This is a genomic window from Frankia sp. CpI1-P (genome assembly GCF_001421075.1).
Classification (GTDB): Bacteria; Actinomycetota; Actinomycetes; order Frankiales; family Frankiaceae; genus Frankia; species Frankia torreyi.
Window position 1 is genome coordinate 1 of sequence record NZ_LJJX01000026.1, and the last position, 56,458, is coordinate 56,458.

The 56,458-nt window shown below is 71.6% G+C and carries 40 protein-coding genes, 1 tRNA gene and 47 pseudogenes; 28 read left to right on the forward strand and 60 right to left on the reverse strand.

Annotation, left to right across the window (positions count from 1 at the left end; translation table 11 throughout):
* Positions 1-135: 135 nt before the first annotated feature.
* The 30 genes and pseudogenes from FF86_RS17615 to nifV form a co-directional block, all read right to left on the reverse strand.
* The gene (locus tag FF86_RS17615; RefSeq protein WP_044885599.1) at positions 136-1,218 is read right to left on the reverse strand and encodes a 2-oxoacid:ferredoxin oxidoreductase subunit beta; all 1,083 of its coding nucleotides are present in this window, start codon (positions 1,216-1,218) and stop codon (positions 136-138) included.
* A gap of 110 nt (positions 1,219-1,328) precedes the next feature.
* Positions 1,329-1,703, reverse strand: a pseudogene (locus FF86_RS51090) (2-oxoglutarate ferredoxin oxidoreductase subunit alpha); the annotation flags it as partial.
* Between the two features lies 1 nt (position 1,704).
* Positions 1,705-3,266 (reverse strand): annotated as a pseudogene (locus FF86_RS17620) (2-oxoacid:acceptor oxidoreductase subunit alpha); the annotation flags it as partial.
* Positions 3,267-3,350: 84 nt separating this feature from the next.
* Positions 3,351-3,789: pseudogene (locus FF86_RS51095) on the reverse strand (cysteine desulfurase); the annotation flags it as partial.
* Between the two features lies 1 nt (position 3,790).
* Positions 3,791-4,424, reverse strand: a pseudogene (locus FF86_RS51100) (aminotransferase class V-fold PLP-dependent enzyme); the annotation flags it as partial.
* A gap of 1 nt (position 4,425) precedes the next feature.
* Positions 4,426-4,796, reverse strand: a pseudogene (locus FF86_RS51105) (aminotransferase class V-fold PLP-dependent enzyme); the annotation flags it as partial.
* A pseudogene (locus FF86_RS51110) lies at positions 4,793-5,017 on the reverse strand (HesA/MoeB/ThiF family protein); the annotation flags it as partial. The pseudogenes FF86_RS51105 and FF86_RS51110, both read right to left, overlap by 4 nt.
* A 1-nt stretch (position 5,018) precedes the next feature.
* A pseudogene (locus tag FF86_RS17630) lies at positions 5,019-5,626 on the reverse strand (HesA/MoeB/ThiF family protein); the annotation flags it as partial.
* 260 nt (positions 5,627-5,886) lie between these two features.
* Complete coding sequence (locus FF86_RS17635) at positions 5,887-6,507, reverse strand: iron-sulfur cluster assembly accessory protein (protein ID WP_055405993.1); 621 nt, start codon at positions 6,505-6,507, stop codon at positions 5,887-5,889.
* The coding region (locus FF86_RS51115; protein WP_304438153.1) for a NifB/NifX family molybdenum-iron cluster-binding protein at positions 6,504-6,762 on the reverse strand (259 nt) is incomplete at its 5' end. The genes FF86_RS51115 and FF86_RS17635, both read right to left, overlap by 4 nt.
* 1 nt (position 6,763) lies before the next feature.
* Positions 6,764-8,036 (reverse strand): annotated as a pseudogene (gene nifB, locus FF86_RS17640) (nitrogenase cofactor biosynthesis protein NifB); the annotation flags it as partial.
* Positions 8,033-8,611, reverse strand: coding sequence for a nitrogen fixation protein NifZ (locus tag FF86_RS17645; protein ID WP_044885604.1), 579 nt, complete (start codon positions 8,609-8,611; stop codon positions 8,033-8,035). The pseudogene nifB and the gene FF86_RS17645, both read right to left, overlap by 4 nt.
* Before the next feature lie 118 nt (positions 8,612-8,729).
* A pseudogene (locus FF86_RS17650) lies at positions 8,730-9,006 on the reverse strand (nitrogenase-stabilizing/protective protein NifW); the annotation flags it as partial.
* Entirely contained in the window at positions 9,003-9,251 is a 249-nt protein-coding gene (locus FF86_RS17655; protein WP_044885606.1) for a CCE_0567 family metalloprotein, read from the reverse strand. The gene FF86_RS17655 and the pseudogene FF86_RS17650, both read right to left, overlap by 4 nt.
* A gap of 21 nt (positions 9,252-9,272) precedes the next feature.
* Positions 9,273-9,684: pseudogene (locus FF86_RS17660) on the reverse strand (NifX-associated nitrogen fixation protein); the annotation flags it as partial.
* The gene (nifX, locus tag FF86_RS17665) at positions 9,681-10,112 is read right to left on the reverse strand and encodes a nitrogen fixation protein NifX (RefSeq protein WP_044885608.1); all 432 of its coding nucleotides are present in this window, start codon (positions 10,110-10,112) and stop codon (positions 9,681-9,683) included. The pseudogene FF86_RS17660 and the gene nifX, both read right to left, overlap by 4 nt.
* Complete coding sequence (locus tag FF86_RS17670; RefSeq protein ID WP_055867613.1) at positions 10,106-11,770, reverse strand: nitrogenase component 1; 1,665 nt, start codon at positions 11,768-11,770, stop codon at positions 10,106-10,108. The genes nifX and FF86_RS17670 overlap by 7 nt, the downstream gene beginning before the upstream one ends.
* A partial coding sequence (gene nifE / locus FF86_RS17675; RefSeq protein WP_242418968.1) for a nitrogenase iron-molybdenum cofactor biosynthesis protein NifE occupies positions 11,770-13,005 on the reverse strand: 1,236 nt, incomplete at its 5' end. The genes nifE and FF86_RS17670, both read right to left, overlap by 1 nt.
* 1 nt (position 13,006) lies before the next feature.
* Positions 13,007-13,233: pseudogene (locus FF86_RS66875) on the reverse strand (hypothetical protein); the annotation flags it as partial.
* A 118-nt stretch (positions 13,234-13,351) separates the two neighbouring features.
* Positions 13,352-13,409: hypothetical protein (locus FF86_RS62660; protein ID WP_255355833.1), on the reverse strand; the 58-nt coding region annotated here is incomplete at its 5' end.
* Position 13,410: 1 nt separating this feature from the next.
* Positions 13,411-14,133 (reverse strand): annotated as a pseudogene (locus FF86_RS51125) (nitrogenase component 1); the annotation flags it as partial.
* Between the two features lies 1 nt (position 14,134).
* Positions 14,135-14,802, reverse strand: a pseudogene (gene nifK, locus FF86_RS51130) (nitrogenase molybdenum-iron protein subunit beta); the annotation flags it as partial.
* 1 nt (position 14,803) lies between these two features.
* Positions 14,804-14,914: pseudogene (locus FF86_RS51135) on the reverse strand (DUF3364 domain-containing protein); the annotation flags it as partial.
* A 269-nt stretch (positions 14,915-15,183) separates the two neighbouring features.
* Positions 15,184-15,422, reverse strand: a 239-nt coding sequence (locus FF86_RS51140) for a nitrogenase component 1 (RefSeq protein ID WP_304438154.1), incomplete at its 5' end; no start/stop codon positions are given.
* A gap of 1 nt (position 15,423) precedes the next feature.
* Positions 15,424-16,644: pseudogene (gene nifD / locus FF86_RS17685) on the reverse strand (nitrogenase molybdenum-iron protein alpha chain); the annotation flags it as partial.
* A gap of 49 nt (positions 16,645-16,693) precedes the next feature.
* A pseudogene (nifH, locus tag FF86_RS51145) lies at positions 16,694-16,905 on the reverse strand (nitrogenase reductase); the annotation flags it as partial.
* A gap of 1 nt (position 16,906) precedes the next feature.
* Positions 16,907-17,112, reverse strand: a pseudogene (gene nifH / locus FF86_RS51150) (nitrogenase reductase); the annotation flags it as partial.
* Between the two features lies 1 nt (position 17,113).
* Positions 17,114-17,383, reverse strand: a pseudogene (gene nifH / locus FF86_RS51155) (nitrogenase reductase); the annotation flags it as partial.
* Position 17,384: 1 nt separating this feature from the next.
* Positions 17,385-17,557: pseudogene (locus tag FF86_RS66880) on the reverse strand (AAA family ATPase); the annotation flags it as partial.
* 179 nt (positions 17,558-17,736) lie between these two features.
* Positions 17,737-18,954, reverse strand: a complete 1,218-nt coding sequence (nifV, locus tag FF86_RS17695; RefSeq protein ID WP_044885614.1) for a homocitrate synthase — start codon at positions 18,952-18,954, stop codon at positions 17,737-17,739.
* A gap of 755 nt (positions 18,955-19,709) precedes the next feature.
* Between nifV and FF86_RS17700 the strand changes: the two genes are divergently transcribed.
* From FF86_RS17700 to FF86_RS51180, 6 genes and pseudogenes are all read left to right on the forward strand, one after another.
* Positions 19,710-20,147: a hypothetical protein gene (locus FF86_RS17700; RefSeq protein WP_044885615.1), complete on the forward strand. Its 438-nt coding sequence runs from the start codon at positions 19,710-19,712 to the stop codon at positions 20,145-20,147.
* 538 nt (positions 20,148-20,685) lie between these two features.
* On the forward strand, positions 20,686-21,429 hold the full coding sequence (locus tag FF86_RS17705) for an alpha/beta fold hydrolase (protein WP_082121923.1): 744 nt from the start codon (positions 20,686-20,688) through the stop codon (positions 21,427-21,429).
* A gap of 59 nt (positions 21,430-21,488) precedes the next feature.
* On the forward strand, positions 21,489-21,782 hold a 294-nt coding region (locus FF86_RS51165; RefSeq protein ID WP_242418969.1), incomplete at its 3' end, for a TetR/AcrR family transcriptional regulator.
* A 396-nt stretch (positions 21,783-22,178) separates the two neighbouring features.
* Positions 22,179-22,766, forward strand: coding sequence for a trans-aconitate 2-methyltransferase (locus tag FF86_RS17715; protein ID WP_044885617.1), 588 nt, complete (start codon positions 22,179-22,181; stop codon positions 22,764-22,766).
* A gap of 936 nt (positions 22,767-23,702) precedes the next feature.
* Positions 23,703-24,324: pseudogene (locus FF86_RS66885) on the forward strand (MFS transporter); the annotation flags it as partial.
* 96 nt (positions 24,325-24,420) lie between these two features.
* On the forward strand, positions 24,421-24,975 hold the full coding sequence (locus FF86_RS51180) for an MFS transporter (protein ID WP_242418978.1): 555 nt from the start codon (positions 24,421-24,423) through the stop codon (positions 24,973-24,975).
* On the opposite strand, the gene FF86_RS17730 is transcribed toward FF86_RS51180, so the two are convergent.
* From FF86_RS17730 to FF86_RS17740, 3 genes are all read right to left on the reverse strand, one after another.
* Positions 24,937-25,341 (reverse strand): MerR family transcriptional regulator, encoded by a 405-nt coding sequence (locus FF86_RS17730; protein ID WP_044885618.1) that lies wholly within the window; start codon positions 25,339-25,341, stop codon positions 24,937-24,939. The genes FF86_RS51180 and FF86_RS17730 overlap by 39 nt on opposite strands.
* A 449-nt stretch (positions 25,342-25,790) precedes the next feature.
* On the reverse strand, positions 25,791-26,204 hold the full coding sequence (locus FF86_RS17735) for a DNA-binding protein (protein ID WP_044885619.1): 414 nt from the start codon (positions 26,202-26,204) through the stop codon (positions 25,791-25,793).
* Positions 26,201-26,434 (reverse strand): hypothetical protein, encoded by a 234-nt coding sequence (locus FF86_RS17740; protein WP_044885620.1) that lies wholly within the window; start codon positions 26,432-26,434, stop codon positions 26,201-26,203. Before FF86_RS17740 ends, FF86_RS17735 begins: the two co-directional genes overlap by 4 nt.
* A 939-nt stretch (positions 26,435-27,373) precedes the next feature.
* Between FF86_RS17740 and FF86_RS17745 the strand changes: the two genes are divergently transcribed.
* On the forward strand, positions 27,374-28,599 hold a 1,226-nt coding region (locus FF86_RS17745), incomplete at its 3' end, for a Dyp-type peroxidase (RefSeq protein ID WP_242418979.1).
* Between the two features lie 73 nt (positions 28,600-28,672).
* On the opposite strand, the gene FF86_RS66890 is transcribed toward FF86_RS17745, so the two are convergent.
* Positions 28,673-28,963, reverse strand: coding sequence for an HIT family protein (locus FF86_RS66890; RefSeq protein ID WP_396229934.1), 291 nt, complete (start codon positions 28,961-28,963; stop codon positions 28,673-28,675).
* Positions 28,964-29,199: 236 nt separating this feature from the next.
* Here FF86_RS66890 and FF86_RS17755 point away from each other — a divergent pair, with 236 nt between their 5' ends.
* From FF86_RS17755 to acpP, 4 genes and pseudogenes are all read left to right on the forward strand, one after another.
* Entirely contained in the window at positions 29,200-29,439 is a 240-nt protein-coding gene (locus FF86_RS17755) for a DUF433 domain-containing protein (protein WP_044885621.1), read from the forward strand.
* Positions 29,436-29,538: pseudogene (locus tag FF86_RS51185) on the forward strand (hypothetical protein); the annotation flags it as partial. The gene FF86_RS17755 and the pseudogene FF86_RS51185, both read left to right, overlap by 4 nt.
* Position 29,539: 1 nt before the next feature.
* Positions 29,540-29,839: pseudogene (locus FF86_RS32155) on the forward strand (DUF5615 family PIN-like protein); the annotation flags it as partial.
* Between the two features lie 692 nt (positions 29,840-30,531).
* Entirely contained in the window at positions 30,532-30,768 is a 237-nt protein-coding gene (gene acpP, locus FF86_RS17765) for an acyl carrier protein (RefSeq protein ID WP_009738523.1), read from the forward strand.
* A gap of 339 nt (positions 30,769-31,107) precedes the next feature.
* Here acpP and FF86_RS17770 read toward each other — a convergent pair.
* From FF86_RS17770 to FF86_RS17780, 4 genes and pseudogenes are all read right to left on the reverse strand, one after another.
* Positions 31,108-31,180: transfer RNA gene (locus FF86_RS17770), tRNA-Ala, on the reverse strand.
* A gap of 456 nt (positions 31,181-31,636) precedes the next feature.
* Positions 31,637-31,750: pseudogene (locus FF86_RS66895) on the reverse strand (ParA family protein); the annotation flags it as partial.
* Positions 31,751-31,890: 140 nt separating this feature from the next.
* Positions 31,891-32,680: pseudogene (locus FF86_RS17775) on the reverse strand (ParA family protein); the annotation flags it as partial.
* A 167-nt stretch (positions 32,681-32,847) separates the two neighbouring features.
* Positions 32,848-33,750 (reverse strand): maleylpyruvate isomerase family mycothiol-dependent enzyme, encoded by a 903-nt coding sequence (locus FF86_RS17780; protein ID WP_052681129.1) that lies wholly within the window; start codon positions 33,748-33,750, stop codon positions 32,848-32,850.
* 277 nt (positions 33,751-34,027) lie between these two features.
* Between FF86_RS17780 and FF86_RS17785 the strand changes: the two genes are divergently transcribed.
* The 11 genes and pseudogenes from FF86_RS17785 to FF86_RS66915 all read left to right on the forward strand — a co-directional run.
* A partial coding sequence (locus tag FF86_RS17785) for an ABC transporter ATP-binding protein (RefSeq protein ID WP_396229930.1) occupies positions 34,028-35,089 on the forward strand: 1,062 nt, incomplete at its 3' end.
* Position 35,090: 1 nt separating this feature from the next.
* Positions 35,091-35,374 (forward strand): annotated as a pseudogene (locus FF86_RS51190) (spermidine/putrescine ABC transporter ATP-binding protein); the annotation flags it as partial.
* A 71-nt stretch (positions 35,375-35,445) separates the two neighbouring features.
* Positions 35,446-36,595 (forward strand): spermidine/putrescine ABC transporter substrate-binding protein (locus FF86_RS17790; RefSeq protein ID WP_242418970.1); only part of this gene is annotated, 1,150 nt, incomplete at its 3' end.
* Position 36,596: 1 nt separating this feature from the next.
* Positions 36,597-36,717, forward strand: a pseudogene (locus tag FF86_RS62665) (hypothetical protein); the annotation flags it as partial.
* 39 nt (positions 36,718-36,756) lie between these two features.
* Positions 36,757-37,048 (forward strand): annotated as a pseudogene (locus FF86_RS66900) (ABC transporter permease); the annotation flags it as partial.
* Position 37,049: 1 nt separating this feature from the next.
* Positions 37,050-37,606: pseudogene (locus FF86_RS51195) on the forward strand (ABC transporter permease); the annotation flags it as partial.
* Positions 37,603-37,916 (forward strand): ABC transporter permease (locus FF86_RS66905; protein WP_396229931.1); only part of this gene is annotated, 314 nt, incomplete at its 3' end. The pseudogene FF86_RS51195 and the gene FF86_RS66905, both read left to right, overlap by 4 nt.
* A 1-nt stretch (position 37,917) precedes the next feature.
* Positions 37,918-38,231: pseudogene (locus FF86_RS51200) on the forward strand (ABC transporter permease); the annotation flags it as partial.
* Between the two features lies 1 nt (position 38,232).
* Positions 38,233-38,457, forward strand: a pseudogene (locus FF86_RS51205) (ABC transporter permease); the annotation flags it as partial.
* 150 nt (positions 38,458-38,607) lie between these two features.
* Positions 38,608-38,737 (forward strand): annotated as a pseudogene (locus FF86_RS66910) (molybdopterin oxidoreductase); the annotation flags it as partial.
* 1 nt (position 38,738) lies between these two features.
* Positions 38,739-38,930 (forward strand): annotated as a pseudogene (locus FF86_RS66915) (molybdopterin oxidoreductase); the annotation flags it as partial.
* Positions 38,931-38,949: 19 nt separating this feature from the next.
* On the opposite strand, the gene arfB reads toward FF86_RS66915, so the two are convergent.
* The 3 genes from arfB to FF86_RS17820 form a co-directional block, all read right to left on the reverse strand.
* Positions 38,950-39,384: an alternative ribosome rescue aminoacyl-tRNA hydrolase ArfB gene (gene arfB, locus FF86_RS17810; RefSeq protein ID WP_044885673.1), complete on the reverse strand. Its 435-nt coding sequence runs from the start codon at positions 39,382-39,384 to the stop codon at positions 38,950-38,952.
* A gap of 88 nt (positions 39,385-39,472) precedes the next feature.
* Positions 39,473-39,619: a DLW-39 family protein gene (locus FF86_RS17815; RefSeq protein WP_009741505.1), complete on the reverse strand. Its 147-nt coding sequence runs from the start codon at positions 39,617-39,619 to the stop codon at positions 39,473-39,475.
* Between the two features lie 85 nt (positions 39,620-39,704).
* A complete protein-coding gene (locus tag FF86_RS17820) occupies positions 39,705-40,496 on the reverse strand; it encodes a nuclease-related domain-containing protein (protein WP_044885629.1) in 792 nt (263 codons plus the stop codon).
* Positions 40,497-41,139: 643 nt separating this feature from the next.
* Between FF86_RS17820 and egtA the strand changes: the two genes are divergently transcribed.
* The 6 genes and pseudogenes from egtA to FF86_RS51215 form a co-directional block, all read left to right on the forward strand.
* Positions 41,140-42,420 carry an ergothioneine biosynthesis glutamate--cysteine ligase EgtA gene (gene egtA, locus FF86_RS17825; RefSeq protein ID WP_277912938.1) on the forward strand — a complete coding sequence of 427 codons (1,281 nt, stop codon included), beginning with the start codon at positions 41,140-41,142 and terminating at the stop codon, positions 42,418-42,420.
* Positions 42,327-42,541, forward strand: a pseudogene (locus tag FF86_RS62670) (hypothetical protein); the annotation flags it as partial. The gene egtA and the pseudogene FF86_RS62670, both read left to right, overlap by 94 nt.
* Position 42,542: 1 nt before the next feature.
* A pseudogene (locus tag FF86_RS17830) lies at positions 42,543-43,838 on the forward strand (ergothioneine biosynthesis protein EgtB); the annotation flags it as partial.
* Between the two features lie 4 nt (positions 43,839-43,842).
* The gene (gene egtC, locus FF86_RS17835) at positions 43,843-44,676 is read left to right on the forward strand and encodes an ergothioneine biosynthesis protein EgtC (protein WP_044885632.1); all 834 of its coding nucleotides are present in this window, start codon (positions 43,843-43,845) and stop codon (positions 44,674-44,676) included.
* A gap of 43 nt (positions 44,677-44,719) precedes the next feature.
* Positions 44,720-45,276, forward strand: a 557-nt coding sequence (locus tag FF86_RS51210; protein WP_242418971.1) for an L-histidine N(alpha)-methyltransferase, incomplete at its 3' end; no start/stop codon positions are given.
* Position 45,277: 1 nt separating this feature from the next.
* Positions 45,278-45,817: pseudogene (locus FF86_RS51215) on the forward strand (L-histidine N(alpha)-methyltransferase); the annotation flags it as partial.
* Between the two features lie 45 nt (positions 45,818-45,862).
* Here FF86_RS51215 and FF86_RS51220 read toward each other — a convergent pair.
* The 19 genes and pseudogenes from FF86_RS51220 to FF86_RS51285 form a co-directional block, all read right to left on the reverse strand.
* A partial coding sequence (locus FF86_RS51220) for a dihydroxy-acid dehydratase (protein ID WP_242418972.1) occupies positions 45,863-46,478 on the reverse strand: 616 nt, incomplete at its 5' end.
* A 1-nt stretch (position 46,479) separates the two neighbouring features.
* Positions 46,480-46,568: pseudogene (locus tag FF86_RS51225) on the reverse strand (hypothetical protein); the annotation flags it as partial.
* Position 46,569: 1 nt separating this feature from the next.
* Positions 46,570-46,638 (reverse strand): annotated as a pseudogene (locus FF86_RS51230) (hypothetical protein); the annotation flags it as partial.
* 40 nt (positions 46,639-46,678) lie between these two features.
* A pseudogene (locus FF86_RS51240) lies at positions 46,679-46,724 on the reverse strand (hypothetical protein); the annotation flags it as partial.
* Position 46,725: 1 nt separating this feature from the next.
* A pseudogene (locus FF86_RS51245) lies at positions 46,726-47,452 on the reverse strand (dihydroxy-acid dehydratase); the annotation flags it as partial.
* A 1-nt stretch (position 47,453) separates the two neighbouring features.
* Positions 47,454-47,716, reverse strand: a pseudogene (locus tag FF86_RS51250) (dihydroxy-acid dehydratase); the annotation flags it as partial.
* A gap of 111 nt (positions 47,717-47,827) precedes the next feature.
* Positions 47,828-49,003, reverse strand: coding sequence for a collagen-like protein (locus tag FF86_RS17850; protein ID WP_044885634.1), 1,176 nt, complete (start codon positions 49,001-49,003; stop codon positions 47,828-47,830).
* A 30-nt stretch (positions 49,004-49,033) separates the two neighbouring features.
* A pseudogene (locus FF86_RS51255) lies at positions 49,034-49,142 on the reverse strand (antibiotic biosynthesis monooxygenase); the annotation flags it as partial.
* Position 49,143: 1 nt separating this feature from the next.
* A pseudogene (locus FF86_RS17855) lies at positions 49,144-49,378 on the reverse strand (antibiotic biosynthesis monooxygenase family protein); the annotation flags it as partial.
* A gap of 143 nt (positions 49,379-49,521) precedes the next feature.
* Positions 49,522-50,348 (reverse strand): replicative DNA helicase (locus tag FF86_RS51260; protein ID WP_396229932.1); only part of this gene is annotated, 827 nt, incomplete at its 5' end.
* Between the two features lies 1 nt (position 50,349).
* Positions 50,350-50,736, reverse strand: a pseudogene (locus tag FF86_RS51265) (LAGLIDADG family homing endonuclease); the annotation flags it as partial.
* A gap of 1 nt (position 50,737) precedes the next feature.
* A pseudogene (locus FF86_RS66920) lies at positions 50,738-52,116 on the reverse strand (DnaB-like helicase N-terminal domain-containing protein); the annotation flags it as partial.
* 725 nt (positions 52,117-52,841) lie between these two features.
* The gene (gene rplI / locus FF86_RS17865) at positions 52,842-53,288 is read right to left on the reverse strand and encodes a 50S ribosomal protein L9 (protein WP_044885636.1); all 447 of its coding nucleotides are present in this window, start codon (positions 53,286-53,288) and stop codon (positions 52,842-52,844) included.
* Positions 53,289-53,299: 11 nt separating this feature from the next.
* Positions 53,300-53,536: a 30S ribosomal protein S18 gene (gene rpsR / locus FF86_RS17870; RefSeq protein WP_009741495.1), complete on the reverse strand. Its 237-nt coding sequence runs from the start codon at positions 53,534-53,536 to the stop codon at positions 53,300-53,302.
* Positions 53,537-53,586: 50 nt separating this feature from the next.
* Positions 53,587-54,120 (reverse strand): single-stranded DNA-binding protein, encoded by a 534-nt coding sequence (locus FF86_RS17875; protein ID WP_044885637.1) that lies wholly within the window; start codon positions 54,118-54,120, stop codon positions 53,587-53,589.
* Between the two features lie 63 nt (positions 54,121-54,183).
* A complete protein-coding gene (gene rpsF, locus FF86_RS17880; RefSeq protein WP_255354222.1) occupies positions 54,184-54,510 on the reverse strand; it encodes a 30S ribosomal protein S6 in 327 nt (108 codons plus the stop codon).
* A 722-nt stretch (positions 54,511-55,232) separates the two neighbouring features.
* Positions 55,233-55,453, reverse strand: a pseudogene (locus tag FF86_RS51275) (hypothetical protein); the annotation flags it as partial.
* Position 55,454: 1 nt separating this feature from the next.
* Positions 55,455-55,800: pseudogene (locus FF86_RS51280) on the reverse strand (hypothetical protein); the annotation flags it as partial.
* 16 nt (positions 55,801-55,816) lie between these two features.
* A pseudogene (locus tag FF86_RS51285) lies at positions 55,817-56,402 on the reverse strand (hypothetical protein); the annotation flags it as partial.
* Positions 56,403-56,458: the final 56 nt, after the last annotated feature.

The following is a 56,458-nucleotide window of genomic DNA, read 5'->3' on the forward strand; positions in this document are numbered from 1 at the left end:
GAGGGCGGGCACGCACACGAGGGGACCAGGCCGACCGGAGTCGGCCTGGTCCCCTCACATCGCGGGACGGGCGGTCCGCCCGGCCGCCCGTCCGCCCCGACCGGGGGCGCAGCTCCCCGGCCGGCGATCTGGGTGCTAGCCGGCGTGCGTCCAGGAGTCGGTGCCCTTGAGCAGCGTCCGCAGATCACCACGGCCGCCGGGGCGAGCCGTCGCCAGCCGCTCCTGGTAGAGCTGGTCGAAGCTCGGCTGGGAGACCGACCGGTACACCCCGATCGGCGGCTCGGCGAGCGACGTCTCCGCCAGGCGGGCCAACGCGTAGGCGTAGGTCGAGTTCTGGGTGCCCGGGTCGTGGACGACGACGCGGGAGTCGCCGCCGTGACCGATGCCCAGCTCACCGGTGCTCGGGTCGCGGATCACGCCCCACTGCTCGTTGGTGCCGAAGACGATCGGCAGGCCGGGCGAGAGCCGGATCGGGCCGTGCTCGGGCGCACCCGGGTTGTCCGGCTCCGCGGGGGCCGCCTGGGCGGCGCCCCGGCCGCCCTGGCGGGGAATCGCGCTGAACGTCGGGCAGCCCTGGCGGATCTCCACCAGCGCCGCGCCCTTGTGCGCCGCGGCGGCGGTCAGCGTCGCCGTGAGGTGGCGACGGTCGGAGTCGAGCGTGCGGGCCACGAACGTCGCCCCGGCGCCGAGCGCGAGCGCGACCGGGTTGAACGGGTTGTCGAGCGAGCCGAACGGGCTCGACGGGCCGATCGTGCCGACCTTGGACGTCGGCGAGGCCTGCCCCTTGGTGAGGCCGTAGATCTCGTTGTTGAGCAACAGGATCTTGAGGTTCACGTTGCGCCGCAGCGCGTGGATCAGGTGGTTGCCGCCGATGGCCAGCGCGTCGCCGTCACCGGTGACGACCCAGACCGACAGGTCCGGGCGGTTGATCGAGATGCCGGTTGCGAACGACGGCGCCCGACCGTGGATGGAGTGGATGCCGTAGGTGTCGAGGTAGTACGGCAGCCGCGAGGAGCAGCCGATGCCCGACACCACCACGGTGTTCTCGGGCGGGACGCCGAGGGCCGGCAGCAGCCCGCGCATCGTCGACAGGATCGCGTGGTCCCCGCAGCCGGGGCACCAACGGACCTCCTGGCCGGTGGTGAAGTCCGCCACCGTGGGCGCCCGCCGGCCGCTCGCGCCGGCCGGCTCCTCGGCCTTTCCGTTGACCGTGCTCATCGTCCCGCCTCCCGGGTTGCGTCGTGCTGGGTACCAGTGGGGGTGCCGGTGTGGGCCGCGGACTTCGTCGACGCCGCCTCCGACCGGGCCGCGAGGCGCGCGCCGACGTNGCCGACCGGCTTCGTGGCCGCGTCCGGCGCGGTGTCGGAGTCGGCGTCGATTCCCTGGATGACCCGGGTGATGACGGAGGCGAGCTCCGCCGTCCGGAACGGCATCCCGCGGGTCTGGTTGTAACCGACGGTGTCGATCAGGGTTTCGCGGCGCAGGTGGCCGGCGAGCTGCCCGAGGTTCATCTCGGGCACGAGCACGGTGTGGTACTCGGAGAGCACCGAGGCGACGTTCGCCGGCAGCGGCGCGATGTGGCGCAGGTGCGCCTGGGCGACCTTCATGCCCTGCGCCCGCACCTCCCGGCAGGCCTCCCCGATCGGGCCCCACGTGGAACCCCAGCCGATCACGAGCACGTCCGCACCGGATCCGGGCGGACCNCTCGGGTCGTCGACCTCCAGCGGCGGCACGTCGATGTTGTCGATCTTCGACTGCCGAGTCCGGATCATGAGGTCGTGGTTGTCCGGGTCGTAGGACACCGCGCCGGTGAGGTCGGCCTTCTCCAGGCCGCCGATCCGGTGGGTCAGCCCCGGGGTGCCCGGGATCGCCAGCGGCCGGGCGAGGGTGATCGGGTCACGCGCGTAGGGCAGGAAGACCGGGTTGCCCTCCGCGTCGACCGCGTTCGGCTCGGTCGCCAGGTCGATCCCGATGAACGGCAGCTCCTCGACCTCGGGGACCCGCCAGGGCTCGCTGCCGTTGGCGATGTAGGCGTCGGAGAGCAGGATGACCGGCGTGCGGTAGGCCAGCGCGATCCGCGCGGCTTCCATCGCGGCGTCGAAGCCGTCCGCCGCCGAGCGCACGGCGATCACCGGCATCGGCGCCTCGCCGTGCCGGCCGTAGAGCGCCTGCAGCAGGTCGGACTGCTCGGTCTTGGTCGGCAGGCCGGTGGACGGCCCACCGCGCTGCACGTTGACGATGACGAGCGGGAGCTCCATGATCACCGCGAGGCCGAGCGCCTCGGCCTTGAGCGCCATCCCGGGCCCGGAGGTGACGGTCACGCCGAGCATGCCGGCGAAGGACGCGCCGATCGCCGCGCCGATGGCCGCGATCTCGTCCTCGGCCTGGAAGGACCGCACGTCGAACGAGGCCAGCGCGGACAGCTCGTGCAGGATCTCCGACGCCGGGGTGATCGGGTAGGCGCCGAGGAACAGCGGCATCGCGGCCTGATGCGCCGCAGCCACCAGGCCGTACGCGACGGCCTTGTTGCCCTTCATGTGCCGGTAGGTGCCAGCCGGGAGCGGGGCCGGCTTCACCTCGTAGACGTTCGCGAAGGCCTCGGTCGACTCGCCGTAGATCCAGCCGGCGCGCAGCGCGGAGACGTTCGCGGCCTGCACATCGGGCTTCGAGGCGAAGCGCTTGTGCAGGTAGGCGATCGTGTCCTCGATCGGCTGGCTGAACATCCAGGACACCAGGCCGAGGGCGAACATATTCTTCGTCCGCGCGGCGTCCTTGCGCTTGAGGTTGTGATCGGCGACGGCGGCCGCGGCGAACCCGGTCAGGTTGACGGCGTGCACCTGGAAGGCGTCCAGCGAGCCGTCGGTCAGCGGGTCGACGTCGTAGCCGGCCTTTTCGAGGCCCAGCACCGTGAACGCGTCGGTGTCCAGGATGATGACGCCGCCGGGGCGCAGCTCGGCGACGTTGGCCTTGAGCGCCGCGGGGTTCATGGCGACGAGGACGTCAGGCTGGTCACCGGGGGTCCGGATGTCGTGGTCGGCGATGTGGAGCTGGTAGCTCGACACGCCGGCCACGGTGCCCGCTGGGGCGCGGATCTCCGCCGGGTAGTTCGGCAGCGTCGCCACGTCGTTACCGATCGCGGCCGCCTGGGCGCCGAACCGGTCACCGGTGAGCTGCATCCCGTCGCCGGAGTCGCCGGCGAAGCGGATCACCACGTTCTCCAGCCGTCTGGCCCCTTCGGGCCGTTCGGACAACTGCTCGGTGGGCATGAGGGACCTCATCTCAACGTCGCGATCCCGCGCCGGGAGTGCCAGGACCACGACGTGGCGAGACTGGCAGCGCGGGCCGGTCATTCAGGGCAGGGCAGATCGGGGAACGGGTAGTTCCGGGGTCCGCCCCGGGGGCGGGGTGACCGGGTCGGACCAGCCGGCGGGGGGCCGGCCGCTCGCACCCGGCCGCTCGGACCCGGCGGGCTCGGCGGGCTGGGGGACCTCGCCGGACCCGACCGCCCGCAGGGACTGCACGCGCAGCACGGCGCGGGCCACCGTCGCGGCGGCGGCGTGGATCTGGTCGACGGTGGTGAACCGGCCCACGCTGAACCGCAGGCTCTCCCGCGCGGCGGTCGCCGAGCGGCCCATCGCCAGCAGCACCGGGGACGGTTCGTTCCCGCCGCCGTGGCAGGCGGAGCCCGCGGACACCGCCACGTCCGGCAGGCAGGACTGGACGGCGTCGGCATCGGCGTCGACGAAGCGCAGGTTCAGCGTGTTCGGCAGCCGGATCGGGCCAGGCCGGNCGGTGCCGTCCTCGACCGGCCCGTTGACCTCCAGGGCACTCAGGCCGAGCCAGCCGACGAGCAGGTCGAACAGCAACTCCGTCTGGGCCCGGTGCCGGGTGGCCTCGTCGTCCATCATCGCCGCGGCGATGCGGGCCGCGGCGCCGAAGCCGACAATGCCGGGAGTGTTGAGGGTGCCCGCGCGCAGGCCGCGTTCCTGCCCGCCGCCGTGGATCAGCGGCACGAGGCGTGCCCGCGCCGACCGGCCGGCGATCAGCGCGCCGGTGCCCTTGGGACCGTAGATCTTGTGCGCGGACGCGGTGGCGAAGTCGATCCCCGTCTCTGTCACCGAGACCGGGATGCGGCCGAACGCCTGGGTGACGTCGCACAGGAACAGGGCTCCGGCCTCGTGGGCGAGGGCGGCGACCGGTCGGGGATCGTTGAGCGTCCCCGTCTCGTTGTTGGCCGCCATGACCGCGACCAGCGCGACCTCGTCGGCCTCGCCGGCCTCGCCGCGGCCCCGGGAGCCCCCTGAGCCCTCGGGATCCGCGGCCGGCCCGGCAGTGGGCGGCGGCACGGCAGTGGGCGGCGGCCCGGCAGTGGGCGGCGGCACGGGGTGCAGCAGCGCGCGCAGATGGGCCAGGTCGATGGCGCCNCTCGGATGCACCCGGACGGTCTGCACGCTGCCCCCGTGCAGGTCGGCGGCGGCGTGCGCCGCGGCGAGGACGGCCGGGTGCTCGGTGGCCCCGACCAGGACGCGCCGCCGGTTCGCCGGCGCCGTGGCGAGCACCCCGGCGATCGCCAGGTTGGCCGCCTCGGTCGCACCGCTGGTGAACACCACGTCGCGCGGGCGCGCGCCGGCCAGGATGGCGACGTCGCGACGGGCCCGTTCGACGAGCCGGGCGACGGCCTGACCGGCCGAGTGCGGGCTCGCCGGGTTGGCGAAATGCTCCCGCAGCAGCGGCAGCATGGCGTTGAGGACCTCGGGGTCGACCGGCGTCGTCGCGTTGTGGTCGAGGTAGATCACGGCGTGCCCCCCGGGCCGCAGTCCGGGCAGGCCGGGTCGCGCCGGGTCCGCGGGGTGCGCAGGTCGACGTCCCACAGGTCGAGATGGACGAGGCGGCCGACCGCCGGCTCGGCGAATCCGCCGGCGACCTTGAGCGCCTCCGTCGCGGCCAGGCAGCCCACCGTGCCCGCGACGGCGCCGAGCACCGGGAAGCCGAGCGGTTCCCAGGCCGGGTCGCCCTCNCCGAACACGCAGCGCAGGCACGGCTCCCCCGGCCGGACCACCATCAGGTACGCCTCGGTGGCGTTCATCGCGGCGACGACCAGCGGCACCTCCGCCCGCACGCACAGCCGGTTGATCAGATACCGCTCGGGGAAGTTGTGCCGGGCGTCGACGACGACGTCCGCCTCGGCGATCAGGCCGGGCACGGCCGGGTCCGCGAGGTCGCGGTCCACCGCCACGATCTCGACGCCCGGGTGGTGGGCGCGCAGGGTGTCCGCCGCGCAGAAGACCCGAGGCTCGCCGACCCGCTCCGGCCGCATGAGCGTCTGCCGGTTCAGGTCGGGCTCCTCCAGGTCGCCCGGGTGGATCAGGATGAGGCGTCCGACCCCCGCGGCGGCCAGGTAGGTCGCGGCCGCCCCGCCGACGCCGCCGACGCCGGCCACCAGCACCGTCGCCCGACTCAACCGCCGCTGGGCCGCCACCCCGAAGCCGGGGATGGTCAACTGCCGGTCGAAGCGCCGGGACGTCTCGGCCGCGGGCGGGGCCGCCTGGACGGGCAGGATCCGCGCAGGCGGGCCGGGGCACATCGACCGCAGGCGCGGGTGAGAGTGAGACCGAGCAGTGACCATCGAGCTCTCCGCGGATTCGGCAGGACGGGTGGAAAGGCGCACTGGTCAGGCGGGTCAGGGCCAGGGGCGGAACAGGGTCAGAGGTGGAACAGGACCATCGGCGGGGTCAGGGCCGTGGTCAGGGCCAGAGCCAGGGGCGGGATCAGGGCCAGGGCGGCCCGGTCGGGCGGGGTGTCCGCCGGGGGGGGCGGCTCCGGATGGCCGGCAGGTCCGCGGACCCGCGGCCATCCGATGCCGTCACCCCCGTCCGGGCGGGGCGGTCAGGCGACCAGCGCGACCCGGCCGATCTCCGGCAGCTGCTGCCTGAGTCGGGCCTCGATCACGCCGGTCAGCGTCGCGTTCGCGCTGGAGCAGCCGCCGCAGGCGCCGGTCAGGCGCAGGTGCACCTCGGCGGAGCCGGGCTGACCGCCCCCGGCGAGGACGGCGACGACCTCGGCGTCCCCGCCGTCCCCGCGCAGCATCGGGCGGATCTCCTCCATGATCTCCTCGACCTGTTCGCGCAGCTTCGCGTCGGCCGCGGTGCGCTCGGGATCGTCGGACGAGCCGAACGACGACCCACAGCCGCAGGAGCTCTTCGCGTTCGGGTTGGCGAAGGTGAAGCCGGAGGAGGTCAGCGTCTCGGTGTAGTCGACCCGCATCCCGCGCAGCAGGTCGACGCTCGTCGTGTGCACGACGACGTCGAAGCCGTCCTGCGGCAGCACGACGTCGCCGGTCTCGGCGCCGGGCACGAGCGCCAGCTTGTAGGTGTAGCCGGAGCAGCCGCCCGGGTCGACGCCGATGCGCAGGGCGAAGCCCTCGGTGCCCGGGGTCGAGCCGAGCAGGTGACGCACCTGCGCCACGGCCTTGTCGGTCAGTTCGATGACGGTGGCGGTCGCGGTCATGGGGTGCCTACCTCCGCTGGGGCGCGGTCCGTGACGAGGCGGGCGCCGATTTCGGCCACCGCCTTGTCGATCAGGTCATAGATCTCGACCGGTTCGATGCCGGCCTCCTCGAGCGCCTCGCGCGGCCCGAGGCCGATCTTGCTGCACAGCACAGCGGCGCAGTCGGACAACATCTCGATGGTGCGGTCGAGCTTGGAGGCGTCCTCGTCGCAGTCCGACGGGCCGTTGCAGTAGCGGTCGACGTCGCGGGTCTGCNCGAGACGGGCCCAGCCGGGGCCGGCCTCGTAGATCCAGAACTCGCCGGCGTGGCCGAAGTGCTGGTTGACGACGCCGCTGCCCTTGGTGGCGACCGCGACGAGGACGACCTCGGCCGGCCGCACGGGCTCGGCCGCCGGCACGTCGGGGGTGCGCGCGCCGGTGGCGATGTTGAGGGTCTGCCGGGTCGCGGCGACCTCGGTGCGCCAGCGCTCGATCTCCTCGTGCGCCTGCTGGCGGCCGGCGAGGTCGTAGACGATCTCGCGGCCCTGGAACGTCTCGGGCAGGAACTCGTCGCCGCGGTCCTCGCCGAGCAGGCCGACCGCGTCGGCGCGGCACTGCCGGCAGTGGCGCATCATGTTCATCTCGGCGCCGTCGTCCTGCTCGCACCGGTCCTGCAGGGCCTTGAGCTCCTGCGGGGTCGGGCCGCGCTGGCCGGTCAGGCCGAAGACGGTGCCGTGTTCGGGCGCCGAGACCAGCGGCATCACGTTGTGCAGGAAGGCCCCGAGCCCCTTGACGGTCCGGGAGACCTCGACGAGATGCTCGTCGTTGATCCCGGGGATCATCACCGAGTTGACCTTGCAGAGGATCTTCCGCTCGGTCAGCGCCGCGAGCCCCGCGAGCTGCTGCTCGGAGAGGATCTTCGAGGCCTCCCGGCCGGTGTACCGCTTGCCCCGCCAGGCGACCCACGGGTAGATCCGCTCGCCGACCTCAGGGTCGATCATGTTGATCGTGATCGTCACGTGGTCGACGTTGAGGTCGGCGATCCGGTCGACGAACTCCGGCAGGCGCAGGCCGTTGGTCGACAGGCACAGCTTGATGTCCGGGCAGTCCCGGGCCACCAGCTCCATCGTGCGGAACGTCGGCTTCGGGTTCGCCAGCGGGTCACCGGGCCCGGCGATCCCCAGCACGCTCATCTGCTTGATCTCGCTGGCGACCAGCTTGACCTTGGCGAGCGCGTCCTCGGGAGTCAGCAGGGTGCTCGTGACGCCCGGCCGGCTCTCGTTGGCGCAGTCGAACTTCCGGTTGCAGAAGTTGCACTGGATGTTGCAGCCGGGCGCGACCGCGACGTGCATGCGGGCGTAGTACTGGTGCGCCTCGGCGCTGTAGCACGGGTGGTTGGCGATCTTCTCGGCGATCTCCGGGTCCTGCACGGGAGCGCTGGTGCCGCAGCTCGTCGTGGTCTTGCAGCCGCCGGCGGAGGCGGGCGCCTGCGCACTGCGCCGGGGGAGCCCGCCGGCGGGGGCGGCGGCGAACGCCGGCTCCCCCGTCACCGTCGACCGTCCTTCGCGCCGGGCGTGCCGGCGCCGACGGTCTTGCCCGCGGGCTTGGCCGGCGGCGCGGGCTTGGCCGGGGTGGCGGGCTTGGCCGGGGTGGCGGCCTTGGCGGGCTCGGCGGGCGTGCTCGGTACCGCGGGCTCGGCGTCCGCTGCGGCGGACTTGCAGTTCGCGGACCCGTGCTTGCAGGTCTTCGCCGCGTGCCCGCCGGCACCGTGCGCCGCGGGCTCGGCCGGCACCTTCTCGGCCACCAGGACGGCGGCCGGGGCCGAGCCCTCCGCCGCCGCGGCGGCGGTGGGCGTGGCCGCGGGCTCCGCCTGCGTCGCGTCCTCGGCGTCCTCGGCGGCCTCAAGCTCGCGCTCCAGCGCGCCGACGATGCGGCCGTTTTCGAACGCGATCGCGTAGACGATGTGCTCCTGCAGGTACAGGCCGACGTTGATGACCTGACCGCGGGTGCCGGCCTCGACCAGGATCTCGCCGATGGAGATCGCCGGGTCCGGGTAGGTGCCGTCGTTGCGCAGCGCCTTGGCGGCCATGACGACGTCGCCGACGTCGTAGGTGTTGGTGGTCATCGGGCCTCCTCCGTCCGCTCGGACGTTTCCGATGGCTGGGTCGAGNCCGGCCGCTGCACAGTGATCTCGGATGTCGGNACGAAGTCCGCCGCCTGCGGCGCGCGATCCTTCAGCACCNTGAACAGGCGGTGGTCCAGCGCGCCGGCGTTGGTGAACGCCTCGTAGGAGCGGACGAGCGCGTCGCGGTAGTCACGCAGGAGATGCCGCGGGTTCTCCGTGTCGGCGCCGGCGTCCTGCAGCTTGGCCAGTTCGCCGGCGAAGTGCTTGAGGATGTGCAGCCGGTTGACCGCCACGACCCGCGGGTCGTAGTCGACCTCCAGCAGGTCGAAGTACTGCTCCGCGGTGGAGCAGCGGTTGAACTCGGCCAGTTGGCCGGCGTCGGTGGTCGCGCTCATCGCGACGTCTCCTTCTCGGCCAGGCCCTCCAACAGGGCGATCTCGGCATAGGCGTCATAGGTCCGGCGGGCGACGTCGAGCAGGCCCTCCCAGCCGATCGGGAGGTCCTCGGCGAGGTCGTGAAGATCAAGCTTGAGTCGGGTGGCCTTGCTGTGGAGCTTGCGCAGCCGCTGCTGGGCGGCGGCGGCGTCGAGGTTCTCGGCGTCGCGGCTCGCGGTGTCCGGGGCTGGCGGCTCAGGAGTCATCGCGGGCGACCTCGCTCCAGNGCTCGATCAGCTTGCTCGCGCCGAGCACCAGGGCCTCGCCACGGGCGGCGAGCTCCTCGGACGAGTTGAAGCCGAACCGCTGCACGTCGCGCAGCGCGTTGTCGAGCACGACGAGTCGACCCGCAAAAATGATCACCCGACCGAAGCCCTCGCTGTTGAGGTCGAGAATCGTCGTGGTGAACGCGCCGGTCGCCTTCTCGGTGGCGGCGGCGACGGCCTGGTAGAACGACCGCAGCCGGGCCGCGGTGGCGATATCGAGGTCGCAGTTGGTCGCGATCGTGCGGCGCTGCTCCTTGGTCACCACGAACGGGGCGAGCAGCTGGGAGTCGGAGAACCGATCGAGCTGGCCGTAGGAGTCGCCGGCCCGGACCTGATCGAGCAGGTCACGCAGGAAGTCCTTCGCCTCGCTCATGCCGCGTCTCCCTTCAGCACCGCGGCGACGCTGCGGGTCCAGCTCTGCGCGGCCGGCTGCGGCTCGCGGGCCTTGAGGACCTTGCGCAGCCAGGGCGGCGGGGTCCCGGCCAGCGTCGCGACGTAGCGGGTGAGCAGGTCCTCCACGCTGGTGCCCTTGGCCACCTTCACCGGGTGGATCTTGGCCTTGACAACCTTCGCCGCGGCGGTCCCGCCGATGTCGGCGATGTTGAGGATCACGCAGTCCGTGACCGCGGCGAGCCTGGATTCGATCTTGTCCTGCTCGTCGTCCGACGCCGCCTCGAGCAGCCGGGTCTCGAACAGGTGTGACCCCTCGGGGCCGACCTCGTACACGTCGAACCGTCGGCACCAGCCGAAGTGCTGGTCCACGGCGGTGCCGTCGCCGGTCGCGAAGGCGATCTTCAACACGGGGACTCCTGGAACAGGTTGTCGAGTTCGTCGGGTTCTGCCGTCGCGCGCCCCTGCTGGGGAATCTCGGTGGCGGCCCGGTGGCCGGCCGCGGCGGATCCCGGCGAGGCGGGCAGCGGCGGCCGACCCGGCCGGGCGTGTGCGTGCCCGTGGTCGAGGACCCGGTTCGCCGCGTCGAGCAGCAGCCGCAGGCTGCCGGCGTAGCCGGCGGTGCCGGCCAACGCCGTCCCAAGCCGGTCGAAGATCGGAAATCCGATCGGCAGGAAAGCGGCGCCGATCCGCTCCGCGATTCCCCGGGCGTGGCTGGAACCGAGGACGAGCTCGGCACCGGCCGCCTGCGCCCGTTCGGCGAATTCGGTCAGGTCGCCGATGACGACCTCGGCCCACGGCGCGTCGGCCAGGGCCGGCGCCGGAGTCGGCGACACCGCGGTCACGATCTCGGCGCCAACGTCGCGCAGCAGCGAACCGGCGGCCAGCAGGGTCTCGGGCTCGCCGGCGATCGCCACCCGGACGCCGCCGAGGACGAAGTGCGCGTCGAGCAGGCCGTCGGCAAGGCGCGCGCGGGCCCGGCGGACCTGCTCCGGGGCCGTCCGGCCGGTGTGCGCCATCAGCTCCGCGACCAGGGCGTCCGTCTCGGTCAGGCCGGACAGGTGCCGGTGGTGCAGCAGTCGGGCGCCGGTGCGGGCGGCGAGCAGCTCGCCCGCGGGGGCGGCGGTGGCGCCCGCGACAAGCACGGCGCCGGCGCGGCGCAGCGAGCGCAGCTCGGCGAGGCCCGCGCCGCCGGTCGTCGTCGGCTGCCAGGCCGGGGCGAGGTGGCCGTCGACCGAGGCCGACAGGTCCGGCACCAGCACGGGGTCGAGCCCGAACGCCCGGACCAGCCCGGCGACCTCGTCGAGGTCGGCCGCGGTGAGGGCGGGACCGGCGAGGACGGCGACCAGATTCCGGTCGGCGACGTCCTCGTCGGTCGTACCGGCCCGCCGGGACAGGGGCGAGGCCGGGACGGTGGTGGTGACCGGCGCCGCGGCGGGGATCGCGCGGGCGGCGCCGGCCAGCATGGTGGCGGCCGACGAGGCGGCGGCCGGCGGGGCGGCGGGGAGGGTGGCGGCCGGCGGGGCGGAGGCCGCGATGAGCGCGGTCGGCGCGTCCGAGCCGGCCTCGGCCGTCATCGGCGCGGGCACCACCGCCCGGATCAGCGCCTCCAGCGCGGCCGACCAGCCGTCGGACAGCCCGCCGAGGAAGTCCGGGGTGGACACCCCAATGATCAGCGGCGCGGTGTCGGCGTCGGCGTCGGCCCAGGTGGCCAGGTAGGTGCGCAACTGGCCGCCGATGTCCTCCCCGGAGACCTCGGTGACGCCCGTGGTGAGCAGGCCGATGATCGCCGGACGCTGCTTCTTGCGGATGGCGTCGAGGGTGGCCACCATGGCCTCCCCGCTGCCCATGACCGCGGTCACCTCGCTGATCGCCGTGGTCTGCAGCGGGATCGGCTCGTTGAAGTGCCGCGTCAACAGGGCCTTGGCGAACGACGCGCAGCCCTGCGACCCATGCATGATCGGCAGCGAGTCGGCGAGGCCGAGGAAGACGAGTGCGGCACCGAGCGGCTGGCTGAACTTGAGCGGGTCGATCGCGGCGCGCCGCTCCCCGGTGATGATCTCGGTCATCAGTGGGCCCCGACCAGGTCCCAGGGGGCGGGCCGGCGGACCTGCTCCCAGACCGGGCTCGCGATCGCCATGTCCAGGCGGCGGGCGAACTCGACCATGCCGGTGTAGCCCGCGTAGGGGATGTGCCGCTCCTGGTTGATGTCGAGGAACGGCAACCGGCCCTTGAGCGCGGTGTACTGGTTGCGGCCGCCGGCGACGAGGATGTCGGCGCCGGTCTCCTCGGCCACCCGCAGCAGTTCCCGCGGGCTCCCCTCGGAGATCATCTTGGCGTCGCCGAGCAGCTCGCGGATCTTGTCGACGTCGCCGTCGGAGCTTTTGGTGATGCCGCTGCCGACGACCTCGATGCCGAGGTCCTGCAACGCGGAGACGATCGACCAGCTCTTGACGCCGCCGGTGTAGAGCACGGCCTTGCGGCCGGTCAGTCGGGCGCGGTACGGCGCGATCGCGGCCTCGACGGCCGCCTCCTCGACGGCGATGAGTTCCTCCGTGCGGCGGGAGAGCTCGTCGTCATCGAGCAGACGGGCGAAGCCCCGCAAGGTGTCGCCCATCGCGCTGACGCCGTAGAAGCTGCCCTCGAACCACGGGATGCCGTAGCGCTCCTCCAGGCCGCGGGCGAGGCCCAGCAGCGCCCGGGAGCAGACGACCATGGTCGCCTTCGCCCGGTGGGCGGCGGCGATGTCGCGGTAGCGGGCGTCCCCGCTGATGCAGGACCGGACCCGGATCCCCAGCCGGGTCAGCAGCGGCACGACGTCCCACAGCTCGCCGGCGATGTTGTACTCGCCGATGAGGTTGACGTCGAGGTCGGTGACGTCACCCGGCTCGACGGTGCCGATCACGTGGTCCAGCAGGGTCTGACCGGCGATCTTGTTGCCGAGGTTCTTGTTCCCGACGAAGCCCGGGGCCTCGACCGGGATCACCGGCACCCCGGTCTGCTCCGCGGCGGCCGCGCAGACCGCGCCGAGATCGTCGCCGATCATCGCGGTGACGCAGGTCGAGTAGACGAAGACCGCGGGCGGCGCGTACCGCTCGACGACCTCACAGATCGAGTCGAACAGGCGCTGCTCGCCCCCGAGCACCACGTCGTTCTCGGACATGTCGGTGGTGAAACCGTGGCGGAACAGCGTCGGCCCGGACGACAGGCTGCCCCGGCCGTCCCAGGAGTTGCCGGCGCAGGAGATCGGGCCGTGCACGAGGTGGGCGCTGTCGGTGATCGGGACGAGGGTGATCATCGCCCCNTCGAAGGTGCAGCCGCCGGAGGTACCACCCGGCTTGGGCTTGGGGCAGCCCGCCTTGCGAGCCTTGGCGCTCTTGGCGTTGTTGTGGTCGCAGGCCGTCTCGGTGAACAATGCGGCACGTTCAGTAGCAGCCATGGGCCATCCTCGGGAGGGGGCGGTCCTCGGGAGAGGCTGGACAGGGGGTCGATCGGCCCGGGAGGGAGCCGATCGACCCGGCGCGGGGAAGATGTCGCCATCGGTCGACCCGCGAGAGGTGGTCGACCGGCCGCAGGGAGCGCGGTGGGCGCGGCCGGCCGACCACGTTCGGACCCGGCTGGGGGCCGGACCGGCTACAGCGCGGCGCCGATCAGCGAACGGCGTCGAAGCTGTGGTCGGGGGCGTTGCGGTCCATCTCGTCGAGGATCNTGTTGACGAGCTGGGTGAGCAGGTGCAGACCACCCGTGTACCCGATGATCGGGAACCGGTGCAGGTGGTGCCGGTCGAAGATCGGGAATCCGACCCGGACCAGCGGCACGTTCGCCTCGCGGGAGATGTACTTGAGCTGCATGCTGCCGATGAGCAGGTCGACCGGCTCGGTGAAGACCAGCGACCGCAGGTGCCAGAGGTCCTTCTCCGGCCACACGGTCGCCTCTTCACCGAACTTGCTGGCGGAGAGCACCTTCTCCATGCGGGCCTTGAAGGTGGTGTCGGCGTTCGTGCTCACGATGTGCACCGGGATCATCCCGAGCTCGAGCACGAAGCGGGTCAGCGCGATGACGAGGTCGGGGTCGCCGGCGATGGCCACCCGCTTGCCGTGCACGTAGGCGTGCGAGTCGGTGATCGCGTCGACCAGGCGGCCACGCTCGGCGGTCAGCTCCGCCGGGACCTCGACCTCCGCGACCTTGGCGACCGCGGTCAGGAAGGCGTCCGTGCCCTTGACCCCGAGCGGGGTCTCGAGCAGGACCGTCTCCTGCTTCCAGTCCTTCTCGATGTACTCGGCCGTCCTGCGCAGCGTGGATTCCTGCAGCACCAGGCTCGCGCGGCTGAACTTCGCCAGCGCCCCCTCCGCGAGCGGGGTGCCGCCCGGGTAGAGGTCGTACTCGCCGTCCGCCGGGGAGTCCAGCGAGCTGGAGTGGTCGCCCAGGATCANCGGGTCGACGCCCATCAGCTCGAGGATGCGCTTGTACTCGCGGTGGTTGCCGATGTACGTGTCGAACCCGGGGATGACGTTCAGCCGGACCTTGTCGGACTTCGCCACCTTCGACGCGTCCGCGTCGGGCGACTTCGCCAGCATCTCGAGGATGCCCTTGAGCATCACGTCGTAGCCGGTGATGTGCGAGCCCACGAAGGACGGGGTGTGGGCGTACGACACCGGGAAGTCCTGGGTGATCGCTTCCTGCTCGCGCGCCGCGCCGATGTAGGCGAACAGGTCCTCACCGATGACCTCGGCCATGCACGTGGTGCTGACCGCGATGTGCTTCGGCTTGTAGAGGGCGGTGATGTTCTCCATCGCCTCGACGAGGTTGTTGATCCCGCCGAACACGGCGGCGTCCTCGGTCATCGAGGTGGAGGCGGCGGGCACCGGCTCCTTGAAGTGCCGGGCGAAGTGGCTGCGGAAGTACGCCACGCAGCCCTGCGACCCGTGCACCAGCGGCATGGTGCCCTCGAACCCGAGCGCGGCGAGCACCGCGCCGAGCGGCTGGCAGGCCTTGGCCGGGTTGACGGTCAGGGCCTCCCGGGCGAAGTTCTTCTCCCGGTACTCCCACCCGCGGGTCCAGTCGAGGACCCGCTGGACCTCTTCCTTCGGGGCCGCGTTCTNGAACTCGCGCTTGCCCTCGAACTGCTTCTGGTAGACCTCGTCGCGGAAGATGTCGTTGTGGTCAAGGACCCGCAGCGGGACCGCGCTGGTGTGCTCGGGGGTCGTCGTCACCGGACGTCCCTCCTCTCCCCTGTGGGGCTTGTCCCCAGGTGGGGCTTGAGGCCTGCCGCGGCAGCCGCCAGCGACCGTTTCTCCGGTCACGGGGTCGCTGGCGGCTGCGTTCGGCCAGGCCTGGATGAACTACTGGTCAGCTACTGCAAGTGGCCGTCTACTGCGAGTGGCCGTCTACGGCGAGTGGCCGTCTACTGCGAGTGGCCGTCTACGGCAAGTGGCCGTCTACTGCTGGGCGCCTCGCGCCCGGGTGCCCGGAGGGCGGTGGATCAGGCGACCTCGCCGGCCTTCGACCAGGGGGCCTCGAGGAGGTCCCAGGCCGGGCTGTTGATGGCGATGTCCATGTCCCGGGCGAAGACCGCGAAGCCGTCGACGCCGTGGTAGGGCCCGGAGTAGTCCCAGGAGTGCATCTGCCGGAAGGGGATGCCCATCTTGTGGAAGACGTACTTCTCCTTGACGCCCGCACCCATCAGGTCCGGCTTGAGGAACTTGGCGAACTCCTCGAGCTNGAACGCGGTCGGGTCGTCGTAGAGGACGGTGCCTTCCTTGAGCATGCTGTAGGTCCGGGTGTAGTCGTCCTTGTGGGCGAACTCGTAGCCGGTGCCGACGACCTCCATGCCGAGGTCCTCGTACGCGCCGATGGTGTGCCGGGGGCGCAGGCCACCGACGGCGAGCATGACGCGCTTGCCCTCGAGCCGCGGCCGGAACGCCTTGGTGATCTCGTCGAAGCGCACCTGGTACCGGGCGATCGCCGCCTCGGTCTTCGCCTTGATCTCATCGTCGAAGAACTCGGCGATCTTGCGCATGGAGGAGATGATCTTCGTGGGGCCGAAGAAGTTGAACTCGGTCCACGGGGTGCCGAAGCGCTCCTCCATGGTGGTGCAGATGTAGTTCATCGAGCGGTAGCAGTGGATCAGGTTGAGCTTCGACAGGTGCGTCGAGGCCATCTCGTTGATCGTGCCGTCGCCGGACCACTGGGCGATGACCCGCAGGCCCATCTCCTCGAGGATGCGCCGGGAGGCCCAGGCGTCACCGCCGATGTTGTAGTCACCGATCAGCGCGACGTCGTAGTCGGTCTGCTCGAAGGAGTCGCCACCGGTGCCAAGCACGTGGTCGCGAACAGCGTCGTTCGCGATGTGGTGACCCAGCGACTGACTGACGCCACGGAAGCCCTCGCAGCGGACCGGGATGACCGGGATGTCGAGCTTCTTGGAGGACTTCTTGGCCACGGCCTCGATGTCGTCACCGATCAGACCGATCGGGCACTCGGACTGCACGGAGATGCCCTTGGCCAGCGGGAACAGCTCGACGATCTCGTCGCAGACCTGCTCCAGCTTGGGGTCACCGCCGAAGACGATGTCCTTCTCCTGGAAGTCCGTCGTGATCTGCATTGCCGTGAAGTTGTCGACGCCAAGGTGACCGTGGGCGTAGTTGCGCCGGGTCGCCCAGGAGTACTGACCGCAGCCGACCGGGCCGTGGCTGATGGTGACCATGTCCTTCACCGGGCCCCACACCACGCCCTTGGAACCGGCGTAGGCGCAGCCGCGGATCGTCATGACCCCGGGCCGGGACTTGATGTTGGACTTGACCTCGCACTCCTTCGACCCCTCGGGGTCGTTGGCCTTGAGGTGCTTGGCCCGGAACTTGGCTGCCTTCTTGGGGTACTGAGACAGAACCTCGGCGATCATCGCCTCGGTCTCGGCCCGCTCGGGTGCCGGTGTCGTCGTCATGGTCGGGACCTCATCCTCGACGGTGTCGGTGCAGGTGGGCGTGGGATCGTCAGGCGACCGCGGCGGCCTTGCCGATCACGCTCTCGTCCTCCTGCGCCATGATCCCGAAGTCGATGAGGAGCTCCTCGAGCTCGTCCATCGTGATCGGGGTCGGGATCGTCTTCATGTCGTTGTTGACGATCTTGTTGGCGAGCTGGCGGTACTCGTCGGCCTGGCTGTTCTTCGGGTCGTACTCGATGACCGTCATCCGGCGCAGCTCGGNGTGCTGCACGACGTTGTTACGCGGGATGAAGTGGATCATCTGGGTGTTGAGGCGGCGGGCGAGCTCCATGATCAGCTCGTCCTCGCGGTCGGTCTTGCGGCTGTTGCAGATGAGCCCGCCGAGCCGGACGCCGCCGGAGTGCGCGTACTTCAGGATGCCTCGGGCGATGTTGTTCGCCGCGTACATCGCCATCATCTCGCCGGAGGNGACGATGTAGATCTCCTGCGCCTTGCCCTGGCGGATCGGCATCGCGAAGCCACCACACACAACGTCACCGAGGACGTCGTAGGTCACGAAGTCGAGGTTCTCGTACGCGCCGGCCTCCTCCAGGTAGGTGATGGAGGTGATGACGCCACGGCCGGCGCAGCCGACGCCCGGCTCCGGGCCACCGGACTCGACGCACTTGATGCCCCACTGGCCCTCGACGAGCACCTCGTCGAGCTCCAGGTCCTCGACCGAACCCTTCTCGGCCGCGAGNTGGATGACGGAGGTCTGCGCCTTCGAGTGCAGGATCAGGCGGGTCGAGTCAGCCTTCGGGTCACACCCGACGATCATGACCCGCTGGCCCATCTCGGCCATGGCCGCCATGGTGTTCTGCTGGGTGGTGGACTTGCCAATACCACCCTTGCCGTAGAAGGCGATCTGGCGCATGCGGTGCTCCTCCTTGGGACGGTTGCCCGGCGCGCGGTCACCGGGGCTCGGCCATGCCGATCGGGCTGGCCGGGCCGGTCGGCCCGCGAGCTGCCGGACGTGCCGCCGGTCGGATTGGACCGGGACGTCGGCACTACCGTGGTGCTGGTCGTACGAGCCCGCTGGCGCGGGCAGGTCGGTCAGACCTGCTCTTCGCGCCGGGGGGCCTCCGCTCGGGGGGTCGGCATCTCTACCCGCCCGAGAAGCTCTTGGAAGTCGCGGCCGTGAAGGCCGCGCTTGTGCTGGGTGGCGGCGGCACGGACCCGCTCCAGCAGGGGTTCGATCTCGTCGTCCTCGGCGGTCAGCCCGTACTGCTCGAGCGCGTAGCGCACCGAGGCCCGCCCGCTGTGCTTGCCGATCGCCAGCCGCCGGCGCCCGCCGACCTCGGCGGGGTCGAACGGCTCGTACGTCGCCGGGTGGCGCAGGATGCCGTGCACATGGATGCCCGACTCATGCGCGAACACCGACTCGCCGACCACCGCCTTGCCCGCCGGCAGGGGCCGGCGTGCGGCCCGCGACACCAGCCGGGCGAGGCTGCGAAACGACGTCGTGTCCAGGTCGACGGGCAGCTTCAGCAGGTGCCGAAGCGCCATCGCGACCTCTTCGATCGGGGCGTTCCCGGCGCGTTCGCCCAGGCCGAGCACGGTGGTGCTGACCCAGGTGAACCCCGCCTGGACGGCGGCGATGGTGTTGGCCGTCGCCAGGCCGAAGTCGTCGTGGGCGTGGATCTCCCACGGCCCCGGGACCGCCCTGACCAGTCGCCCCAGCCGATCGTGCGCGCTCACCGGGTCGAGCAGGCCGACGGTGTCGGCCCAGCGCAGCCTGGTGACGCCCAGTTCCCGCAGTTCGCCCGCCAGGTCCGTGACGAACGCGTCGTCGGCGCGGGAGGCGTCCTCGAAACCGACGCTCACCCGCATCCCGCGGTCCGTCGCATCCGCGACACAGTCGCGGACCCGCAGCCGCGCCCAGGCCCGATCCCGCCCCAACTTGCTCTTCAGGTGCAAGTCGGAGACCGGGATGGTCAGGTGCGCGGTGACGAGGCCGCAGCTTGCCGCGGCCTCGACGTCGCGGTGGTCGGCCCGGCACCAGCCCACGATCTCCGCGTGCGGATCGGTTGCGAGGATCTCCCGCAGCACGTCCCGCTCGGTGACACCCATCGCCGGGATTCCGGCCTCGATCTGGTGTACCCCGATGGCGTCCAGGGCAGCGGCGATGGCGAGTTTCTCGGCCGCGGTGAATGCGACGCCAGGCGCCTGCTCGCCGTCGCGGAGCGTGGTGTCGCAGAATTTGATCGCCGCGTCCGACTGTATCGCCGTGGTAGATGAGCTGGGAAAACGGGGGTCTCGCACTGTCATCACCAGCCGTTGCTCCGGGACTGAAGACCATGGGCTGCGCCGCGAACTGTGGTTCTGTGTTTGTCCGGCGGCGACATGAATCAGACTAGGAGGCGATTATTTCGAGGCTGCAAGCGCCGGTAACTTCCGGGTTAACAGGTATTCTCGGCGGATGAGTGCAAGCTTTTCCGCCGGGATATCTCGAAGGATATCTGCCAGGAAAAACTTATCCTTGGATTTTTCTTTGGGGGACTTCGTGCGGGCCGGAGGTGGCCCAGCTCACCCGGCGAGGGTGGGCCGCCCAGGGCGGCCGGGGGCCCTCCTGGTCACGCACCTCACCGAGGGCGCGGGCCCGTCCTGGACGAAAAGGAGCACCGGCCGATGCGTCCGACCGTGCATACGCCAGGTTATCCGACCGGACCGCCCGGTCGATTCCTTTCCGTAGCGCAAATGTCACGGACGGGAATCCAGGGCGGTCGCGAGGGGGTCGCGAGGGAGGCACGGCGGCGGTGCGGAGTACGCACTAATCGGCACGTCCCGATGGCATCACCATCGGCCTGTGCAGCAAGGGTTAACGTTATCGAAACCCTTGAACTTCTTCCCGGGTTGGACCTCGCCGAGCGGGTCGGATATCTTATGGATAACAAAAAGACGCCGGGCGAAGCCGGGCGAGGCCGGCCCGGCAGCACGCAGTGCTTTCCCCCGGGGAAGCGGAAGGAGCTGGGCGTGTCGGTACACGTATACGCGGGGTACTTCGGTTGCCAGCCGGGATGGTAGAGATGTCGGAGGCGCAGATGATCGGTGTGCCGACCGACGCCCCCGGGAGCTGGGAGGACCTGCGGTCAGCCGTGGTGGGGAACAACGGAGTCTTCAGGACCACCATGGGCATGCTGCGGGAGATCGGTGGCTACGGCCGGCTCGGGACGAACGTGCGGCAGATCCTCAGCCGCAACCTCGCGGGCATCGGCCTCGGTCACCTACCCATGGAGCTGCCGGCATACCAGGACAAGGAGATCCTGCTCTTCCAGTACGGCACCCCCGCGGCCGAGATCGTGGAAGCCGTCCGCGAAGGCGCCTCGGACGGGGCCGAGACCGCCCTGATCCGGCTGAACTCGTCGCAGGACATCGCCAAGGTGCGTGACGCCTCGCTGAAGGCGGTCGAGCTCCTGTCGATCCTGAACGACCGATGCCGGGACTGCATGCGTCCACTGCCGTAAACGACCGGTAGGCGGCACCCTCAGCGATTCTCGCCGATCGCCGAGGCACCGCCTGCCCGTCGACTCGGCCCGGAGATCGCAGCCACCGGCGCGGGCCTGGGGACGGCGGCTACCACGGGCTTTCTCTCGGAGTGGCGACCTCGTGCGCCGCTGCGAGAGAAAGCCTGGGTCACCGTCCGACCACGAGCCCTACCCGCCCGCGGGATCCGGGCCGAACACCGCCCATAGATCACCGATCGTGTCGATCCGACGCCTCGCCCGGCACGGATCCGACGGTCGGTTGACCCCTGCCCTGCGTCGGCCGCCGCCACAGGCGTCATTCCTGCGCGCCTCCCTCCCGACCCGGTCCCCGGCCTGCCCGGTGCAGCCCTGCCCGCTGCTGTCCCGTCCCGCCCTGCCCTGCGCCGCCGTGCCCGGCGGTGCGTGGCTTGCGATCCGCTCGGTCGTAGGAGTAGACCCTTCCTCAGGCTCCTGGCGGGAGGCAATGATGACGGGTACCGGCCGANCAGGCGCCGTGGCCGCGGCGCGTGTGACCTGGGTGCTCATCCCCGGTGCGGGGGGCGCGTCCTGGTACTGGCACCTCGTGGCGCGCGGGCTGTGCGAGACGGGCGGGACCGTCGTCGCCGTCGACCTCCCCGCCGCGGACGAGAGTGCCGGCCTGCCCGAGTACGCTGACGCGACGGTCGCCGCGGTGACCGCGGCCGCGGTCCGGCCGGGCGTCGACGGGGCCGGCCACGCCCCGTCCGGCAGCGGCGAGGTGGTGGTGGTCGCGGCCTCCCTGGGCGCCTTCGTCGCGCCGCTGGTGTGCGAGCGGCTGCCGGTGTCGCTGATCGCCCTGGTCAACGGCATGATCCCGCTGCCCGGCGAGACACCAGGCGAATGGTGGGAGGCGACCGGCCAGCCGGCGGCCCGGCGCGCGTCGGACACCCGTGCCGGCCGGCCGCCGGACGCGGACTTCGACGCCAGGACGTACTTCTTCCACGACCTGCCGGCCCCGCTGGCCGCGGAGGCGATGGCGGGCGAGCCCGCCCAGTCGGAGGCGGTCTTCGGGTCGCGCCTGCCGATCGACGCCTGGCCCGCGGTGCCGACCCGGGTTCTCGTCGGCCGGGACGACCGCTTCTTCCCGGCGGCCTTCCAGCGCCGCGTCGCCCGCGAACGCCTGGGCCTCGAGGCCGACGAGATCACTGGCGGCCACATCGTCGCGCTGGCCAACCCGGCCGACGTCACCGCCCGGCTGCTTTCCTACGCCGACACGGTCCTTGGCCCGTCCGGGCCCCACTGATCAGCGGTTTCCCTTCGTTCCACCCGCTTACTGATCAATAGGCAAGTAGCCTGGGGGCCGTGAGCCAGACCAGGGACCGGATTCTCGCGATCGCCCGCGAGCTGTTCGCCCGTCATGGCTACACCGGCACGACCAACGCCGACATCGCCCGCGAGCTGGGCACCACGACAGCCGCGCTGTACTACCACTTCCCGTCCAAGGCGGCGATCCTCTACGGCCTGCTCACCGAACCGCTGGCGGCCTACCAGCGGATCATCGAGTACCTCGACACCGGGCCGCCCGCCCCGGCGGAGCTGCTCTGCGCGTTCATCGACCTCGCCGCGGACTCCCGCGAGCTGGCCGCGCTCATCGACNGGGATCCGAGCGTGCTGGCGGTCGTCGACAAGCGGCTGCCCCGCACCATCGAGCGGATGACCAAGCAGGTGATCGCCGCGCTGGCCGGCCCCGACGCCGACCGCGGCGCCGTCCTGCGCGCGCACGCCGCCTTCGCCGCGGTCAAGCACGCCACCATGGCCGCGCTCGCCCTCAACGACGGCGTCCTCGATCCCGCGGACCGCGCCGAGATCCTCCACACCGCCCTGCGCATCCTTCAGCCTCCCGCCGCGGGCTGAGGCGCCCGCGGCCGTCCGCCGCCGGCTTCGGCCTNGTTCTCGGCCTCGTTCTCGGCCTCGGCCTCGCCGTCGCCATCGTCTCGTCGCGGGGTGGGCAATCCGGCTGTCTCGTCGCGCCCGACGGCGTACAAGGGAGGGATGTCGCAGTATCACTTCGACCCCGGGACCTACCGAGCCATGGTGGTCGCCGAGGTGCCGCACTACGAACGGCTCCAGGACGAGGTGGCGGCGGCGACGGCGGGCCGGCGGGTGACGCGCCTGCTCGATCTCGGGGTGGGCACGGGCGAGACCAGCGGGCGCGTGCTCGGCGTCCATCCGGACGCCGCTCTCGTCGCGCTCGACGAGAGCCCGGCGATGCTCGACGCCGCCCGCCCCCGTCTGCCACCCGCGGACCTACGCGTCGGCCGGCTCGAGGAGCCGCTCCCCGCCGGCCCGTTCGACCTGGTGATCTCGGCGCTGGCCGTCCATCATCTCGACGGGCCCGGAAAGGCCGACCTGTTCCGCCGGATCGCCGCGATCCTGCCGCCGAGCGGCCGCTTCGTGCTCGCGGATGTGGTCGTACCGGACGACCCCGGGGACGTCGTCACTCCCATCGACGGCGTCCACGACAAACCGAGCCCGTTGCCCGACCAGCTCGACTGGCTTCACCAGGCCGGTTTCGACACCGCGGTCACCTGGCAGCACCGCGACCTGGTGGTCATTACCGCCGATCGCCCCGCTCGCTGAGCAGCAATCCCCTTCGGTCGCGGGCGAGGCGCGTCCTGATGGCAGGAGCGTCCGGTAGACAGATGTCGCGCCCGGTCGCGGTGAGCTGTTCGGGATTCAGGCCGGCGAGCGCAGGATGCGCGGGTTGGCGGGGTCGGTGTTGTCGAGCAGAAAGTGCGCGCGCTCGTGCGGGGCGGCATTCCGGCGGTACATCTCCTGAGCCGGCAGATAGCGGGCCTCGTAACGCTCCCGGACCGCGGCCGGGGAGCCGAAGAGGTCGACGTCGCGCAGCAGCGCCCGGCGCAGCGATTCGCCGGGGCTGATGCCGAAAAAGATGCTCACGTCCCAGTGCTCGCGCAGCTCCCGGCGCAGCAGGAAGACCCCGTCGACGAGCAGCACCGCATCGGCCGGTGCCAGGTCGGCGGGCGTGTCGACCGCCGACTCCGCCCGCAGGTCAAACGCTGCGGTCCGATACCACCGGTCGCCGCCCGGGCCGAGCGGATCGAGTAGCAGGCGCCGCAGCGCGCCGTAGTCGAAGGCATCCAGAAAATACCCGTGGGGTGAAAGTTCACCGCGCCGACGACGTTCCGCCCGCGGCCGGTGAAACGCATCCACGCCGGCGCGGATGACGGGCCGCCCTCGGCCGCCGATCCGCTCGGCCAGCTCGTCGGCCAGAGTCGTCTTGCCGGCCGCGTCCGGACCGTCGACGGCGACCCGCACGACCCACTCTCGGCACCGGGCGACAATCCACTCGGCAAGGGTGTGTACAACCATGACCCGGGCCGCCGCGATCTCGGCATCCCGGCCGACGGAAAAACCATTGNCGCCCATACCCGCAGGCTACTCAGGCCGCCCCGACCGGAACGTTTCGACGGACTTTGACGGCGGCTATCGGGGAGGTGCCGCTCGTCACTCTTCGTCGGAATTCCGAGACAATGATCGATCCGTACCCGGACCATGGCCCTGGTGACCATCACACCGCCGACCAGTCCGACCGTGGAGCCGGCCGAGGATGGCGACGTCGCTCGGGCGGGATGGCTCTCGCCCGGGGTGCGGGGCATCGGCGCGGCCAGCTTCCTCGCCGATGTCGGCCACGAGATCCCGACCGCGCTGCTGCCCTCGCTGCTCACCGGGACCCTCGGCGCACCCGCGGCGGCACTCGGGGCGATCGAAGGGGTCGCCGATGCGCTGGCGGGGGCGGGACGATTCACCGGCGGCGCGCTCGCGGACGATCCGGCCCGGCGGCGCCGGGTGGCCGTGGGTGGTTACACCACCACCGCCGTTGCTCGGCGCGGCCACCGCGGGAGCGACGGCCGTGTGGCAGGTGGGGATCCTGCGCGCCGCCGCCTGGACCGCCCGCGGCCTGCGGGTGCCGGCCCGCAACGCCCTGCTCGCCGACCTCGTCCCGGCGACGGCCTACGGACGGGCCTACGGGTTCGAACGGATGATGGACAACCTCGGCGCGATCGTCGGCCCGCTGCTCGCCCTCGGTCTCGTCGCCTGGCTCGGCACCACGTGGGCGATCGGCCTGTCGGTGATCCCCGGCCTGCTGGCCGCGGCCGCGATCGTCTACGCCATCNGCCGCACCGCCCGCCCGGCCGCGCGGGACCGGGCGCCACTGCGTGTCGTCGTGCGCCCGCTGGTACACGGTGACCTCGGCCGGCTGCTGGGCGCCGTGGCCGCCTTCGAGATCGGCAATGTCGCCGCGACCCTGCTGATCCTGCGGGCCACCGAGGAGCTGACCCCCGCCCACGGCCACGACACCGCGACCACCCTGGCCCTCGGGCTGTACGTCGGCTACAACGTCGCCGCGACGCTGGCCTCGGTTCCCGCCGGGCATCTCGCCGACCGGCTCGGCGAGCGCGGCCCGGTCCGCGTGTTCGCCGTCGGCGTCGCCGCGTTCGCCGGCGCCTACGGCCTGCTCGCCACCGACATCACCGGGGTCGCGCTGCTGGCGGCGCCGTTCCTGCTCGCCGGCCTCGGGATCGGGGCCGTCGAGACCGCCCAGCACGCCGCCGTCGCCGCCCTCGCCCCCACCGATCTGCGTGGCTCGGCGTTCGGCCTGCTCGCCACCGTCCAGTCGCTGGGCAACCTCGCCGCCAGCACCGTCGCCGGCGTCCTGTGGACCGTGGTCTCCCCCACCGCCGCCTTCGGCTATCTCACGGACTGGATGCTGCTCGCCCTCGCTGGCCTACTCACCACCGCCCGACACCGACGAGGCCGGGGGTGACGAGACCGCAGGTGATGAGGCCGAGGGTTCGATGGCTGGCGGTCCGGTGGCCTGGTGGCGTAGCTGCTCGTTGAGCTGCCGGGCTTCGGCGAGTTGGTCTTCGAGCAGGACGATGCGACAGGCGGCATCGATCGCGGTGCCCCCGTCGACGAGTTCGCGGACGCGCCCGGCGAGGCGGAGTTGGTGGCGGGAGTAGCGGCGGTGGCCGCCGTCCGAACGCAGGGGAGTGATCAGGCCGGCTTCGCCGAGGGCCCGCAGGAACGCGGGGGTGGTGCCGAGCATGTCGGCCGCGCGGCCCATGGTGTAGGCGGGGTAGTCGTCGTCGTCGAGGCTGTCAGTCGGTTTGCGGGTGGTTCCAGGGGTCATCGCGCCTCTTGAGCACACATCGAGGGACCCCGGTGCCGCATGGCACCAGGGTCCCGAGGGTCAACACCATCTACCGGCGAGGTACGCCGGATCTCTGTATCCGCGAGGCCGCCCGGGACGGGCGGGGACGCGGGGATCGCATATGCGTGACCGGGGACCACCTTCCAATCTGGGGCCTGCGGTAGCNGAGCGACCTAGAGCGCCGCTCCGGCGATCCTGATGGCGTCTGCTCCTCTCTCTCCTCGTTCGTTCTATGGCCGGGTGTTTCTGATCGTGCGTGATCGTGCTCGACAGCCCACCTTGGCTGCCGTCCCGCTCGCGCCAGTTCCTGTCTGGCGCGACCATGGACTCTCTTGGCTACGAGAAGAACTCTACCCGGGGCAGCGCCCGATGTCTACTGCCGCGGGTACAGATTTTTCAGCTCCGAGGAGACAGGTAGTCGTCGACCATCAGATCTTGATGACGGTGACCCGCCCGCCGCACAACACCATGAGATCGTCGGGATCCGACGTGAGCACCGCGACCGGGCCGGGGGCGGCCAGCGCGGTCGCGCAGACCATCGCCTCGATCGCGTGCCGGTGGCCGTGCAGACCGGCCTCGCCCAGCAGGGCGGACGCGTGCCGGGCCAACGGTTCGGTGACGGGCTCGACGACGAGCCGAGACAGCGTCCACTCCAGCGCGGGACGCCTGATCCGCGGATGGACCACCTCGACGAGGGTCGCCGCGCTGGTGACCACCCGCATGTCGTCGGCGCGGGCGAGCGCCAGCCATCCGGTGACGTCGCGGTCCCGCTGGACGGCCTTGGCGAGCCCCTCGCTGTCCAGGACCAGGGTGCCGCCCGGCACCGCGGCCGGACGGGTCACGCCGCGTGCGGATCGGACGGACGCTGCTGCTGGCGGCGGGCCTGCAGCAGGATGTCCCGCCTGGCCTGGATCTCCTCCTCACCGATCGGCCCATGGTCGGCCTCGGCGACCGAGATGAGCTCGTTGAGGTTGTCCCGTTCGATCTGGCGGGCGACAGCCGCGGCGACGTAGGCGGACAGCCCCGAGGGGCCGCTGCGGGCACGGGCGGCCTCCGCGACGTCCCGAGGCATCGTGATCGAGTACCAAGGAAGCCGAGAGTTCCGATCAGGTAGGGCGGAGCAACCAGGACTATCGCGCGTAAGGTGACCTGCCGGCGTCGAGCGTCACGCGAGACCAGTTCCGCGACGGGAAGCGGGTGACCAGGCCCGTCGAGGTGATCGACCACCGCCGCGACCCGGTCCGCCGCTTTCTTCGCGGCCCAGTGGCGAGCCTTCTTCGGTCGACTGCTGACCGCCGTCACCAGGGTGCGGGAGTCACCGAACAGAACAAACGCCAGTCCGAAGAGGCTGGCACCCGGCGGGAGGAGAAAGCTACCCACCAGGCACCTCTTCCGTCACGCATTCCCGGCTCGTCCGCTCCTCCGCGCGGGATCGCGCCCGGGTCGGCGTAGTACGACTCGTCATCGGGATCTCTTCATCGAACCGATTCCGGTCGGAGCCGCCTCCTCCTGAGGGCCGGCCGGCACCTGGCGGGGCAATGCCTGCCCGAGGTCCTTCGACGTGGCCTGGGCCGCCGATCCCTTGTTACTCCCGAGAATGGCCGGTGGGGGCGGTTGCCGTGGGACTGGTACGCCGACCTTGGGCGTGCCGGCGGCGTAGGAGAAGATCGCGCGTTCCACGGCGCGAAGGCTGACTCGTGCTCACTGGCGCGCGATGCCCGTCCTCGACCGTGGCGCGGCGCGGCGCGTCCATGAGGTCCGTCCCTGAGCCGGATGTCCGGCGACACGAGCGATGCAGACCGTCGGTTACGTGTCATCGCTTTCTGTTACTGGTCACATGATGCCCATGCATCCGGCGGACGCGGCGCAAGGCCACGATGACGCAGTTCGACTATCCGATGACGTGCTGGTGGAGGGCCGGGCTCCGNCCGCCTTCCGGCGGCCGGCGGATCGGCCCCCCGAGCGGGTCGCCGGGCAGTCCCCCGAGTCGCGGGATCCGCACCGGCGCGGCGTGCTCGGCACCGCCGGGTTGCTCGGCGCTGCGCGGCTGTTCAGCACCGCGCGGCTGATCGGCAACGCGGGACTGCTCGGCGGCGCCGGCATCATCGGCGGCGCTCTCGCCCCGAGGGGACTGCCCGGCCGCGGGGTCGGCACCGCCCTGGCCGCCGACGACGCCCGCCACCAGCCCGGGATCGCCGACCCTCCCCCGGATTGGCTGGTCTTCACCGCCTACGACCTGACCGCTGCCGATCCCGACACGGCGCGCTCGTCGCTCGCGGCGGTGCTGCGCGCGTGGACATCCGGCGCGGCGGCGTTGACGACCGTGCCGGCGCCGGACGGCGGCGACCCGGAGGCGAGGGGCGACGGCAGGGCGGGGCTGACCGTCACCGTCGGGCTCGGCGCGTCGGCGCTGCGCCGCGCAGGCCTCGACGGGCGGGTTCCCGGGGAGCTCACCGACATTCCGGCGATGCCCGGCGATCAGCTCGACCCGGCCCGCAGCGGCGGGGACCTCGGGGTGCAGGTGTGCGCCACCGATCCGGCGGCGGCCGTGGCGGCCGCAGCCCGGATGGGTGCGCTCGCCGCGCCGTTCGCGACCGCCCGCTGGGAGCAGTGGGGATTCCTGCCCACCGATCCCGACTCGGCGGACCCCCCGGGCACACACCGCAACCTGATGGGGCAGCTCGACGGGATGGGCAACCCACAGCCGGGCACACCCCAGTTCGATCAGGCCGTCTGGGCCTCGGGGGAGCCCGCGTGGATGCGCGGCGGCAGCTACCTGGTCTGCCGGCGCATCCGGATGCTGTTCGACGCCTGGGAACGACTCGACGAGTCGGACCGGGACGAGGTGATCGGCCGGCGGGAGTCCGACGGCGTCCCGCTGTCGGCCGGCCCCGGCGGCACGGCGTTCACCGTGCCGGACATCAATGTCCGCCGTGCCGACGGCCAATTCGCCATCGCCGCCGACGCCCACGTCCGGGTGTCGAGCCCGCCGGTGAACGGAGGTGCCGTCCTGTACCGGCGCAGCTACTCCTACGACGACGGGTTGGATCCGACGGGCGCCCGGGACGCGGGCCTGTTCTTCGCGGCCTACCAGGCCGATCCGCGGACGGCCTTCGTCCCGATCCAGCGGACGATGGCCGCGTCCGACGCGCTGAACGCCTTCACCCGCCACACCTCCAGCGCCCTGTTCGCGGTCCCACCCATACCCAGCCCGGGCGGCTACCTCGCCCAAGCCCTNCTCGAGGACGCCTGAACCGGTCCCGTCCCGAGGGGGTGCGCCGCTGGCAGATCGTCGTGGCGAGCGTGGCGGTCAGCCATGATCCGGTTGCCGGTCGTCCTGGTCGTGCTGGCCGTGTTGGTCGTGCTGGCCGTGGCCTGACGGACGCAGTGACTCCCAGGTCCTGGCCAGGTCCGCCGGGCTCGCCCGGTCCGCAGGCCACCGTTGGACAAGCTGGTCACCTGTGTAGCGGGGTACAAGGTGGACATGCAGGTGAAAGACCTCCTGCCCGCCGGCGTGATGTCGAGGAACGACATTGTCCAGCGGTCCTCGTCGACAATCCACGCCGGCGCCGCCCCCCGCACGATTGCGCAGAAAATGCACGGCTCCGCCTTCGCGTCTNCCNGCCGAACTTCCCACACCATCGCCGCCTTGGCCGACGGATCGGGCACAGTCACGGGTCTCGGCAGACTCGGCGCTCGGGACGGCCCGGGACAGCCATGCAGTGATCTTGGTGAAGGCCGCTGGCGGTTGGCGTGCGCCTCGAGCCGTCAACCATGCCACGTTCTGGATCACGTGACGGGCGGCCAGCGCTGGAATCAGGGCCCATACTGGGAGGCATGGCGGACGAACTCCTGGCGCTCGTCGTGGTCGACCCCTCGGTCGGCCATGGGCAGGCTTACATCCGGGGGACCCGGGTGCCCGTGAGCGTCGTGCTCGACTGCCTCGCCGACGGCATGTCGGGTGAGGAGATTGTCACGGAGTACCCGTCACTGACCGTGGCAGGGATCCGGGCCGCCGCTGCGTACGGCGCGCGCCTGGCCCGGGAGGATCTCGTGCCGCTTCATACTGTCCCGTGAGTGTCAAGCTCGACAAGGGCCTACCTGTCTCACTCGCTGAAAGGCTTGCCAAGCACGGGATCGACGCCGACACCGTGTGCGCCGAGGGCCTGGCAGGCCNCTCCGATCCTGAGGTACTCGCGGCTGCGGTCGACGAGAACCGCATGGTGTTCACCCTCGACCGTGGCTTCGGGAACATCCGTGCTTATCCGCCTGGGTCGCACAGCGGAATCGCGGTCTTCCGGCTTGACGATCAGTCCGCACGTGCCGCGATCGCGGCCGCCGAAGATCTCGTCACAAATCACGACCTAAACGATCTTATTGGAGCCGTGTCCGTGGCGCATAACGGCCTGCTCCGGATCCGCCGACAGACTGCCCGGCACTCCTTTGCAGCCGGAACCCGGCAGAGTCGCAGAAGGGTNCGGTGAGATTGGTTCAGGGGGCCTTCCTCGCCTCGAAGGACGAAGTAGACGCGGTTCGCACCGAGATCGAAGCTCAAGCTGACCTGTCTGGCCACGCACTCGGCCACATCACGATCTTAAGAAGCCGTCACGCCACATCGGGGGTCTGAGGGGGTCGTCCCCCGGGCAGACAGCACGGTCAACCGGAAGCTGCCCGAAGGGCAGCGAACAGCCGAATCCGGCGCGTGGAGACGCGGGGACTTGAACCCCGAACCCCTGCCTTGCAAAGTCGGTCCGCTCCGTTCGCTGGCGTCCATGGCGGTTCACTGCACCCGCTTCTCCTTGGCCGTCTCCACCGCCATCGACCACCGNCGTCCGTAGACGTCCGCCGGCTTGGCTACACAGTTGGCTACACGAGTCCGCGTCCTGCCCCGGGTTCGNCCCGGTGCCTGGAAGGCGAGCTCCGCTCCTTGCTGCGTCGGCTTGTTCGCAGGTCGCGGTGTACGTCGGCATACATGGTCGTCCGCCGACGACGCGCCCGTTGTTACAGGCGCTGCTACCCGCGGCCGGGCGGGCATGGCGCCAGACGGGACAGAGCCCACGTGGCGAGCATCACTCATCAGGGGTGGGCGACGGAGCTCGCTGCGTGGACCGATCAGAGAACATGCGGGTCGTGTCCGTTCCCATGCACGTCGGAGCAGGAGGCCGCGGAGTGTCCACCGTCGAGGAGCGCGTCAAGAACGTGGTCGTGGAGCAGCTGAACGTCAAACCGGAAGAGGTGACGAACAACGCGTCATTCGTCGAGGACCTGGGAGCGGACTCCCTGGACCTTGTCGAGTTGGGCGTGGCCCTGGAAGAGGAGTTCTCCATCGGTATCTCCGACGAGGACGCCGAGGAGATCAACACCGTGCAGGATGCCATCGACTGGATCAACGCGCGCCGGCGGTAGGCACGCTGCCGGGCTGTCCACGCGATCTGCGCGCCGTGGGACGACGGCTACTCGGACCTGATGGAGGAGATCCTGCTGCCGCCTGCGGCAGGAACGAATCATCCGGGTCATCGTCTGGATCGTGATCCTGGTGTTCGTCCTGTCCCGCCCAGCCGTGCGGTAGCAATGGAGGCCCCGTACTCGTACGGGGCCTTCGCCGTTTGGCTACAGAACTGGCTACATAACGATCTTAGGTAGCTGCCACGCCACATCCGGGGGGTTCGGGGGGCCGTCCCCCCGGCCAGCATCACGGCTGGTGGGAAGCTGCCCGAAGGGCAGCGAACACGAGGAATCAGCGCGTGGAGACGCGGGGACTTGAACCCCGAACCCCTGCCTTGCAAAGGCAGTGCTCTGCCAATTGAGCTACGCCCCCTGGACCTGCCTCGGCCGGGCCGCGCCGCCCGGAGGCGGGCGCCGCTCGGTGAAGCGCCCCCTAGCTTACGGCATCGAGACCATCTCGGACCTTCACCAGGGTGGGAGGCCGGCGCGTCAGCACCTGCTCCCGGGGCGTTGTCCGACCGATTCGGTGCCTGCCCGGGAGCAGGGTGGCGCGGCTCCCGCCGCTGNGGATAACTCCGACGCTGCCCTCCGAGAGTCGCGGCACGGGTCCTGTGGATAACTTTCACGCTGCCCTTCGCGGGGCTGTGACGCCTGTCCTGCGGACAACTCCCGCGCTAACCGCTGGAGGTCACCGAGGAGACCTGTGGATAACTCCTCGCTGACCCTCGGGGGGCTGTGGTCGGAGCGACTCCACGTCGCGGTAACCCAGCCGGGTCACCGCAGTGCGGGCCGGGTCGCGGTGGCCGGCGGGTCAGGAGCGGCGGAGGGNGGGGTCGATGAAGGCGAGGCGTTCGCGGACCTTGACGGCGAGGTCGCGGAAGTCGGAGTAGCAGCGGCGGACGGCGGTCTGGGTGCCGCCGAGGGCGCCGTCGCCGGCGCGCAGNTCGAACATGGGCTTGCGGGCGTCGTGGGCCAGCGGGATCAGGTTGGCGTAGTGGCGCAGGGTCGCGATCTCGAAGGAACGGTCGTGCNGGCCGGGGTTGCCGCTGGTGAGCACCGAGGTCGCGAAGACCTCGGGGATGNGGTCGAGCCAGCGGTCATGGGCCTTGGCCGGGCGGTCGGCGCGGGCGGGCGGCTGCATGACGATGTACCCGATCGGCATCATCAGGCCGCGGGGCGCCGGGATCCGCTCCGGCACCTTCGGCAGCACGGTGCCCTGCCAGGTCGAACGCCATTCCCGCAGCGTGGGACCGAGGTTGCGCAGTCCGCGCAGCGAGAACAGGTCGGCGGCCAGCGGCATGAGCACCGTATCGGCGGACAGCAGCGACGCGCGGTTGATGGCGCCGAGGTTCGGACCGACGTCGATGAGCACGATCTCCGCGCCGACGCTCCGGGCGCCGTTGTCGATGACCCGGTGCAGCGCCGTCGTCGTCCGCAGCGCGGCGATGTCCTTGCCGAGGAAGCTGTTCGGCCAGGCGGCGGACAGCCGGTCCTCGAAGACACTCAGCTCGACGTCCCCGGGCAGCAGCCACAGTCCGTCCTCGATCATCACCGGGTCGGGCAGCTCGATGTCCCCGATGCCCTCCATGATCGGCGCGATGGCGGTGGCCATCGTCCCCGTGCCGGGGAAGACCCGCGCGGGACGCACGTCGAACTCGACGGGCTTCGGCGCCGACGACGCGGTGTCCTCCGGTTCCGCCCAGAGCCGGGTCAGCTCGTCCTCGTCGAGAAACTGCGCGGTCAGGTTCGCCTGCGGGTCGAGGTCGACGGCGAGCACGCGGTGGCCCATCCGCTGAAGCATGTGCGCCAGGTGGTAGGCCAGGGTCGTCTTACCGACGCCACCCTTGTTGTTGAACAGCGCCATCGTGATCATGCGCGGATCCGATCGCGCCCGTGGTCCCGCCGCCCGCCCTGTGTGGCCTCACCCCGGTTGTCCCTGTTGTCCGACACGCCGGGCATTCTCTCGCCTGCCCGATTCACGGGCGTGAGCGGGAGACTCCTNCCCCGGGCGGTCGCCTCTCGGCGGCGGGCTCCCGCCGGTCACCACCAGGGGCCGAGCGCGGGCCACTCGGGACGGCCCGGGTCGCGGCCGGTCAGCCAGGCCAGCGCGGGGATGGTCGGGACGTCGACGACGACCAGCTCATCCCCCCGCCCGACCGCGGTCGACGGCCGGTCGCCCGGTGCGAGCAGGACGGTCACCTCCGCCGGCAGCCGCGCCGGCAGGCCCCGCACGGCCCAGGCCCATTCGACCTCGACGTAGGCGGGGCTCAGATCCGCCCAGCGGGGGCCACCGAGGTCGGTGAGAGCAAGATCGACGAGGTGGATCTCGGTCTCCCGCCACCGCAGGAAGACCAGATCGGCGAGGGTCGTCACGCCGTACGTGCTGACCCGGCCGAAGCCGGTGCGCCAGACGTCGACGTGGACGGCGTCCCAGGCCCGCTCCAACCGCACGACGGCGGCGGCGACCTCGGCCCGCACGGTGGCGGCGGGCAGGTCGCGGCCGGCGGCGATGTCACCGTCGCGCTGCTCCTGACCGCCCGGGTACTGGTCGCGAACGTCGCCCCCGGTCGCGGCCTCGACCATCCCGCTGTGGCCCTCGGCGTTACGAGCCAGGTGGGTGAGCAGGTGGGCGACAGTCCACCCGGGCAGCCCCGACGGGCGGCGCAGCGCGTCGTCGTCCACCCGCTCCACCAGGTCCAGCAGCCGACGGTGGGCGGCGGCGCAGCCGGCCAGGCGGTCGTGCGGCACCACGGAGGGCAGGTAGTCGGGGCCGGCGGACCAGGCCGCGGACGACGCCGACGACTCGATGCCGGACTCCTGCGCCGGCCCCGGGTCGGGGCCCACGCCGCCGAGAACCGGGCCGAACTCACGGTCGGCAGCCGCGTCGGCGTCGGCCTCGGGCACACCGAGGACGGATGGTCGGGGAGATGACGGGGCAGCCATGCTCCCACCGTGCCCCCTGCGGGCGGCGATACGCCAGGCGAAACGCCATTCCCGTGACGATGGTCCGAACATCGCAGGAAAGCCCGGCTTCATATCAAGATCACAATTGAATCAGTCGCGACACAGACTCTTTACCGCCCGATCCCTTGCTGTCCCGCGAGGCTGCTGGGAGGGTCGAACCCGACTGGACAGCGCCGTCAGGTCATTGCGGTGTCGGGATGGGCGACAGACGGAGGCCGAGGGCGGATGCGAGCTGAGCGATGCCCGTGGTGACGACGTGACGGCGACCGGCGACACCGTGACCGGCGACGCCGACATCCGCGACGCCGCGACCGGGGTGCCGGCGGCGATCGAGCTGGTCGGGGTGGCCAAGGACTACCAGTCCCGCGGCCGGGCGGTGCCGGCGGTCAGCCGCGTCGATCTTGAGATCAGGTCGGGCGAGTTCTTCTCGCTGCTCGGGCCGTCGGGGTGCGGCAAATCGACGACCCTGCGGATGATCGCCGGCTTCGAGGAACCGACCCGCGGTCGCATCCTGCTGCAGGGCCGCGACGTCACCGCGGTGCCACCGAACCGCCGGGACGTCAACCTCGTCTTCCAGAGCTACGCCCTGTTCCCGCACCTGGACGTGGCCGGCAATGTGGCGTTCGGCCTGCGCCGGCGCGGGGTGAAGGGCCGTGAGCTGCGCGAGCGGGTCGGGTCGATGCTCGACCTCGTCGAGCTGTCGGAGTTGGCCGACCGGCGGCCGCGGGAGCTCTCCGGCGGCCAGCAGCAGCGGGTGGCACTGGCCCGCGCGCTGGTCAACCGGCCGGCGGCGCTGCTGCTCGACGAGCCGCTGGGCGCCCTCGACCTCAAACTGCGCCAGACCATGCAGATCCAGCTCAAGGCCATCCAGCGCGAGGTGGGCATCACCTTCGTCTACGTCACGCACGACCAGGGCGAGGCGTTGACGATGTCCGACCGGATCGCGGTGATGAACGGCGGCCGGGTCGAGCAGCTCGCCTCGCCGCGCGACATCTACGAGCGGCCCCGGACCCGCTTCGTCGCCGGGTTCATCGGCACGTCGAACCTGCTGCGCCGCACCGTGCGCGCGGTCGACGCGGCTGGCCCGGACGGGCGCCCCACGGTCGTCCTCGACGCCGGCGTCGAGGAGCGGCTCAGCGCCCCGCTGCACCCGCAGACGGGCCCGCTGCGCGCCGGGGACCAGGTCGAGCTGACCGTCCGCCCGGAGAAGATCGAGATGTCGGCGACCCGTCCGGACGGGCCAGGCTGCGCGCTGCGCGGCCGGATCGTCGAGGTCGTCTACCTCGGCACCTACACGACGTACACGGTCGCCACCCACNGCGGCAACGAGATCACCGTGTTCTGGCAGAACTCGACCGGCGCCAGCAACATCGCCGAACGCGGGGACGAGATCTGGCTGTCCTGGCTGCCGGAACACTCCTACGTCCTGCCTGAGTCGGTTGACCTGCCCGAGGCCGATGACCAGCCCGAGGCGATTGCCCTGCCTGCGGCGGTTGCCCTGCCCGAGGCGGTTGCCCTGCCCGCCTCGGTCGACCCGGCCGAGGCGGTCGACCCGGCGGCAGGGACCTCGACGGACCCGGTGGCCTACCGGGTCTCCCACTGACAGCGCAGACCAGCACGCGGGCCCGGCAGGCATACCGGCCGGGCCTGCCCCGATGCGGAGGAACGCGCACCGTGACGCAGCCCGACACCCCCGGCGACACCGGCCGCTCCGGCAACCACCGAAGCGGCGGTGATCTGCACGCCGCGGCGCTTGCGGACCCCGCGATGCTGCGCGGCCTGACGCAGGCCCGGTTCGGCCGCCGCGGTCTGCTGCGGTTCGCAGGGCTGGCCGGTGGGGCGGCGTTTCTCGCCGCCTGCGGCGTCAGCGGCGAGAAGAAGGACTCCGCAGGCGCGGATGCCGCGTCGTTCTGGAAGGACCGGACGAAGGCCGGCACCCTCGACTTCGCGAACTGGCCGCTGTACATGGACGTCGGCTCCACCGACGCCGACCATCCGTCGCTGGACATCTTCACGAAGGAGACCGGCATCAAGGTCACCTACCGGGAGGTGATCCAGGACAACGAGTCGTTCTTCGCGCAGATCCGACCGACGCTGGCCGCCGGCAGGTCGATCGGCTACGACCTGATGGTGCTCACCAACGGCATCACGCTGAGCCGGGTGATGCAGCTCGGCTACCTCGCGCCGCTCGATCACGCCAGGCTGCCGACGTTCGCCGCGAACGCCTCGCCGAGCGTGAAGAACCCGACGTACGACCCGGGCAACGCCTTCACGATCCCCTGGCAGTCCGGGCTCACCGGAATCGCCTACAACCCGGCGAAGACCGGCCGCGAGATCACCAGCTACAACGACCTGTTCGACCCGAAGTTCGCCGGCAAGGTCGGCATGTTCGGTGACAACCAGGATCTGCCGAACCTCGCTCTGCTCGGCATCGGCGTCGATCCGGCGAAATCCACCCCGGACGACTGGAAGAAGGCCGCCGCGAAGCTCACCGCGCAGCGCCGGGACGGAATTGTCCGCAAGTACTACGACCAGTCCTACATCGACGCCCTGGCCGGCGGGGACCTGTGGATCTCGATGGCCTGGTCCGGCGACGTCTACCAGCAGATCGCCACCGGCACGAACCTGAAGTTCGTGGTGCCGGCCGAGGGTGGTCTGCTGTGGACGGACAACATGTGCATCCCGAAGACCGCGCCGCACCCGGTGGATGCCATCTCCTACATGGACTTCGTCTACCGGCCCGAGATCGCCGGAATGCTCACCGAGTACATCAACTACATCACGCCGGTGCCGAAGGCCGCCGAGCACGTCCCGGCGGATCTGGNGAAATCCACCCTGCTGTTCCCGACCGCGGACGAGCTCTCCCGGGTCAGCCGGTTCCGGGTGCTGACCACCGCCGAGGAGACCGTGTGGAACCGCATCTTCCAGCCGGTCTACCAGTCGTGACGGCCACCGTCGGCACGGGCGCGCGGTGAGGCGGCGGGNCGGGGCCCTCGCCCCCTACTTCCTCGTCCTGCCCGGTGGGCTGTGGCTGGCCATCTTCTTCGTCGTGCCGATGGCGGTCATGCTGTCGGTCTCCCTGCAGACCGGAAACGTCGTCGACGGCTTCACCCAGACCTTCGACGTCGGCGTCTACGCCGACGCGATCACCACCTACGACACCCAGTTCATCCGCTCACTGATCTTTGGCCTGATCGCCACGGTGGCGACGATTCTTCTGGCCTATCCGATGGCCTACTGGATCGCCTTCCACGCGGGCCGGAACAAGTCGAACTACNTGTTTCTCGTGCTCCTGCCGTTCTTCGTCTCCTTCGTCATCCGCACGGTCTCCTGGAAGTTCCTGCTCGCCGACGACGGCATCGTGCTCGGCAACCTGAAGGATGCCGGGCTGCTGCCGGCCGACTTCCACGTCCTGGCCACCTCGTTCGCGGTCGTCGCGGGCCTGACGTACAACTTCTTCCCGTTCATGCTGCTGCCGATCTACGTGGCGCTGGAGCGGGTCGACCCGCGGCTGCTGGAGGCCGCCGACGATCTGTACGCGAACCGCCGGGGGGTGTTCGGCCGGGTCGTCCTGCCGCTGTCGATGCCCGGGGTGTTCGCCGGATTCCTGCTCACGTTCGTCCCGGCGACGTCGGACTTCGTCAACGCCTACGTCCTCGGCGGCACGAACACCACCATGATCGGGAATATCATCCAGACGACCTACCTGACGAACGCGGACTACCCCCTCGCCTCGGCGGTGTCGTTCATCCTGATGGCCGTGCTGCTTGTCGGGATCTTCGTCTACGCCCGCCTGCTCGGCACCAGGGACGTCCTGGAGCTGAGCGCACGGTGACCATCCTGGAGGCCACACCGGCCCGCCTCGACCCGGCGGGCGACGGCCGCTCTCGGTCCGGCCGGCGCGGCGGGCGGCTGGGTGAGCGGCTCCTGCACGCCTACACCTGGCTGATCCTGCTCTGGCTGGTGCTACCGATCATCGTGATGATCGTGTTCGGTTTCAACGACCGGGTGGGCAAGCGCAACAACACCTGGAACGGCTTCACCCTGCGCTGGTGGGGCGAGCTGTTCGCCATCCCCGACCTCACCACCGCGCTGGTCAACTCGCTGACGATCGCGTTGCTGTCCACCGCCGTGGCCACCGTGCTNGGCACCCTGATGGGCCTCGCGCTCGGCCGGCACGGCTTCCGCGGTCGTGGCGGCGTGGAGCTGCTGATGTTCGCCAACATCGCCGCGCCCGAGGTGGTGCTCGGCGCGTCGCTGCTGTCGCTGTTCATCACGATGGGCGTGCCGCGGGGCTACCTGACCATCCTCATCGCGCACATCATGTTCAACATCTCCTACGTGGCGGTGGTCGTGCGGGCCCGGCTCGCCGGTTTCGACAGCTCCGTCGAGGAGGCCGCACGCGACCTCGGCGCCGGCCCGTTCACCACGTTCCGCCTGGTCACGCTGCCGCTCATCCTNCCGGGAGTGGCCTCGGGGGCGTTGCTCGCCTTCGCGATGTCGATCGACGAGTACGTCATCACGACGTTCAACGCCGGCAGCACCCTGACGTTCCCGCTGTGGGTCTTCGGCGCCACCCGGGTCGGTGTGCCGCCCCAGGTCAACGTGATGGCCACGATCATCTTCGTGGTCGGCGTGCTGCTCGCGCTCGGCAATGCGCTCCTGCTGCGCCGCCGTCGGATCTGACCCTGAGCCAGCCGTAACATGACGGAAACACGCTCGCGCGAAAATCCCCGGGACAGCGGCGTACCGACGGCCTGCGTGCGCAGGCCCCGAGGGAAGCGCGCAGGCCTCGAGGGGAGGAGGTGGGGATGTTCACCACGCCCCGCTTCCTGNAGGGGATCGTCCCGTTCGAGGGCAGGGGGCTGGACGCGCCGTTCCCGCTTGGGCCGGCGTTCAGCTACGTGGTCCCGGCCGGCGTCACCGCCCAGCCGCTGTACTTTCGCGGCGGCAACTCGACCGACGANCTGATCTGTCTGATCCTGCAGCGTGACGGTGCGCCGATGCGCTTCTTCCCGATCGGCGCCCGCGGCTCGGTCCACGTCCCGCTGCGCGTGGTCGAGGATCTGGCCCCCGCGACCCGCATCGAGCTGCACCTCGCCGCGCCTACGGGCCTGCTCGGCATGCTCGTCGCCGACGTCGGCATCGTCGAACTCTGACCACGCGGCAGCGTCGGGCTCAGTCGTCGGGGGGCCGGCTGCGGCGGTCCCGTTTCGTCGCGGACCGCTGCTTCTTCGCCTGCAGGCGCCGCTCGACGGCCCCGCGCGAGGGCCGCGTCGGCCGCCGCGGCCGCGGTGGTGGAGCGGTCGCCACCCGCAGGGCGTCGACCAGCCGGTCGAGCGCGGCCTCCCGGTTGCGCAGTTGCGAGCGCTGCTCGCTGGCGACGACGGTGAACACGCCGTCGGTGAGCCGGTCGCCCAGGCGCGCGAGTGCGCGCTGCCGCAGCGTCGGTGACAGCGCCGGCGAGCCGGCGACGTCGAAGGAGAGCTCCACCCGCGAGTCGGAGGTGTTCACCGACTGGCCACCCGGCCCCGACGAGCGCGAATACCGCCAGCGCAGCTCGGCCGAGGGCAGTACGAGACCCGGGCGAACCGGGATCTCACGGGGCAGCATGGCTCCCATGGTGCCCGACGACGGACGCGACGTCAGGCGAGTTCCGCGCCGCCGAGCCGCTGCGGGCGCGCCGCCGCCGCGCTGCCGGTCAGCGGCCGCCGGCCGGAGACCCGGTGGTGGACGTCGCCTCCCGCCAGAGGTCGATCTCCTCCTTGCCCCGGGATCGCCGCCGGGCGGCGGAGAAGGCGGCCCCCGCACCAGCCAGCAGCGCCAGCACGGTCATCTTGCGCGCCATGTCGACTCCTTCGTCGGCGTCCTCGGCCGGGGGTGGCTCAGTCGTTCCACGGTATCCCGACCATCGCCGGCCTGTCCGCGACGGGTCAGCGACGCAGCAGTCCGCGCAGCCGAGAGCGGGCGGGCCAGGACGGCGGCGGCCCCGACACCTCGTAGGCGGGGAACGCCCGCTCGGCCACGTCGACCAGCATCGCCACGTCGATGGGCCGCAGCACCACCCCGGCGGACAGGACGTACTCGGCCACCCCGGTGGCGGGCAGCAGGAGCACGCCCTCGACGAGGGCGAGGCCGGCCGGAACTTCGGCGCGGGCGAAGGCGACGACCGGTTGGACCTCGAGCTGCCAGCCGTCCGGCAGCTCGCCGAGCAGTTGGGCGGTGGCCTCCTCGCCCATCCACGCCACCAGGCCGAGCATCGCCCGCAGCGGCACCTTGCCGGCCCAGACACCGGCCGCGTTCTGCCGGACGGGCCCCTGGTGGGCGTCGGTCTCGATCACCCAGGCCCCGGACGGCCCGATGACGAGGTGGTCGATGTTGCCGGCCGAGTCCGCCAGGCAACGATCGTGCAGGACGGTGTAGCCGGCGCGGACCAGTCGGTCGAGCGCGCGGGCGGTGCTGCGTTCGGCCTCCGCGTCCTCGCGCCAGGCCTCGATCTCCGGCGGGGTACGCAGGAAGCGCACGGCGCCGACGACACCGACCGCGAGCGCGGCAAGCACCGCAAGCTGGGCGGTTCCGACGCCGGGCAACCCGGCGAGGGCGCACAGCACGGCGATGACCAGGGCCGCACCCACCGCGAGGGCCCCGCCGGTGGCCAGCGCCCGACCTTTGTGATCTCCGCGTTCGGCGGAATACAACTGCTTGCGCCGCAGGTACTCGGCCATGGCCGAACGTCCCGCTGACTGTCGATCGGACACGGCCGCGGTCACCACCTCCCGGCGCCGTCATGACGCCGTCGCGCTCGGCGTTGTCTCCGGGTCCGGGACCGGGTCGGGCGCCAGTTCGTCACGGCGCGCTACCGGCTTTCTGGTCCATCCCGGTCACCATTCCATCGAATACACAACAGCGACAGGGTCAGGGGCGTGGAATATGCGAGCGAGAACCACGTTGAACCCACATCTATACCNCCCGTCGGCGAACCGGCCGAGGCGACACCACACGCGACCGCCGGGTAGGGGGCGGGCCGTGNAGGGGAGAATCCCCCGGGAAGGCCGCCACCGGGCGCCGTGCCGGCCGGTGGTAGCACCGAGAAGGAGCCGCAGAATGCCACGTCACGTGACACTCCGGGGATCCGGGGACGATGAGCCTCTGTCGTCCCACCGGTCGCCCGCAGCGCCGTCGCCAAGCCGACAGTCGCCTACCGGACAGCCATCCGCCCCGGCTCGCCCGGAGTCGGCTCACCCGGAGCGGCCGGTCGACCTCGACGCGGTATGGGCCTTCGCCGCCGGCTGCGTCNCCCCGACCGAGATCCCCGCGGGTGGGTCGCTCTCGGTACCCGCCGGCGATGTCGCGCGCCTCGGAACGTCGGTGGGGATCGAGACGGAGTGGTTCGTCGTGGACAGCCGGGCGGTCCACCGGCCGGTCCCGCCCGTGCGAACCCGCCGGGCGCTCGACCGGATCGCCGGCCTGACCACCGGCGCCGCCGGGCCGGTCCTGCCGGGGGGCAGCCGGCTCACCTTCGAGCCCGGCGGCCAGTTGGAGCTGTCGGGTCCGCCGGCCGGGCTCGCCGCCGCCGTCCAGTCCACCGCCGCGGATCTGCACCTGGTGCGGGCGGCGCTGGCCGAGGACGGCCTCGCGATCGTCGGGATGGGGGTCGACCCGCTGCGCGCCGGGGTACGCCAGACCACCGCGTCCCGGTACGCCGCCATGGAGGAGCACTTCCGTACCGGTGGGGGGACCTCCGGCAAGGTGATGATGTTCTCGACCGCGTCCGTCCAGGTGAATCTGGATCTCGGTGCCACGCCCGCGCAGGCGGCCGACCGGTTTCGGCTGGCTCATGCGGTCGGGCCGGTGCTGACCGCGATGTTCGCCGCCTCTCCGGCGTTGACCGGCCGGCGTACCGGCTGGCGCTCGACCCGCCAGGCGGTCTGGTCGGGTATCGACGCGAGCCGCACCGGCTCCGTGCTGGACCTGCCCGCGCTGCCGGCGGCGGGCGGCGACGCGGGGCCCGGCGCGGCGGCGGCACGCCCCGGCGATCTCGCCGGCCGCTGGGCGCGGTACCTGCTGGAGGCGAAACTGATGATGATCGGCGACCCCACGGGCGACAGCGGGCCCGGCGAGGACCGCCGCTTCGTCGCGGCCACCGGCGGGCACACGTTGGGGGACTGGATCGCCGGGCGGGGCCCGGTCGAGCGGGCGCCCACACTCGACGATCTGGCATACCACGCGACGACGCTGTTCCCGCCCGTCCGCCCGCGGGGCTGGTGGGAGCTGCGCTACCTCGACGCTCAGCCGGGGGAGGGCTGGCGGGTGGCGGTGGCGGTGGCCACCGCCCTGCTCGACGATCCGGTCGCCGCCGAGGGGGCGGCACAGGCCTGCGCGCCGGTGGCGCGGCGCTGGCCGGCGGCGGCGATGCTCGGCATGGCCGACGAGCCCCTGAGGCTGGCGGCGGTGCGCTGCCTGGAGCTGGCCGCCGCCGCGCTGCGCCGCGCCGGCTGCGCCGATCTCGCGGACGCGGTCGAGATGTTCGCCGAGCGTTATCCACAGCGGGGCCGATGTCCGGCCGACGAGCTGTCCGAGCGGTTCATTCTGATCGGCCCGACCGGTCTGCTGCGCGAGGAGGCACAACTGTGCGTATCGGTCGCCTGACTCAGGACCCGGCACCCTCGGCGGCGCCGGTCACCGCCCAGTCCGTGGCCGGCGCGCTCGACCTCGCGCGGGCGCGCTCGCTGACCTACACCGACATCGACGCCGAGGAGCTCGTCCGCCANCACTCGCCGCTGATGTCGCCGCTGGTCTGGGACCTCGCCCACATCGGCAACTACGAGGACCTGTGGCTGGTGCGCGCGCTCGGCGACGCCGCCGCGACCCGGCCGGGCCTGGACGACGTCTACGATGCCTTCCGGCACAGCCGGGCCAGCCGGATCCGCCTCGCCCTGCTCGACCCGGCCGAGGCCCGCGCCTATCTGCACGAGGTCCGCGGCCGAACCCTCGACGCCCTCGACCGGCTCGCGCCGCTGCCCACCGGCCCCGGGGAGGCCGACGCGCCGCCGCTTCCCGGCACCGGCGGACCCGGCGAGCCGGCCAGACCCGGCGACCCGGCCGCGGACCGGCGCCGGCTGCTCGCCGGTGGCTTCGTCTACGGCATGGTCATCCAGCACGAGCACCAGCACGACGAGACGATGCTCGCCACCCATCAGCTCCGCGCCGGACCGCCCCTGCTCGCCCCCGGACAGGCGCCGCCGCCCGGACGAACCGTCCCGCGCGCCGAGGTGCTGGTGCCGGCCGGGCCGTGCACGCTCGGCACGAGCACCGAGCCCTGGGCCTACGACAACGAGCGGCCCGCGCACCGGGTGGACCTGCCGGCGTTCTGGATCGACACCCTGCCGGTGTCCAACCGGGCGCACATCGCCTTCATCGACGCCGGCGGCTACGACGACGAGCGGCTGTGGTCGCCCGCGGGCTGGCAGTGGCGCCGGCAGGAGAACCTGACGGCGCCGGCGTTCTGGTGGCGCGACGGTGAGGTGTGGCTGCGCCGGCGCTTCGGCCGGGTCGAGCCGGTGCCGCTCGACGAGCCGGTCCAGCACGTCTGCTGGTACGAGGCCGAGGCGCACGCCCGCTGGGCCGGCCGCCGGCTGCCCACGGAGGCGGAGTGGGAGAAGGCCGCCGCCCACGACCCGGCCACCGGACGTTCACGGCGCTATCCGTGGGGGGACACCGATCCGACGCCAGAGCATGCCAACCTGGGGCATCGCACGAGTGGCCCGGCCCCGCTGGGGGCCTTTCCCGCGGGCGCGAGTCCCTGCGGAGCCGAGCAGATGATCGGGGACGTGTGGGAATGGACCGCGAGCGGTTTCACCCCGTACCCGGGTTTCCGGTCCCATCCTTACCGCGAGTACAGCGAGGTCTTCTTCCCGAAGCCGGGGGCGGATTCGGCGTTCCGGGTCCTGCGCGGGGGAAGCTGGGCGACGGATCCCGCGGCCGTGCGCACCACCTTCCGCAACTGGGACTACCCGATTCGTCGCCAGATCTTCGCGGGCTTCCGCCTGGCCCGCGACGCCGGCTGAACCGATGTGCCGTCACCTCGCCTGGCTCGGAGCGCCGCGCACCCTGGCGCGGCTGACCATGGACGCACCCCACAGCCTGCTGCGCCAGTCCTGGGCGCCGCGCCGGATGCGGCACGGCACGATCAACGCCGACGGCTTCGGGGTCGGCTGGTACGCCCCGGGGCTGCGCGCGCAGCCGGCCCGGGTGCGCCGCGCGGTGCCGATGTGGACCGACGCCTCCTACGCGTCGATGGCGGGTGCGATCGCGTCCGGCTGTGTGCTGGCCGCGGTGCGCAGCGCCAGCGTGGGCATGCCGGTGGAGGAGTCCTCGACGGCTCCGTTCACCGATGGGACCCGGCTGCTCAGCCACAACGGGCGCGTCGACCCCGCGGCCGTGCGGGCGCTGCTGCGCGAGCGGCCCGATGCGCCGACGCCCGACTCCGCGTGCGACTCGGCGCTGCTGGCCGCGCTGGTCTGGGAGCGGGCCGCGAAGCGCCCCCTGGCCGACGCCGTGGCCGACGTCGTGCTGTCCCTGAGCGGCGCCGGGCTCGCGGACCGGCGGGCGGGTGGCATCGTGCCGTGGGCCGGCGACTGGGCGTCCGGGACGGGACCGGAACCCGCACCGCAGCCGGCGGCGGTGGCCGGCGACGACGTGGCCCGGCTGAACCTGCTGGTGACGGACGGCACCCAGCTCGTGGCGACCGCCTGGCTGGACAGCCTGTCCTACCGGGTGGAACCCGACGGCGTCCTGATCACAAGCGAGCCGGATGACGACGAACCCGGCTGGGTCGACGTTCCGGACCATCATCTCCTCATGGCCGACACACGCAAAGTCACTCTTCGTAGTTTGATCCCTTAGATCGGTTACTGTGGGTTGCACCACGTCGATGGAGGGCGCCACGATGACAGCGAGGACTCCGACGACCACCCCCGCGGGTGGCGCCGGCACTACCGGCATGGACGGCGCCGCCGGCAGGGACGGCACGGTCGCCGGGACGGCACCGCCTGCGGGGCTGACCCTGGACAGGCACGTGAATGCGGCGGATCGCGCCGTCAACCTGGCCCGCGACGTGCTCACCGGGCTCACCGCGAACCCGCGGGAACTGCCACCCAAGTGGTTCTACGACGCCGCCGGCGGCATGCTGTTCGACGAGATCACCAGGCTGCCGGAGTACTACCCCACCCGGCGTGAGCGGGCGGTCCTCGACGGCCACGCGGGCGCCATCGCGGCCGCCTGCGCCGCGGACACGCTCGTCGAACTGGGCTCGGGTACGTCCGAGAAGACGCGGCTGCTGCTCGACGCCCTGCGGGCTGGCGGCGACCTGCGCCGGTTCGTCGCGTTCGACGTCGACGAGTCCACGTTGACGCAGGCCGGTCGCAGCCTCATCGCCGCCTACCCGGACCTTGCCGTGCACGCCGTCGTCGGCGACTTCGAGCGGCATCTGTCGCACCTGCCCGGNGGCGGTCGGCGCCTCATCGCCTTCCTCGGCGGCACGATCGGCAACATGCGGCCCGTCCAGCGCGGTGCCTTCCTGCGCGCGCTGCGCGAGCAGTGCGGCTCCACCGACGCCCTGCTGCTCGGCACGGACCTGGTCAAGGATCCGGACCGGCTCGTCGCCGCCTACGACGACGGGGCCGGGGTGACCGCCGCGTTCAACCGCAACGTGCTCACCGTGATCAACCGGGAGCTGGGTGCGGACTTCGACATCCGCGGCTTCGCGCACGTCGCCCGCTGGAACGCGGCGGACTCCTGGATCGAGATGCGGCTGCGCGCGGTCCGCGACCAGCGGGTGACCATCGACTCCCTCGCGCTGGCCATCGACTTCCAGCGCGGGGAGGACCTGCTGACCGAGATCAGCGCGAAGTTCACCCGGGACGGCATCACCGCGGAGCTGGCGGACGCCGGCTGGGCGGTGGCCCAGCAGTGGACCGACCCCGAGGGCGACTTCGCCGTGACCCTCGCGACGCCTTCGACCGCGCCCTCGGCAGCCCCGGTCTGAACCCCGGCAGCCCGCCCGAGGGCAGGCCGCCAGCCGCCCCCGCCGTCAGCCGCCGAGGAGGCTGACGTCGCGGGCGGCACCGGTCGACGCCGAGGTCGCCATCGCGGCGTAGGCGCGCAGGGCCGCCGAGACGGTGCGCTCCCGGTCCGCCGGCCGATAGCCGCCGGCCGCTTCCAGCTCGGCACGGCGCCGCGTCAGCTCCTCGTCCGAGACGAGCAGCTCCAGCCTGCGCGTCGGAATGTCGATGTCGATGATGTCGCCGTCACGGACGAGGGCGATCGTGCCGCCGTGCGCCGCCTCCGGCGAGACGTGGCCGATCGACAGGCCCGAGCTCCCGCCGGAGAACCGGCCGTCGGTGATCAGCGCGCACTTGGGCCCGAGCCCCCGCCCCTTGAGAAAGGCGGTCGGGTAGAGCATCTCCTGCATGCCGGGACCGCCGCGGGGGCCCTCATACCGGACGATGATCACATCGCCGGCCTGGACCCGCTTGTTCAGGATGGCGTCGACCGCATCCTCCTGGCTTTCGACGACGAGCGCCGGGCCACGGAAGGACCACTGACTCTCGTCCACCCCGGCGGTCTTGACGACCGCGCCGTCGGTGGCGAGGTTGCCGAACAGAACGGCGAGGCCGCCCTCGGCGGAGTAGGCGTGCTCGACGGAGNGGATGCAGCCGTTCGCCGCGTCGGTGTCGAGGGAATCCCAGCGGTTGGTCGAGCTGAACGGCTCGATGGTGCGCACCCCGCCCGGCGCCNCGTGGAACAGCTCGACGGCGTCCGGCGCCGGGTCCGCGCCGCGGATGTCCCAACGGTCGAGGAACTCCCNCAGGCTGGCCGCGTGCACCGAGTGGGTGTCCTGGTCGANCAGGCCGGCCCGGTCCAGCTCGCCGAGGATCGCCGGGATCCCGCCGNCCCGGTGCACGTCCTCCATGTAGTACCGGGTGGAACTCGGCGCGACCTTGCACAGACAGGGCACGGTGCGGGAGATCTGATCGATGTCGGCGAGCGTCACGTCGACGCCGGCCTCGACGGCGGCAGCGAGCAGGTGCAGCACGGTGTTCGTCGAGCCGCCCATCGCCACGTCCACGGCGAACGCGTTGCGGAACGCCGCCGCCGTCGCGATCGAGCGGGGCAGGACGGCCTCGTCGTCCTTCTCGTAGTAACGCCGGGCCAGGTCGACGACGAGCCGGCCGGCCTCGACGAACAGCTCACGGCGGGCGGCGGCGGTGGCCAGCGTCGAGCCGTTGCCGGGCAGGGAAAGCCCCATCGCCTCGGTCAGGCAGTTCATCGAGTTCGCGGTGAACATGCCGGAGCAGGAGCCACAGGTGGGGCACGCCGACCGCTCGATCGTCGACAGGTCGCCGTCGGAGACCTCCGGGTTCACCGCCGCGGACATCGCCGTGATGAGGTCGAGCTTGGATTGGGCAGTGCCCCCGGAGATCACCGCGTTGCCGGACTCCATCGCCCCGCCGGAGACGAACACGGTCGGGATGTTGAGCCGCAGTGCCGCGAGCAGCATGCCGGGGGTGATCTTGTCGCAGTTGGAGATGCAGACCAGCGCGTCGGCGCAGTGCGCGTTGACCATGTACTCGACGCTGTCGGCGATGATCTCCCGCGACGGCAGCGAGTATAGCATCCCNCCGTGCCCCATCGCGATGCCGTCGTCGACCGCGATCGTGTTGAACTCCCGGCCCACCCCGCCGGACTCCGCAACCGCCTCCGCGACCAGGGCGCCGAGGTCACGCAGATGCACGTGACCCGGCACGAACTGGGTGAAGCTGTTCGCAATGGCGATGATCGGCTTGCCGAAGTCGTCATCGGTCATGCCGGTCGCGCGCCACAGGGCGCGGGCCCCGGCCATGTTCCGGCCATGCGTGGTGGTACGGGAGCGGAGAGCGGGCATCTCGACCTCGGACGTCACGACGGCTACGCCCCGACGAGGGCCGCCGGCAGCGGACTGGCGATGTCACGACGGTACGCCACATCCCGGACGCCACCCTGCGCAACTGCCCGGTCAGCCGTCGGAGTCGGGTTCGTCGGGTGCCGACCGCGGCTGTCGCGGGGACGCGCCACCCGGACGCTGCCCGGGCGGCGGGGCGGCCCAGGGGTAGCCGGCAATCCGGCGACCGGCATTGCGACCCCCCGCCGGACCGGGCGGCGAGCCAGCGCCGGTTGCCGGCCCACCATCCGGCCCACCGGCCGGATCGGCCGGATCGGCCGGGCGGTCGGAATCATCCCCGCCGCCGCGGCCGGCCTTGGGGTCCGTGAGCGCGTCGAAGGTCGGCGGGTAGTCGGGGATCGGCGGGATCGGCGGGATCGGCGGGTAGTCGGGGATCGGCGGAAAGCCGGGGATGGGGGGGAGGTCGAGGTCCGATGGTTGCTCGGCCATCGGCGGGTAGTCCGGGATCGCCGGGAAGTCCGTGCCGGGTGGACCGTCCTCGGTCCCGGGTGGGCGGGCGTCCGGCTTCCCCGGAGGTGTCCCGCCGCGACCGCCGGCCGCCGGGCCGCCCGTCGGCGCGCCAGGCCAGCCTGGCGGTGGGGCGGGCACCCCGCCACCCGGTTGACCGGTCGGGTAGGCGGCCGGCGCCGGACCCTGATAACCGGGCTGACCTGGCCCGCCGGGCCGACCCGGCGGGCCCGGCCAACCTGGATGCCCGAGCTGACCCGGATAGCCCGGTTGACCCACCTGGCCCGGATAGCCTGGTTGCCCGACCTGGCCCGGATAGCCGGACTGACCGGGAAAGCCGGCCTGACCCGGGTGGCCGGGCTGACCCGGATAGCCAGGCTGAGCCGGAAAACCGGGCTGACCCGGGTGGCCGATCGGCTGGCCGGGGTACCCGACCGGCTGCTGACCGCCGGGTCCCGGCTGGCCGGGCTGCGGCGGGCCGCCCCGGCGAGTCCCCTGTCGGCTGGCCAGGGGCCGGCGCCGCCGCCACTGATCCCGGATCACCCAGACGAGTCCCAGCGAGGCAGCGGTGCCGGCGATCGGCCCTACCCAGGATCGAGCGATGAGCAGGTAGAGGGTCAGGACGCCGGTGAAGGCGTAGCCGGTCACGAAGAACGCGAACGGGCGGATCTGGAACCTGGTGATCTGCTCGCGGAGCAGGATCGCCGGGATCAGCCAGATGAGGAAGCCGAAGAAACCGGCCGTCAACGGCGCGACGAACAGATACCCGAAGAACGCTGCCATGGTCAGGGGTCCAGGCGGTCGCGGGGCAGGTCAGGCCGGGTCGGGACCGGCCGGGACGTCCACGCCGTGCGCCACGGACGGCGGACCGGCGAAGTACGGTCCGAGCGCCGCGCGCCAGCGGACGAAACGGTCGGACTCCNGGAAGTTCTTCAGGTGGCTGTCCAGTCCGTCCCACTCGACCAGCAGCACGAAGCTCGACGGCGACTCGATGCCCCGCGTCAGCCGCGCGGACCGGCAGCCGGGCGTGCCGACCACCTCCGTGCGCACCTCCTGATAGGCGGCCACGAACTTCTCCTCGGTGCCGGGCTGCACGTCGAAGTGGGCGATCTCCAGGACGCCCGACGCCTCGGGCCCGCTGTTCCCGCCGTCACTCACCGGACGTCTCCTCAATGTGCTGCATGTTCCCGGTCGTCCCCACGTTCCCGGTCGTCATAGCGCCCAGTGTGTCACCGTCCGGGGATCGTGGTCCGCCGACCGGCGCAGGTGGGCGCCGGGCTGGGCACGGGGCCGGGCAGCAGTCAGTTCGCCATGTCGACGAAGCGCGAGTAGTGCCCCTGGAAGGCGACGGTGACGGTGCCGGTCGGCCCGTTGCGGTGCTTGGCGATGATGAGGTCCGCCTCCCCGGCGCGCGCCGACTCCTTCTCGACCGTGTCCTCCCGGTAGAGCAGGATGACCGCGTCGGCGTCCTGCTCGAGGCTGCCGGACTCGCGCAGGTCGGAGACCTGGGGGCGCTTGTCGGCCCGCTGCTCGGAGGCGCGGTTGAGCTGGGAGATCGCGACGACCGGCACGTCGAGCTCCTTGGCCAGCAGCTTCAGCGACCGGGAGATCTCGCTGACCTCCTGCTGGCGGCTCTCGACCTTCTTCGGCGACGACATGAGCTGCAGGTAGTCGAGGATGACCAGACGCAGCTCGTTGCGCTGCTTGAGCCGGCGGGCCTTGGCCCGGATCTCCATCATCGTCAGGTGCGGGCTGTCGTCGATGAACAGCGGCGCCTCGGCCACCTCGCCCATCCGGCGGGCCAGCCTCGCCCAGTCGTCGTCGGTGAGCCGGCCGGTGCGGATGTTCTGCAGCGACACCCGCGCCTCGGCCGACAGCAGCCGCATGGTGATCTCCATCCGGCTCATCTCCAGCGAGAAGATGACCGAGGTCAGCCCGTTCTTGATCGACGCCGCCCGGGCAAAATCCAAACCGAGGGTCGAATTATGGGTCGGGATACAGGTCTCGCCCGCGAGGTAGAGGTGATCGGGACTGTCGACCTCGACGCAGCGGACCGGCACAGATGCGATCGGTCGGACGTCCGTGATGTACCGCACCGCCACCGTCGGGTGTCCGGTCGGCCGCAGTCNGGCGGCCTTGCGCGCAAGCCGGAAGACCTGATCCTGGGGAGCGAAGTTCACCGTGAAACAGGTGGACGTCTCCTCCGACCTGCCCCGCACCCGCTTCGTCGTGACGGTCGCCCGATAGCCCAGCGAGAGAACGAGCTCACGCACCTCTCGGGCCAGCCTCGGGTTGGTGGAGGCGAACTGGACGGTCGACCCGTTGCTCGCCACGGTGCCGTCGGTGTCCAGCAGGCCTGCCAGCAGGTCACGGCGTTGCTGCTCGCTCGCCCGCAGATAGCCGGCCGGGATGTGCTTGTCGCCCAGCACACCGAGGGTGCGCAGCCGGGCCTGCAACGTCCCGGCCCGGGCGTGGCAGGAACGGCAGCGCGGCCCGAAACTGGTTATCCGGCCCCCNCAGTCCACGCAGCATCGAGCCGGGAGCGGCTCCGCGAGGAAACGCAGCTTGCCCCCGCAGGACTGGCCACAGGTGCGGACGCCGGGCATCGCGTTGGTGAACGGCCGCCCGCACACCATGCAGGCCCTCTCGGTCACCGCGGACCGCCGCAGCCCCAGTCGATAGCGATACCTCGCACTGGTGCTGCCCACGACCTCGTATCCCCGGCGCCGGATCTCCTCGGGAATCTCCGGATCAGCCGAGGTCAGGCTCGCGCAGGCCGACGTTCCGTCACCGAGCCAGGCTCCCAGCACATAGGGGTCGACCGCCAGGTCGACCGCCGGCAACTGGAATGGGCCGGCGATACGCACCGCATGGTTGCACCGGCGATCGGCAGTCCGACAACGCAGAGTGCGAGCGATCTCCTCCGTGGTGACCGGTCTGGTGAGCGTCGCGGCGCGGGAGCCCGAACGAACCGTGCCGTCACGGCGACGCTCCGCCCAGGTCTGCGTGATCCACTGATGCTGTCCGTCCGCCACGATCACGGACCCGTCGGAGAACTCGACCTCGTAGCACGGCCGGCCGTGCATCACGTCGGTGGCGGCGACCACACGCGTCGGCCGCCCGTCGGCACCGATCAGCATGTCGCCGACGGCGACGCGGCCCATCGTGGTCCAGCCGGTCGGGGTAGGGAGCGCAGTGCCGAGGGCCAGCGCCTTACCGACGGCCGGGCGGGCCGCGACGATCCAGAGCTGGCCGCCGTGCAGGCCGTTGGTGAGCTCGTCGAGGTCGACGAAGCCGGTCGGCACGCCGGTCAGCGCGCCCTCCCCGCGGCCCTGGATCGACTCGATCTCCTCCAGGGCCGGGTTGAGCAGCTCTCCCAGCGGCAGGTAGTCGTCGTTCGACCGCCGCTCGGTGACCTCGTACACGGCGGCCTGAGCACGGTCCACGACGTCGCTGACGTCGGGGGCGGCGCCGTAGGCGAGCTGGACGATGCGGGTGCCGGCCTCGGCGAGGCGGCGCAGGATCGCCTTCTCGGCGACGATGCGCGCGTAGTAGCCGGCGTTCGCCGCGGTGGGCACGCTCGAGATCAGGGTGTGCATGTACCCCGGGCCGCCGACCCGCTCCAGCAGGTCGCGGCGGCTGAGCTCGGCCGCGACACTGATGACGTCGGCGGGCTCGCCCCGGCCGTACAGGTCGCCGATGACCTCGTAGACGAGTCCGTGGGCCGGGCGGTAGAAGTCCGCCATCCGCAGGACCTCGACGACGTCGGCGATGGCGTCCTTCGACAGCAGCATGCCGCCGAGCACGCTCTGCTCGGCCGGAAGGTCGTGGGGCGGGGTCCGCTCGAACTCCGCGCCGCCGCCTGCGCCTCCGCGCGAGATCTCGGTGACGCTCACGACGCACCCTCCCCGCTCTCCCGCAGATCCAGATTCGAACACATGTTCGTACACATCAGAGCTGCGGTCAACGGGCCACGCCGCCACGTCCAGCAGATCTCGGCCATCCGTCGACCCCCGTCACGCCGCGTCCGGTCCGGCGGCCGTCCGACCGCCGGACCCTCGACCGACCCACCCTCGACTGCTCGCCCCACCGGCGTTTCTGCCTCGGCGTTTCTGCCTCGGCGTCCCTGCCTCGGCGATCCGGTTCGGCAGTCCGTTCCGACCGAGGCGCCACGCGGCGACCGGTCGCACCGCTACGCGACCCGTGTACCTGGTGAGCGGCCGCCGAGCTGGCCAGGCGAGTCCGGCGGACCCAGTCTGGAGGGTCCGACCATACGGATCGACGAGCACCCCCACCAAAAAGTTATCCACAGGCCCATGTGGAAAAGCTGTGGGTAACCTGCCGGAACCTGGGGAGGAGCTCGGGACAGCGGCTCACACCCTGTGGAAAACAAGGACCACGAGGCCGAGGGTCCGCAGGTGCAGCAAGCACAGCCGACCCGCATCCTGTGGATAAACCGGGGCGGAAGAAAGTTCGTCGCGGACCGGTCCCGCAACGACGAACTCCCCCGGACCGAGGACCACCGCTGGGGTGGTTCGGCCGGGGGAGTTCGTCAGTCCGGGGCATCCGCGCCTCGCCGGCGAGGCGGCAATGCCGCCTCCCGAGGGCGGTGCCGCCGGTCCTATGCCTTCTTGACCTGAAGCTTCACCGACGCGGTCACCTCGGGGTGGAGGTGCACGGCGACCGTGTACGCCCCGAGGGACTTGATCGGCGTGGTCAGTTCGACGCGCCGACGGTCCAGCTCGGGACCGCCCGCCGCGGTGACAGCGTCGACCACGTCGGCCGCCGTCACCGAGCCGAACAGCCGGCCTTCCTTGCCGGCCCGGCCGATCAGCTCGACCTTGAGTCCGCCGAGCTGGCCGGCGATCTCCTGGGCATGGCCGAGGTCACGGACCGCCCGAGCCGAGCGGGCCCGCTTGATCTGCTCGACCTGGCGCTCCGCGCCCTTCGTCGCGAGGATCGCGTACTTGCGCGGCACCAGGTAGTTGCGCCCGTAGCCGTTGGCGACCTCGACGATGTCACCCGGGCTGCCGAGGCCGGGGACCTCCTGGGTCAGGATGAGCTTCATCCCGCCACCCCCTAGCGGGCCGAGGCGGTGTAGGGCAGCAGCGCCATCTCGCGGCTGTTCTTCACCGCCGTCGCCACGTCGCGCTGGTGCTGGCTGCAGTTGCCGCTCACCCTCCGGGCGCGAATCTTGCCCCGGTCCGAGATGTACTTGCGCAGCAGCGAGGTGTCCTTGAAGTCGATGTACTCGACCTTGTCCTTACAGAAGACGCAAACCTTCTTCTTGGGCTTGCGCACGGCCGCCTTGGCCACGGAAGTGCTCCTACCTCGTTGTGTCGACCGCGAGGACGACGAGCGCCCGCTCAAAACGGAGGCTCGTCTGAGTAGCCACCGGCCGGCTGCTGCGACCAGGGATCATCATTGGGGACTCCGCCGGCCGGCGCGCCGGAGGGGACGCTGGCGGGCGCGCCGTAGCCGCCACCGCCACCGCCACCGCCGCTGTAGCCACCGCCACCGCCACTGCCGCCACCGCGGGCGGCGCGGACGACCTTGGCGGTCGCGTAACGCAGACTGGGGCCGACTTCGTCGACCTCGAGTTCAATCACAGTGCGCTTCTCACCCTCGCGAGTCTCGAACGAGCGCTGCTTGAGCCGGCCCGTGACAATGACCCGGGCGCCCTTCTGCAGCGACTCGGCGACGTGCTCGGCGGCCTGACGCCAGATGGAACAGCGCAGGAACAGCGCCTCGCCGTCTTTCCACTCGTTGGTCTGGCGGTCCAGCGTGCGCGGCGTGGAGGCGATGGTGAAGCTCGCCACCGCGGCGCCGTTCGACGTGAACCGCAGCTCGGGGTCGCTGGTCAGGTTGCCAACGACGGTGATGATCGTCTCACCGGCCACGGGCGCCCTCCCGGATGTCGGCGGTCCGCGAAGGCGAGGAGATCGCCGTCGCCGCGGACCGGGTCATGCCGCCACCCGGCGGCTCTGGCGAGGCTTCTTCGGCTCGGGAAGCCGGATGACCTTCGTGCGGATGACCGACTCGTTCAGGACGAGCTGACGGTTGAGCTCGGCGACCACGTCCGGCTCCGCGTGCAGGTCGATCACCGCGTAGATACCTTCGTTGCTCTTCGCGATCTCGTAGGAGAGCCGGCGCCGACCCCAGATGTCGACCTTCTCGACCACACCGCCGCCCTGCCGGACGACGCCGAGGTACTGGTCGAGAGACGGCGCAACGGTGCGTTCCTCGAGATCCGATACGAGGATCACCATGAGTTCGTAGTGACGTGCCAAGGTTGAACCCACCTCCTGTGGACTCAGCGGCCACGGATTCTCCGTGGCAGGAGGAGCCGTGGAACGGATCTGCGTCGCCGCGGACGCGCGCGGCGGCGCGAATCCAGGAAGGATCGCCCACCGGCACATCCGGACGACCAGCAGTGCACTACGGCCGCTCACGGCAGGCTGATGATCCCGACGAGATCACCGGCTGACCAGCGAACAGACGCGTGCGCCGACGCACGGCGTGTCCCGACGAGCTTACTCGATCCTTTTCGGCATCCCGGGCGCCCCGACGACCAGGACTACACGCAGCCAGGCGGCCGCCACCCCGGCCAGGCAGACGAGATCAACCGAGACGAGCAACCCGCGCAGGTGCCGCGACGGAGNGGGATCCGCGATCGCCAGCCCGAGCACCGCGAGCGCGGCCAGGCCCGCGAGCCCGGCCGCCAGTCGGGCGTAGGAGCGCGGACCCATGCCCGCGGCGCCGTCCGAGCGACCGTCATCCGAGCTGCCGTCATCCGAGCTGCCGCCGTCCGGGCGGCCCTCACCGGAAGAAGCGTCCACGCCGGCCCCGAATNCGACGTCAGGCCGACCCGGCCGGGGATCCCCGGTATCCACCGCATCGCCCCTTTCGTCGCTTGGCCCCGACGCGGCGACACACGCGTCAACGACATCGTCGCGCATCCCCCGTCCGGAGGGTCGTACCGCCACACCGACATCCAACGCGTCGGGCGGGGTCAGTCGACCCACTGACCCTGGGTGAAGGCGATGACCAGCGCCGCCATCACGGGGACGCACAGAAACAGATACACCGGCGCGACCCGGGGGCTGCGCGCGGCGGCCCGCGCGAGCAGTAGGTAGAGCGGGAAGGCGACCAGAATTCCGCGGATCCCCGAGGCGTAGTAGTTCGTGCAGGCCATGATCGTGGTCATCACGCCGACGAAGGTTGCCTCCCCCCNCCTCCGGCCGACCAGCAGGACGACCGTCAGCAGCACGCCGACGACCACCGCGAGCAGCTCCCCCCGCCAGAACCACACGAAGGTCGACGCCCCGTTGCCGTCGGTCGCCGACGCCCAGGTGGCCGCCCATCCGGACCAGGGCCAGTCGGTGCCGCGGTGCCAGCCGTCGCGCATGGCGTCGGTATAGGCACTCCAGCCGCCGGTGTGCGCGCGCAGGTAGCCCAGGTAGGCGAGGACCGGGATCGGCGGAAGGGCCAACGACAGCGCCGGCCAGGCGAACACCGGCCGTCCCGCGGCACGCCGGCCGACGACGTACTGCACGGCGAGTGCCACGCCGAAGGCGATGNCGCTGATCCGCGTGNCCGCCGCCCCCGCGCCGAGCAGGCCGGCCAGCCACCAGCGCTGTCGGCGGGCGGCCAGCCAGGACGCCGTCGCGAACGCCAGGAACAGCCCCTCCGAATAGGCGGCGAACAGGAACACCGCGTACGGGAAGGAGATCAGGCTGACGACGGCGAACCTCGCGGCCGGGGCACCCACCTCGTCCGCGGCCAGTCGCCAGAGCGCGGCCGCGGTGACGGCGCCGGCGAGCAGGGAGACGACGAGACCGGCGGCGATCCAGTCCGGCACGACGAGATGGACGAGGCGGATAGCCAGCGGCAGGCCGGGAAAGTCGACCTCGGTGCGGTCCGAGTAGGCGGGGGAGAGATAGCCATACCGGGCGACCTTGGTGAACAGGCCGACGTCCCAGTGGTCCCAGAGGGTGCGCAGCCCGGGAGCGTCGCGAGCCGGACGCGAGGTCAGCGTCCTCGCCGCGGCGAGGGAGAGGAGCGCTACGGCGATCCGGCTGCCGAGCCAGAGCGGCAGCGTGGCCCGAACGGACTCCGGCAGACGGGACCAGCCCGAACGGGCGGTGCCGATGAGGCCGCGAGGGCCGGCGAGTTCGTCCACGCCGCCCCGGCTTCCCGATCCGTCCCGCTCCCTCTCATGGTCCCGCGTCCCCTGAC

Bases quoted from the DNA above. Each gene is read 5' to 3' on its own strand.
- FF86_RS17615 (WP_044885599.1), bottom strand. From the start codon at position 1,218: ATGAGCACGGTCAACGGAAAGGCCGAGGAGCCGGCCGGCGCGAGCGGC.
- FF86_RS17635 (WP_055405993.1), bottom strand. From the start codon at position 6,507: ATGACCGCGACCGCCACCGTCATCGAACTGACCGACAAGGCCGTGGCG.
- FF86_RS17645 (WP_044885604.1), bottom strand. From the start codon at position 8,611: ATGACCACCAACACCTACGACGTCGGCGACGTCGTCATGGCCGCCAAG.
- FF86_RS17655 (WP_044885606.1), bottom strand. From the start codon at position 9,251: ATGACTCCTGAGCCGCCAGCCCCGGACACCGCGAGCCGCGACGCCGAG.
- FF86_RS17670 (WP_055867613.1), bottom strand. From the start codon at position 11,770: ATGACCGAGATCATCACCGGGGAGCGGCGCGCCGCGATCGACCCGCTC.
- FF86_RS17700 (WP_044885615.1), top strand. From the start codon at position 19,710: ATGTCGGAGGCGCAGATGATCGGTGTGCCGACCGACGCCCCCGGGAGC.
- FF86_RS17715 (WP_044885617.1), top strand. From the start codon at position 22,179: ATGTCGCAGTATCACTTCGACCCCGGGACCTACCGAGCCATGGTGGTC.
- FF86_RS17730 (WP_044885618.1), bottom strand. From the start codon at position 25,341: ATGACCCCTGGAACCACCCGCAAACCGACTGACAGCCTCGACGACGAC.
- FF86_RS17740 (WP_044885620.1), bottom strand. From the start codon at position 26,434: ATGCCTCGGGACGTCGCGGAGGCCGCCCGTGCCCGCAGCGGCCCCTCG.
- FF86_RS17755 (WP_044885621.1), top strand. From the start codon at position 29,200: ATGGCGGACGAACTCCTGGCGCTCGTCGTGGTCGACCCCTCGGTCGGC.
- FF86_RS17780 (WP_052681129.1), bottom strand. From the start codon at position 33,750: ATGGCTGCCCCGTCATCTCCCCGACCATCCGTCCTCGGTGTGCCCGAG.
- arfB (WP_044885673.1), bottom strand. From the start codon at position 39,384: ATGCTGCCCCGTGAGATCCCGGTTCGCCCGGGTCTCGTACTGCCCTCG.
- FF86_RS17815 (WP_009741505.1), bottom strand. From the start codon at position 39,619: ATGGCGCGCAAGATGACCGTGCTGGCGCTGCTGGCTGGTGCGGGGGCC.
- FF86_RS17820 (WP_044885629.1), bottom strand. From the start codon at position 40,496: ATGGCCGAGTACCTGCGGCGCAAGCAGTTGTATTCCGCCGAACGCGGA.
- egtC (WP_044885632.1), top strand. From the start codon at position 43,843: ATGTGCCGTCACCTCGCCTGGCTCGGAGCGCCGCGCACCCTGGCGCGG.
- FF86_RS17850 (WP_044885634.1), bottom strand. From the start codon at position 49,003: ATGGCAGCGTTCTTCGGGTATCTGTTCGTCGCGCCGTTGACGGCCGGT.
- rplI (WP_044885636.1), bottom strand. From the start codon at position 53,288: ATGAAGCTCATCCTGACCCAGGAGGTCCCCGGCCTCGGCAGCCCGGGT.